Genomic DNA, 57,671 nt, shown 5'->3' with positions numbered 1-57,671 from the left:
GGCATGATCGCCGACAAGCTCTCCGACCGCTGGCTGGCCGAAGACGAGCGGCAGTTCCAGCTGCTGTGGAAAAACTATTTCGAAGCGCTGGCCATTCCGCAGCGCACGAACCTGCGGCAGCAGCGCCGCATGATGCCCCGCCGCTACTGGAAGCACCTCACGGAGATGGGGTAGGGCCATATCCGTAATGTTCGATTGTCAAGGGCGGTGCAGAGGGTTGAAGGGACAGGCTGAGCAGGCATTGGACTGCGCAAGGCGGGATGGATCATACGATGCTGACAACGCAACACGGGAATCAAAGCCGGTCACGCAGGCGTGGAGCTGACAATGCAAGGCATGGAGCTACACGATGCGGGATCATAAGCAAGTCGGGTGCTCGCGAGGTGGAATCAAGAGGGGCGCACGATGCGGGATTATGCAAGGCGAAGCTTCGGCCCGGACCGATTGCGGGCGCGGAGTATGAAGGGGTAGCCGGGGATGTGTCCGAGTGGAAATAGCTGCTGCCGACGCAGGCGACGGCCGGCTATTCGAGCCTCGGCGGAACATATGCTTTTCGCTGCTTAACATGCCGCACATGCTTTCGCAGCCCTGGCGGAACAGCTCTATTTGCTGCGGAACATGTCGCCCTCGCCGGTCAGTAGCCAGTGAGCCGAGACCTCGTAGTCACGGACAAGATGAGTCAGCCACGGAAGCTGTACGCTGGTTTGGGTCGATTGTTTTTTTTCAAGCGCGTTGAGGTTCCAACGGTTGATGCCGTACCGTTTGGTGAAGGTCTGTTTGCCCCGGATCGTTCCCCGCGCTTTGAGGGCGTAGAGTGCCTCGAAGAAACGGGCCGTTATCTGCTGGCTCTCGTCGGTTTGCATGCCTTATCCGATTTGCGCATTGCGCCGGTGATTTTCGTGTTCGTTTCCTGTTCGCGGATCCAGTAGCGTCCGCTTTTATTCAAGCATTCGAAGCTGAAATCGAGCTTCTTGCGTCCTATGACATGTCCGTGCAGCCTGCGGGCATTGGACGGCGTTTCGTCGATGGCGACAACCTGTGTGTACCGAAAATTCCTGATCCGCAGCAGCCTGGCCTGGTGTTGTGTCGTCCAGCCCATCGACGCAGCGAATTCGGAGTGCTTGCCGCCGATTTTGTAACGGATGGCGGCGAGCAGACCGTTATTCGATTTCGCTTGAATTTTCTTCCGATACCCAACCCTCCTTGACAGATGGATCATCGAATACATTTTATAAGCGATCCGATGAGGCTTGCTGAAAATATCGATAATTAGAGCTGTTTTCGGTTGAATTCTCAAGGTCGTTTACACGCTTCTCCGGAGTATCGATACATCCCGGTGCCACGATTATAAGACGCTTCACGATTGAATTTTTTATAAAATATTTCGTTTGATTACCCCCGTTACGCGGAACAGCCGCTTTACCTCCTGCAAGGGGATTTCGAACTCCTGATAGATAAACTCTCCGCGCATGGGGCCGTCGTCGTGTTTCATCGTTTCCGCCGGTAGACCGTCGCCGTGCGCGAGGTGTTGTAGATGCGGATGCGGGGCTGCGCTTCGCCCTCCTCCGAGGGGACGTTGTAGGAGAAATGCTCGGTCTGCATCGACTGCCGCCCGGGGCCGCCGAAGCGCTCCTCGTCGGTCGAGAGCACGGGGACGTACTTGCCGGGCTGCTGCACGGGCAGCTCGTAGTCGGGAATCGAAGCCGCGGGGTGCCAGTTGAAGACGAACAGCAGGTCGCGGTGCGAATAGACCATCGTTTTGTTCCGCTCGTCCATCAAGAGGTTCCACGCATAGCCGTCCGCGAGGACCTTGTATTTCTTGACCAGCCGGATCATCGCCCGGTCGAACTCCCCGAGCCACGCATAGCGCAGAAATCCATTCTTTGCGAGCGACCACTGCCGCCGTGCATGGGCGTAGCTCCAGCCGTTGCCCTCGCGCGGGAAATCGATCCACTCGGGGTGGCCGAACTCGTTGCCCATGAAATTGAGGTAGGCCTGGCCGCCCGTCGTAATGGTCAGAAGACGGATCATCTTGTGCAGGGCCATGCCGCGGTCCACGACCACGCTCTGGGACGCGCGGTCCATGTGGTCGTACATCTCCTTGTCCATCAGTCGGAACGCCAGGGTCTTGTCACCCACCAGCGCCTGGTCGTGCGACTCGGCGTAGGCCACGGTCTTCACCTCTGGCAGGCGGTTGGTCATCACGGACCACATCTCCCAGATGTTCCACTCCTCGTCGGGCACCTCCTTGAGCAGTTTGATCCAGAAATCGGGAATGGCCATGCCCAGGCGGTAGTCGAAGCCCACGCCGCCGTCCGCCAGGGGGATGCACATGCCGGGCATGCCGCTCACGTCCTCGGCGATGGTGACGGCCGCGGGACGGAAATCGTGCACCAGGCGGTTGGCCAGCGAGAGGTACGTCAGGGCATCCTCGTTGACGCCCGCGTCGAAGAAGCGCTCGCGGCAGTCGAAATCGACGTAACCGTGGTGGCGGTAGATCATCGAGGTCACGCCGTCGAAGCGGTAGCCGTCGAAATGGAACTCATCGAGCCAATACTTGACGTTCGACAAGAGGAAATGCTCCACCTCGCGCTTGCCGTAGTCGAAGAGCTTGGAGTCCCAGTAGGGCTGGTAACCCGCCTCGCCCGGCAGCGAGTAAAGGTGGTCGGTGCCGTCCAGAGAGTTGATCCCTTCGTTGAGGTTCTTGACGTAGTGGGCATGTACGAGGTCCATGACCACGCCCAGCCCCAGCTCGTGCGCCCGGCGGATCAGCTCCTTCAGCTCCTCGGGCGTGCCGCAGCGCGACGTGGGAGCGAAGAAATTCGACACGTGGTAGCCGAACGAACCATAGTAGGGGTGCTCGGCAATGGCCATCAGCTGCACGGTGTTGTAACCGTCCTTTTTGATGATGGGCAGGATCTTCTCGGTGAATTCGCGGTAGGTGCCCACCCCCTCGCGCTCCTGGGCCATGCCCACGTGGGCCTCGTAGATCAGCAGCGACCCCACCGTCGAGATGTCGAATGCGTCGCCCCGCCAGTCGAACGGTTCGGCGGGCTGCCAGAACTGCGCCGTGTAGTTCTTGGTCTCTTCGTCCTGCACCACCCGCGTGGCGTAGGCCGGAATGCGGTCGAGCCAGCCGTTGTCGCCGTGAACGTGCAACTTGTAGAGCGAGCCGTGGCGCAGGCGGTCGCGGTACATCGCGGCGGGGAAGAAAGCGCTCCAGACGCCGTGCTCATCCTTGTGCATGCGGATTTCGGTCCGCTGCCAGTTGTTGAAATCGCCGAAGACGTAGACGTCGTGGGCCCCGGGCAGCCACTCGTGCAGCCACCAACCGTCGAGCTCGTCGTCCCATTGCCAGCCGAAATAGCGGTATCCGTTGGCGTAGTCGGTAATCGTTCCGGCGGCCCGTTCGATCCGCTCCATTGCGTTCAGGTAGCGCTCGTGGCGGTTGTTGATCTCTTTCTCGACGGGCCGGAGCCACTCGTCGCGTGCGACGATCGGCAGGCTGGGGGAGGTTGCTTTCATAGACGGTTCGTTTAGACAAATATACGAAAGATAATCCGGATGCGGAACAACCTGCCGGGAAATATTGTCCGCTTATGGATCGCAACCCCGCAATCGTGCTGTTTTTCAGCCCGAAATTTGTATTTTCCGAAAATATCTCCTATATTGCTTGCAGTTTACAGGTTGTCCCGTCTCTATTTCAGTAATTCTCTGTTATTTAACCTTTTAAAATTTGGCTCATGAAAAAGGTTTTGCTGTTTTTGATTGTTGTAAGCGCCTGCTTGATACCATAATTAATTATGGAGGAAGATGTGAAATCTTTAAAAGAATAGAATATGAAATCTCTCTACTTTTTATTGATCGCACTCGGGATTTCCGGCATGGTGACAGGTACTCCGCCGCAAGCAACCAACGGAAGTTATATTTACAGTATCCGGTTCGTAGATGTGGACAACAATCCGTTGAGAGGGGTATCGATTCTGGTGAAGAACATGGATGTCGGTTCGGTGTCGTCCAGTAGTGGAACGGCAACGATGCTGGCTAACCTGCTCCAACCCGCCGACACGCTTGAGGTCACCAAGCCGGGCTACATCAGCCAGTATCTCTTTTTCGACGAGAAGAGCGACGGCACGGCTACCGTGGTGCTGAAGAAGGACCCGAACGCTCCGGCGCAGGAGGCGGACGACAAGTCCGGGAAAGGCCGCTCCGGGAAGAAACGCAACGACCGGAAATAAATTCGAATCCGACAGCGGACGGGGCGCTTCGATCCCCTCCGAACCCTGTGTCCGTCCGCCTGCGCGGCTCCCGGAGCCTGTTGCGGGCGGAGTGGAATAAAGCCCGTCGAATCTGCCCATGCCCCTTTTTCGATACCTCTTTTTGACCGCCCTGCTTGCCGGAGGAGGCCGCGGCTTCGCCCAGCAAGACGGTACCGCGTCGCTGCGCGGCCGGGTCGCCGACTCGTTGCTGGGCGCGGGGTTGTCGGGCGCCGTCGTCTCGGCCACCGACGGGCGCGATACGCTGCTGGTCACCTCCGACCGCACGGGAGCGTTCCGTTTCCGCGGCTTGCGGCTGCAGGGACGATATACCGTGTCGGCGCGATTCCTGGGTTACCGGTCCGCCTCGCAACGGGTGCTGCTCGCCAGTCCCGACTGCGACATGGGCGTGCTGGCACTCGCGCCCGATTCGACGCTTATCGACGAGGTGGTGGTCCGCAGCCGTGTCCCGGTGATGACGCTCAGGGGCGACACGGCGCAGTACAACGCCGCAGCGGTGAAAGTGATGGAGGGCAGCGAGACCATCGAACTGGTGCGCAAGCTCCCCGGGCTGGAGGTGCTCGACGACGGGAATGTCTCCTACAGAAACAAACTGGTCGAAGAGACGCGCGTCGACAACCGCCTGCTCTTCGGCACCGATCCGCGCGATGCGCTGCAAAACCTCCCGGCCGCCGACGTGCAGCGCATCCTGGTCTTTACCGAGCGGCAGTTAGGGCGCAAAAAGCGCGAGCGGACGGTGATGAACATCCAGACCAAGAGCAAGCTGGACTGGCAGATCAACGCTTTCGCCCTGGCCAGCTACGGCGCCGACACCGAAAAGAATATCGACCGCAGATTCCAGGATCGCTACGGGGTGGGCGGCGAGGCCAATTTCTTCTCCGAGACCCACCAGTTCAAGAGCAACCTCCTCTTCGACAACATCGGGCGCCTCGCCAACCGTCCCGATTTCCTGCTCAAGAACAGAATCTCCGGAGCCTACAACCGCAACCTTGCCGCTTCGGCCGAGTATGCGTACAACGTCGGCCAGTGGCGTGTATTCGGTAATTACGGCTACAAGCAGACCTACGACCGCTCGCGCACGATTCTCGAGCGCCTTTACACCTCGTCCGGTGCCGATGATGCGCGCGTCTACCGCGATACGACGGGCCTCGAGAACGATCTCAGAAGCCACCATGCACAGGTCTACCTCACCTACGGACGCGATCTTGCGGACACGCCGCCGCTGAGTTTCACGAGTTCTTTCTCCTACGACCGCGAGAAAAAGGACGCCGAAAGGTTTACACATGCCCGCGACGAACGCCCGGGAGCGGTGCTGTCGGTCGACCCCCTTTCCGACCGCGGCAGCCGGGGCTGGTCTTTCAAGGCCGACGGGCAGGCCATGTACTCTCCCCGGGAGGGCCGGAGCCAGACCAACCTGGACTGGGACATCACGGTGGGGGAGAGCCGGGCGGGCGGAATCCGCGTGGATTCGCTCGGAACGACGGTCCGAAAGACCGATCTGCGCCTCACGGGTTCGGGCCGCACGCGCGACATGCGGGCGGGGCTGTTGCAACTGGTGCAACTGGGCGAAATGTGGAACCTGAGGGCGGGCTACCAAGTGCATTACCAATACGAACGGTCGCTGTCGGTAGCCTGGGACAACTACCGGGAACAGGTCGATTCTTCGCAGACTTCGATCTTCACGACCGACTACCTGACCCAATCCGCAGAGGCGGGTTTCGATTACAGAGGAGCGATGGAATTCCACGCCTCGGTGAAATACCAGCATGCCCGTCAGAACCGCGACGAGCGCATTCCGGTCGCCGATCGGTCGCGTAACGGTTTTACGAACTGGATGCCCGAAGCGGGCTTTCAGTTCCGGGCTTTCGATTTCCGGCTCATGGGCATGCTCAACTACACGACCGCGGTGCAGCTGCCTTCGGTGGAGATGACGCGCTCCTATGTCGACGGGGCCAATCCGCTGCTGCTTTCGGGCGGAAATCCCTCGTTGAAGCAGAGTTTGACGCATCACCTCGAAACCGACTGGAACTGGCGCTCCAACGGGGGCTTCTCGGTGCTGCTGCTGGTGCGGGCGCAGCTGACCTCGGATGCCATCGTGGCACGGGAGCGGTCGTTCGCCGAGGCGGCCGTGCTGCCCGAGTACGGCGGCTACCGGGTGCTGAAGGGCGCCGTGCTCCGCACGTGGGCCAATGCCCCGGGCAGTCGGCTGGCTACCGTCTGGCTGACGTTCGATTTTCCGCTGCGCAACATCCTCCGGGTGCGTTTTTCGCCGATCAACTACGAAACCTCCCGCAGTCCGCAGTACCTGGGCGACCGCCTGGTTTATACCAATTCGCGGGTTCCGCAGGTACAGCTGCACCTGCGAAGCCTCTTTTCGCGCAAGATCGACCTCTCGCTGCTGACCCGGTCGTCGTTCGGTATGGTGCGCAATAGCGAGGATTACCGTTCGGACTATTTCCGGCAGGAGGTGCGCGGCGAGGTGAAATGGGACTTGCTGTCGCGCTGTTTTCTGCGGGCGAATTATTCCTACGATTTCTACCACAACCGCGACCGGGCCATCGCCGACCAGCGCGTACACCTGCTCAATGCGGCTTTCGGCGTCTATTTCGGTCGACAAAAATGCTGCTCGGCGAGCATCGCGGGCTACGACCTGTTGCAGAGCAACCGGCGCTTCTCCTCGGCCCTCTTGACCGACTACGTGCAGAACAAATGGTCGGAGCTTCCGGGCCGTTACGTGACGGTCAATTTCAGCTACAAGTTTTTCAAGCGCGGCCGAACTGCCGGCGCCCGGTGATGCGGGAACGGCAGATCGTCCGATTTTTCCGCTTCCGGGGCCGCGGGGATGCTCGGATTTGGAAAATTTTTCTATCTTTGTCCGCGTATTGAATCCGAACGATTATTTACTAATACCAAATTTCACTATGTTCAAAGGACAACCCAAAGGTCTGTACGCCCTCTCGCTCGCCAACACCGGCGAACGTTTCGGCTACTACACCATGCTTGCGATCTTCACGCTGTTCCTGCAAGCGAAATTCGGCTACACCGAAGCCGTCACCACGCAGATATACGGCATCTTCCTGGCTGCCGTCTATTTCATGCCTTTCTTCGGCGGCATCCTGGCCGACAAGTTCGGCTTCGGACGGATGGTCACGCTGGGTATCTTCGTCATGTTCGGCGGCTACGCCCTGCTGTCGATCCCCTCGGGCACGGGATTCGCCGCCCAGGCGCTCATGTTCGCCGCCCTTGCGCTGATCGCCTGCGGAACGGGTCTGTTCAAGGGCAACCTCCAGGTCATGGTCGGCAACCTCTACGACGATCCGGCCTACGCCGCGAAGCGCGACAACGCGTTCTCGATCTTCTACATGGCCATCAACATCGGCGCCATGTTCGCCCCCTCGATGGCTACGTGGATCACCAACCATTTCCTGGCGCAGGACGGCCTGGTCTACAACGGCCAGATTCCCGCCCTGGCCCACGAGTACATGAAGTTGGGCGAGGCCATGCCCGCCGAGCCGCTGGCCGAGTTGCAGCGGCTGGCCGTCGCCGTCGGAGGCAGCGCCGCCGACCTCGGGGAGTTCTCGCGCCACTACGTCGAGAAGCTCTCGGGCGCCTACAACATGGGCTTCGGCGTGGCGTGCATCTCGCTGGTTGTCTCCTACCTGATTTATGTCCTCTTCCGCAAGACTTTCAAGTCGGCCGACGTAACGGCCAGGCAGCAGGCTGCCGCCGCCACGGCTTCGGGCACGGCGCAGGTCGAGCTGACCCCCGCCCAGACCAAGTCGCGCATCACGGCGCTGATGCTCGTCTTCGCCGTGGTGATCTTCTTCTGGATGGCTTTCCACCAGAACGGCTCGACGATGACATTCTTCGCCCGCGACTACACCACCTCCGAGGCCACGGGAATCACCCGCATGGGCTTCGACATCTTCAACCTGGTGCTGGTGCTCTTCGGGGTCTACGGCATCGTGGGCTTCTTCCAGTCTGAGAAAGGCCGCGGGAAAATCATCAGCGCCGGGGTGTTCCTTGCTGCTGTCGGGGCGCTGTGGTACCGCTGGACGCTGACGCCCGACCCGGTGTCGATCCTGCCGCAGCAGTTCCAGCAGTTCAACCCGTTCTACGTCGTGGCCCTTACGCCCATCTCGGTGGCGATCTTCACGGCCTTGGCGCGCCGCGGCAAGGAGCCCTCGGCCCCGCGCAAGATCGGTCTGGGCATGATCATCGCCGCGGGCGGCTTTCTGATCCTCACGCTCGGCTCGCTGGGGCTCATGTCGCCCGTCGAGGTCAAGGCCGCCGGCGCGAGCAACCTGTTCGTGTCGCAGAACTGGCTGATCTCTACCTACCTCGTGCTCACGTTCGCCGAGCTGCTCCTCTCGCCGATGGGTATCTCGTTCGTCTCGAAAGTCGCACCCCCGAAATACAAGGGCATGATGATGGGTCTGTGGTTCGCCGCCACGGCCGTAGGCAACTACGCCACCTCCCTGATCGGCTACCTCTGGGGCAGCGGCATGGCCCTGTGGATGGTCTGGAGCGTGCTGATCGTGCTGTGCCTCCTCTCGGCGCTCTTCATCTTCTCGATCATGCGCAAACTCGAAAACGCAACCGCCTGACGCCCGCGCGCATAAACGAAGCCCGGACCTCCTTCGAAAGAGATCCGGGCTTTTTGCATCTACCAGCCGTTTCGGTGAATCCGCTCCTCCACGCGAACGGTTTTCTGCCGGCACATGTGTGCATCCGGCGCCGGATAGCCGATAGCCAGAAAGCAGGTGAACTCGTAGTCGCCGGGCGCGCCGACGAGTTGTTTGACGTGTTCCGGTTCGCTGCCGATCGGGATGCGGAATGCACACGCCAGCCCCTCGGCCGTCGCCGCGAGCAGGATATTCTCCACCGCCGCCCAGGCCGAAGCGAAGTAGTTGAGCGAACTCTGCTCCGCGGGGCGGCACAACGGGCAGCCCACCTGACGGAAGAACGGCAGCACGAGGCAGTCGCTTTCGACGAGCATCAGCTGCTGCTTGGGCAGGGCGTCGCTGAACATGGCGTACTCGTCCCGGTCCATCGTCTGGCTTGCGGCTTCGAGCCCCGCCTGCTGAATCCGCTGCGTGTTTTCGGCCACCGGGGCGACGAGCCGCAGGATGTTTTCGCGTCCGCGGACCACCACGAATTCGAGTTGCCGCAGGTGGTCGTTCGTGGGCGCCCGGAATGCGGCGGCCAGCACCTTGTTCAATACGTCGTCCTCGACCTTTCGGTCCGAAAAATCGCGGACGGTTCTTCTTAACTCCAAAACCCGGTAAAATTCCATATCGATTCGATTTATTGGTTCGGTGCAAAGTTACGCGCTGTAATTGTTGAATATTTGCGTAATCGTATCTAATTCTTGTCGTATATTTGCATTCGATGGAAGAAACGATTACCCCTTACGAACTGCCCGACGAGCAGAATCACTCTCTCTTTTTCGTGGATGTCCGCATTCCGCCCGCCTTGGAGGCGCCTCTGCACCGGCACGATGCGTGGGAGCTCACTTTCGTCACCCGCGGACGTGGACGCCGGATGGCGGGCGATGCGCTGCAATCCTTTGCGGAGGGCGATGTGGTCCTTATCCCGCCCTCGATGCTGCACCGCTGGGAGTACGACCCCGCCCAAGCCGATCCGTCGGGGCATGTCCGCTACCTGATGGTTGCTTTCAGGCACTCGCTGGTGGAGCAGTGCATCGAGACCTTTCCCGAAATCCGGAACCGGCTGTCGGGCATTGCGTTCCCGCGCGAGGCGCTCCGTTTCGGGGCGGAAAGCGCGCGGCCGATCCGTCGTGCGCTCGTGGAGATGAACGGCGCGGACGAGCCGGGACGCCTGTGCCGCTTGCTCGGCCTGCTGCCCCTGCTGTTCACCGCGGCTGACTGCACCTCGGCGGGCCGTGCCGTGCGTATCGAAAGGGACGTCAAACGCATGCAGCAGGTCTGCACCTACGTGATGCGCCACTATGCCAGCCGGATCACGCTCGATGAGATCGCCGCCGAAATGTGCATGAACCGTTCGGCTTTCTGCTCCTGGTTCAGGCGCTGCCGCGGAACGACGTTCTTCGATTACCTGAACGACTACCGCATCGACACGGCGTGCGAACTGCTTGCGACGACCTCCCTGCCGGTCTCCGGCATCTGCTTCAGCGTGGGGTTCGGCGACACACCCCATTTCAACCGCATGTTCCGAAAACGGAAAGGAGTCTCTCCCGGAACCTATCGCACAGAGCGACGCCGACAGCGGGGATGAAGCCGCTTCCCAGCCCGCGGATGTTTGCGTGCGCGCTTCGCTCCCGGGCTGTAGGTATCGGGGGGGGGCGACCACATGGTTTTTCGCGTTTTTTTACTACCTTTGTACGGTCAATCATGCTTCAGTAAGCCATGCCGTCTCGTCTCCGTCTTCTTATCATCGGGTTGTTCCTGGCCGTCTTTCCGCCGTACGGCCGTGCTGCGACGGCCGCACCGGATACGGACAGCCTGCTGACGGCCTACTACCATTACTGCAAGGGGCGGATCAAGACGCCCGAGGGCCCGGCCCTGTGCGATACGCTCCGGATGCGGGCCGCCGCTTCGGGCAACGTGCGGATAGAGGTCATTGCCCGCTGCCTGAAGCTGGACCACTACTATTACGCCGACGACCGCGCGCAGATACTCGATCACGTGAAACAAGTGCAGGCGTTCTGCGTGGCGCACGGCAAGGAGCACTACCGCTATTTCTACTATTTCGTCTGGGGCAGCCGCCTGATCACTTACTACGTCAAGCAGAACGAATACAGCCTGGCGGTCTACGAGTGCCGCCGGATGCTCGCCGAGGCGCAGGCCGACGACTATGCACAGGGCATTGCCGACTGCTACCGGTTGCTGGGCAATATCTACATCTCGCAGAACGCTTTTCGCCCCGCCTACGACAATTTCCGCCGCGGGCTGGAGCAGCTCGAACGGCACGGGATCGACGACATCAACATTCCCACGCAGTATGCGTCGCTGGCGCAGTGCGCCCTGGAGCTCGACATGCCCGACTCGGCGCTGGTCGCTCTCAGACGCGCGGAAACGCAGCCCCGCATGAGCACCTACCAGCGGTTCACGGTCGCCAAGGGCTGGGCGCTCTACCATATTTATCGGAAAGACCTGGCGGCGGCCAGGCTCCGGCTCGAAGAGATCGAGCGGCTCTTCCGCGACGACCCCTCGATGGAGGTCTACACCCGCGGCTTGGGATTCATCCGGCGCGAATACTACAAGGCCGCCGGAGACTATCCGCGTGCATTGCGCTACGCGGAGGAGGCCCTCGATGAGTTCGGCGATTTCGGCGTCCTGCGCGACATGGGCGACATTTACTACCGGATGGGAGATACGCGGCGCTCGGCCGAGAACTACCGCGCCTATGTCCGCCAGTCCGATTCGGTGCGCAATTCCGAGGTGCGCAACGCGACGGACGACTTTTCGGGGCTGCTCGAAATCGGGCGGCTGCAAAGCGAGACCCGCGAATTGCAGCTCGAAATGCAGCGCAAGCGCCTGCGCAATACCTACCTCGTAATCCTCTCGCTGGCCTGCGTGCTGCTTCTGGGCGGGCTGAGTCTTGCGCGGCTGATGAAACTCAACCGGCGGCTCAAATCCTCCGAGGAGCGCGTACGCTCGCAGAACGAGGAGTTGAAAACCGCAGGCGAGGAGTTGCTGCGCGCCAAAGAGGAGGCCGAGCGTGCCAGCAGCATGAAGAGTGGTTTCATCCAGAACATGTCGCACGAGGTACGCACGCCGCTCAACTCGATCGTGGGTTTCTCGCAGGTCCTCTCGTCGCTCTACCGCGACGATCCCGCGACGCAGGAGTACGCCCGGATCATCGAAACGAGCAGCATCAACCTGTTGCGGCTGATCGACGACGTGCTGGACATCGCTTTTCTGGACCAGGCCGATATGCTCCCCGCGACGGATTTCTGCGAACTGAACAGCTGCTGCCGCGAATGCGCGGACAAGATCGCCGGATCGATCAAAAAGGGCGTTGCGCTGATCGTCGAGCCCTCCGACGATAATCCGCAGCTCTTCACCAATGCCCGCCGGATTCGCCAGGTGCTGCTGCACCTGCTGCACAACGCCGCCAAATTCACGCTTCAGGGCCAGATTACCCTTTCCTATGATTGTCTGATGGAGGAGGGACTGGCGCGTTTCACGGTGACCGATACCGGTCCGGGCATTCCGCCCGAGAAGCGCGAGGAGGTCTTCGAACGCTTCGTCAAACTCGACGCTTTTTCGCAGGGCACCGGACTGGGGCTCCCCGTTTGCCGCATCATCGCCTGCAAACTGGGCGGACGGCTCGAGATCGATCCCCTCTACACCGCGGGCTGCCGCTTTGTCTTCGAAGTGCCGTTCGATCGCTCGACCTGTGCTCCCACGTCTCGCACGGGGAGTTGATCCGAACTCCGCAATCCGTTTCGAGGCGTCCGAGAGGACGCCTTTTTTCGCGTGCCACGTAAAAAACTGCAAAAAACAGAAAACTTTTTTTGTTTTATAAGTTTTCTTGACTATATTTGCACACGAAAACACCCGGATATACCATGACGCAAAAGGAAAGAATCATCGAGCAGGCCATGCACATGTTCGTCGCGCAGGGCATCAAATCGGTGCGCATGGACGATATCGCGCAGCAGTTGGGCGTGTCGAAACGCACGCTCTACGAGCAGTTCGGCGACAAGGAGGGGCTCTTGTACCAGGCGATGGTGTGCTATTTCGAGCACAACCGGTTGCAGTGGGCGACCCTGAGCGCCGGTGCGCGCAACGTGCTCGAGCGCATGTTCATGGTCCTGGGCAACGTGATGGACCACTCGGACGTCACGAGCCGGATGATGGACAACCTCAAGAAATTCTACCCGGCGGTCTACGACAAGCTCGTGCGCGAGGGGACGGAGAAGAACCGCCAGGAGTTCCGCTCGATGCTCACCGAGGGCATCGAGCAGGGGCTTTTCGTCGATTCGATCCATATCGACCTGGCCATCACGGTGCTCTACTACACGGCTTCGGCGCTGGTGACGCGCAAGGATTTGATCCTCCCCGAGGGCATCTCCGAGCGCGAGGCTTTCGTGCAGATCGTCAGCAATTTCTTCCGCGGCATCTCGACGGCCAAGGGGCTGGAGTTGATCGACGACTACCTCAAACGTTACGAGCCGGGCAAGGAGCGGCAATAATCAAAAAGAGTGAAGATAATGAAAAGAGTGATTCTGATCCTGTCGCTTGCGGCGGCGGGGCTTGTCCCGGCCCGGGCGCAGTTGCGGCTGACCCTCCCCGAAGCGGTGGAGATCGCCCTGAGCGAAAACCCGACCATTCGCGTGGCGGAGCTCGAGGTGCAGCGCTTCGACTACGTGAAACGGCAGACGTGGGGCAACCTCATACCGCAAATCTCGGTGGGCGGCACCTACACCCGCTCGATCGTCAAGCAGAGCATGACCAAGGGGCTCTCGTTCGGCGCCGACAATACGCTCACGGCGCAGGGCGACGCCACGTGGACGCTGTTCGCTCCGACGGTGTTCCGCACGCTGCGGCTGAACGATACCCAGATGGCCACCGCCGTCGAAGCGGCGCGCGGGTCGCGCATCACGCTGGTCGCCGAGGTCAAAAAGGCGTTCTACAACATCCTGCTGTCCGAGCAGTCGCTCGCCGTGCTGCGCGAATCGGAGGCCACGGTGCAGCGCACGGTCGACGATACGGAGTTGCAGTACCGCAACGGACTGGCCTCGGAGTACGACCTGCTGACGGCCCAGGTGCAGCTGAGCAACCTGCGACCCTCGATCCTCCAGACCGAGAACTCGATCAAGGTGGCCAAGCTGCTGCTCAAAATGTACCTCTCGATCCCCGAGGAGGTCGAAATCGAGGTCGCGGGCGAGCTGGACGCCATGCGCGACCGGGTGCTGGCGGGCACCGACGGCCTGTCGACCGACATCACCGAGAACTCCGACCTGCGCACGCTCGAATTGCAAGAAGAGCTGTTGCGCCGCCAGCTCAAGGTGGCCAATGCAAGCCGCTGGCCTACGGTGGCGGCGTTCTTCTCGGCCACCTATACCGGTAACGACATGGACATGACCAAACTGGGCGCTTTCGGCGGCGGCGCCGAGGGCGGCGAGGGAGGCTCGGGCTCCGGCTCCGGCTCGGCGGGCGATGTGCTCGACGGCTCGAAATTCTGGTGGCAACACCCCATCTCGGCCGGGTTGCAGTTGAATATCCCGATCTTCGCCGGCCTGACGAAGATGAACCGCTCGCGCGAACTGAAGAACCAGATCACCCAGATCGGATTGCAACGCGACTACGCCCGCCAGCAGATCGATGTCGAGGTGCGCTCGGCGCTGAACGACCTGCTCACCGCACGCGAAACCATGTACGCCCAGGAGCGCACGGTCGAGCAGGCGCGCAAGGCGTACAGCATCTCCGACACCCGCTACCGCGCGGGTGCGGGCACCATCCTCGAGCTGAACTCGGCGCAGCTGGCCCAGACCCAGGCGCAGCTCAGTTACTCGCAGGCCATCTACGACTACCTCTCGGCCAAGGCCGAATACGACCGCATCGTCGGGCGCGAATACTAATCGAGAATCGAAAAAAATACAGCGAATATGAAAAGAGTAACAGTGCTATTGGTTGCGGCGGCGGCACTTGCCGGCTGCACGGGAAAGAAGAGTGTCGAGGTCGCCGCCGGGGAGCAGCGGGTGCTTACGCGCGTGGAGGCGGCCCAAAAGGCCACGGTGCAGCTCACCGAGGAGTTCACCTCCGAGATCGAACCCTACCGCGAGAACGACATCACGCCGGCCGTGGCGGGCGTGCACATCGACCGCATCCTGGTCGAGGTGGGCGACAACGTGCAGAAGGGCCAGCTGGTCGTCTCGCTCGACCCCACGCAATACACCCAGCAGTTGGTGCAGCTCAAAACCGTCGAGGACGACTACAACCGCCTGCGGCCCGTCCACGAGGCCGGAGGCATCTCCGACCAGCAGATCGAGCAGGCCAAGGCCCAGCTCGACGTGCAGCGCGAGGTGGTGGCCAACCTGAAGAAAAACATTGAAGTGCGCTCCCCGATTGCGGGCGTCGTCACGGCCCGCAACTACGAGTCGGGCGACCTCTTCGCCCAGCAGCCGATCCTGCACATCATGCAGATCGACCCCCTGAAAGTCGTGGTCAACATCTCGGAGCAGTACTTTCCCTACGTCAAGGTGGGCATGCCGGTCGATCTGGCGGTCGACATCTTCCCCGACAAGGAGTTCCGGGGCACGGTCTCGCTGATCTATCCGGCGCTCGACCCCTCGACGCGCACGTTCAAGGTCGAGGTCAAGGTTCCCAACGCCAGCCGCACGCTGCGGCCGGGAATGTACGCCCGCACGCGATTCAACATGGGCCACAAGGAGGGCGTCCTGGTTCCCGACGTCTCGGTGCAGAAGCAGGTCGGCACCGCCGAACGCTATGTCTATGTCGTGCGTGACAGCGTGGCCGAGCGCCGCTCGGTCGAGGTGGGCCGTCAGGTCGGCAATCGCGTCGACATCCTTTCGGGCGTTGCGCCCGGCGAGCGGGTGGCCACTACGGCCCTGTCGAAACTCTACGACGGCGCACCGGTCGAAATCAAGAACGAATAAGCGTCCCCGACCATGAAAATTTACGAAAGCGCGGTCCGCAAACCGATCTCGACGATCCTCCTGTTCGTCGGTGTGATCGTCATGGGCCTCTTCTCGCTGATGAACCTCGCGGTGGACCAGTACCCCGAGATCGAGATACCGCAAATCTCGGTCATCACCATGTACCCCGGTGCCAATGCCGCCGACATCGAGACCAACATCACGCGCGTCCTGGAGGACAACCTCAATACGGTCAACAACCTCAAGAAGCTCACCTCCAAATCGCAGGACAACGTCTCGATGATCACCGTCGAGTTCGAATACGGCTCCGACCTGAACGAGGGGGCCAACGAGATCCGCGACGTGGTTTCGCGCGTGCAGTCGATGCTCCCCGACGACGTGGACTACCCGACGATCTTCAAGTTCTCGACCTCGATGATCCCCGTGATGATGCTCGCCGTCACGGCCGAGGAGAGCTACCCGGCGCTGAACAAGATTCTCGACGACAAGTTGGTCAACGTCCTCAACCGCGTCGACGGCGTGGGCGCCGTGTCGATCATCGGCGCTCCCGAGCGCGAGGTGCAGGTCAATGTCGATCCCAAGAAACTCGACGCCTACGGCCTTTCGGTCGAGCAATTAGGGCAGCTCATCGCCGCCGAGAACGTCAACATTCCCAGCGGCACGATCGACGTGGGCAACAATACGTTCAACATCAAGGCCGACGGCGAGTTCAAACTCTCGGACGAACTCCGAAAGGTCGTCGTCTCGAACGCCGGGGGGCGCACGGTGATGCTCACCGACGTGGCCGAGATCCGCGATACGCTCGAAAAGGCGACGATGGACGAGCGCGTCAACGGCCAGCGCGGCGTGCGCGTGATCTTCCAGAAGCAGTCGGGCGCCAATACGGTCAATATTGTCCACGAAATCCAGTCCCGCCTGCCGGCTATCCAGCGTTCGCTGCCCCAGGACGTGAAGATGGAGCTGATCTTCGAGGGTTCGCAGGAGATCACCGACGCCATCGGTTCGCTGTCGGAGACGATCATGTACGCTTTCATCTTCGTGGTGCTGGTGGTCATGGTCTTCCTCGGCCGGTGGCGCGCGACGTTCATCATCTGCATGACCATCCCCGTCTCGCTGATCTGTTCGTTCATCTACCTCTTCGCCACGGGGTCGACGCTCAACATCATCTCGCTCTCGTCGCTCTCGATCGCCATCGGCATGGTCGTCGACGACGCCATCGTGGTGCTCGAAAACATCACCACCCACATCGAGCGGGGTTCGAACCCCAAGGAGGCAGCCATCTACGCCACCAACGAGGTGTGGTTGTCGGTCATCGCCACCACGCTGGTGGTCGTGGCGGTCTTCCTTCCGCTGACGATGGTGCCGGGCATGGCCGGTATCCTGTTCCGCGAGTTGGGCTGGATCGTCTCGATCGTGGTCTGCGTCTCCACCACGGCGGCCATATCGCTCACGCCGATGATGTCGGCCTACATGCTCAAGCTCGAAGGCGGCACCCACGACTACAAGGGGCTGGGCGTGATCTACAAACCCATCGACCGGGCCCTCGTGTGGCTGGACAACGTCTACGCCCGCTCGCTCGACTGGGTGGTCCGCCACCGCCGCATTACGGTCTTTTCGATGATGGGGCTCTTCCTGGTGTCGCTCCTGCTGCTGCGCGAGGTCCCCACGGAGTTCTTCCCGCCCTCGGACAACAGCCGCATCTCGGCCACCGTGAAGCTCGAACAGAACCTCTCGGTCGAATACACGGCGCGCATCGCCCGCCAGATCGACAGCATCATCTACGCCAACTACCCCGAGATCGTGCTCGTGTCGGCTTCGGCAGGCGCCAACTCCTCGGACAACGCCTTTGCGGCGATGCAGACCACGGGGTCGCATATCATCAACTACAACATGCGTCTGGAGGACGTCGAGACCCGCGACCGCTCGATCTATGTCATCTCCGACCTCCTGCGCCGCGAGTTGGACCGCATCCCCGAGGTGCGGCAGTATACGGTCACCCCGGGCGGCCAGTCGGGCGGCATGAGCGGTTCGTCGACGGTCGACGTCAAGGTCTTCGGCTACGACATGGACGTGACGAACGCCATCGCCAACGACCTCAAGGAGAAACTGGCTGCACTGCCCGGCACGCGCGACGTGCAGCTCTCGCGCGACGACCTGCGTCCCGAATACAACGTCGTCTTCGACCGCGACCGCCTGGCCTACTACGGCATGAACAGCGCCACGGCGTCGCAGGCCGTTAAGAACCGCATCGACGGCCTGGTGGCTTCGAAATTCCGCGAGGACGGCGATGAGTACGACATCATCGTGCGCTACGGCGAACCGTTCCGCACGCGCGTCGAGGACGTGGAGAACATCACCCTCTACAACGCCCAGGGCCGTCCGGTCAAGCTCAGCGAGGTGGGCCGTGTCGAAGAGGAGTATGCGGCGCCCGAGATTCAGCGCGAGAACCGCCAGCGCGTCATCACGGTCAAATCGTCGCTCGGCGCCGGCGTGGCGTTGGGCGAGGTGGTGGCCGAGGTGCAGCGAATGATCGACGACTACCCGCTGCCCGACGGCGTGGACCTCGAGGTGGGCGGTACGGTCGAGGACCAAGGCGACGCTTTCTCGGACCTCTTGACCCTGTTCGCACTGATCGTCATTCTGGTTTACATCGTCATGGCCACGCAGTTCGAGTCCCTGAAATTCCCGTTCATCATCATGTTCACCATTCCGTTCGCCTTCACGGGCGTCTTCCTGGCGCTGTGGATGACCTCCACGCCGCTGTCGCTGATCGCCCTAATCGGTGCCATCATGCTGGTGGGTATCGTCACCAAGAACGGTATCGTGATGGTGGACTACATGAACCTCTTGGTCGAGCGCGGTTCGGGCGTCTTCGACTCCGTGATCGCCGGCGGCAAGAGCCGTCTGCGTCCGGTGTTGATGACCTCGTTCACGACCATCCTGGGTATGCTTCCGCTGGCTTTGGGCACGGGTTCGGGCTCCGAAACCTGGCAGCCGATGGGTATCGCCGTGATCGGGGGTCTGACGTTCTCGACCATCCTCACGCTCTTCATCGTGCCGGTGCTCTACTCGATCCTGGTGAACCGCTCGCAGCGCAAGGAGCGGGAGAAACTGGCGCGTCTTGCGGCCGAACACCAGGCGAGCATTCATTGAATTATGAATTCATAATTCACAATTAAAAATTAAGAATTAAAAATGGTGAAATAGGGGGCGATCCCCGAGCGAGTCGAGGGGAGCAAGTCGCGCCGCCTTTTGGCGGCGGCAGCCCGCAGCCCCCGGATGCGGAGAGCAGTTCTTTTGCCTGCGGCTCATGTCACTCCGCTGGCTGCGGACCGCAAACGAGCGGCGACAGCACCGAAAAGGAGGTATAAACATAAACGATAAAAAGATGAAAGCAGTATTCTTATCCTATAACCAGGCGCTGACCGACCGCGTGAACAAAATCCTCGACGACGAGGGCATCCGCGGCTTCACGCGCTGGGCGCTGACCGAGGGGCGCGGCTCGGTGGACGGCGAACCCCACTACGGCACCCACGCATGGCCCTCGATGAACGCTTCGCTGCTGGCCATCGTCGACGACGAAAAGGTCGCTCCGCTGATGGAGGCTTTCCGCGAGATGGACGCCACCACCAGGATGCAGGGTTCGCGCGCCTTTGTCTGGAACATCGAGCAGAGCATGTAACCTCGGCTCCGCTAAGCCCGAAAAAGCCCGGTGTGTGCGCACACACCGGGCTTTTTCGCCACAAGCACTGACCCGCGCGGTCGTTCGGCCGGCTTGCGGACGAATCGGCGGAAAAATTGCTATCTTTGCCCCGATGAAACTCACGTTTTTAGGAACCGGCACCTCGCAGGGAGTACCCGTGATCGGCTGCCGCTGCGAGGTCTGCACCTCGGCCGACCCGCGGGACAACCGCCTGCGGACGGCGGCGATGGTCGAGACGCGCGGCGTTCGGATGGTGATCGACGCCGGGCCCGATTTCCGCTGCCAGATGCTCCGAACGGGGGTGCGGCACCTCGACGCCATCCTCCTGACCCACGAGCACAAGGACCACATCGGCGGATTGGACGACGTGCGGGCTTTCAATTTCGTCGACTATCCCGCAGCGATCCATCGGGTAGACATATACGCCGCTCCGCACACGCTGGCATGCGTGCGCAAGGATTTCGACTACGCCTTTGCGCAGGACAAGTACCGCGGCGTTCCCGAGATCGAACTGCACGAGATCGACGTCACGAAGCCTTTTTCGGTCAAGGGGGTCGGGGTCGTGCCCGTTTCGGGTCACCACTCGGAGCGCTTCGCCGTGACGGGTTTTCGTATCGGACGGCTGGCCTATCTCACCGACTTCAAGACCATCGAGGAGGCGGAGATCGAGAAACTCCGAGGCGTGGAGGTGTTGGTTGTCAATGCCTTGCGTTTTGCGGAGCACTACTCGCATTTCAACGTCGCGGAAGCCCTGGCCCTCATCCGCCGCGTGGCGCCCCGCAAGGCCTACCTCACGCACATGTCCCACGAGATCGGCCTCCATGCCCGCACCGAGCCGACACTGCCGGCGGGCGTACATCTGGCCTACGATACCTTGCAAGTGGAAATAAACGATTGATATGAAAGAATTTAAGAATAAAGTGGTCGTTGTCACGGGTGCCTCGTCGGGTATCGGCGAGGCCTGCGCGCGCGAAATGGCCGCCCGGGGCGCCCGCGTGGTGTTGGGCGCGCGCAACGTGCAGAAATTGCAACTCATCGCGGGCGACCTCCGCGCAAAGGGCGCCCAGGCCGTCTATTGCGGCGTGGACGTCACCGTGCCCGCGGAGTGCAAGGAATTGATCGACACCGCCGTGCGCGAATTCGGCGGCGTGGACGTGCTGATCTGCAACGCCGGATTGTCGATGCGCGCCGCGTTCGACGACGTGGACCTGGAGGTGCTCCACCGCCTGATGGATGTCAATTTCTGGGGGACGGTCAACTGCTGCAAGTATGCGCTGCCTTATCTCCAGGCGTCGCGGGGCTCGATCGTCGGCGTCTCGTCGGTGGCGGGGCTGCACGGCCTGCCGGGCCGCACGGGCTATTCGGCCTCGAAATACGCCATGACGGGATTTCTGGAGACGCTGCGTATCGAGAACCTCAAAAAGGGGCTGCACGTGATGATCGCCTGTCCGGGTTTCACCGCCTCGAACGTGCGGTTCTCGGCCCTCACGGCCGACGGTTCGCAGCAGGGCGAAACCCCGCGCGACGAGTCGAAGATGATGACCCCGAACGAGGTCGCGCAATACATCGCCCGGGGCATTCTGCGCCGCAAGCGCCTCTGCCTGATGGAGGCCGAGGGCCGCGCCACCCACCTGGTCAAGAAATTCGCCCCCGCTTTCCTCGACCGGATGTTCTACCTGGTCATGTCCCGGGAGCCCGATTCCCCTTTCCGGTAGTTTTATCCGCCCATCCGCTTACGCAGCAGCACTTATGGGCTGCTGCGTTCTTTTGTGCCTGGGAGCGGGCCCCCGAATCGGAGAACTTTCACGGCAAATTGTTCTATTTTAACTTTTATCGCTATATTTGCGTTGCAAACGAACGTCAAGCAAACCCGTGTGAAGTGATTAAATCACTATATAATAAGCTATTAAAGACCCCTTGCCCGGAATTTTACTGGGGGGGGGAATTTTGTGTCACGGGAATTCCGAACAGGGTTCCTCCCTGGTTTCGCGTATCGGGTAGATGTGATTTCAGATGGCGGACGTCGAGAAAAACAGCATCTCCCCCACGGAATTCGGAAAGTTATTTTTCGAATTCAAACCCCGTTTCATCACCTTTGCATACCGTTACGTCCGTGATCGGGAGATAGCCGAAGACCTGGTTTCGGACAGTTTCATGACTTTCTGGGAGATGCACGAAAATCTGCCCCGGGACGTCAACATTCCCGCCTATATTCTCACCTCTGTCCGAAACGGCTGTCTCAACTACCTCAATGCACAGATGCGCCACCGCAGGGCCGAGCAGGAGATCCATTCGTCGCTCACGCGCCGGCTGCATGCCGACGTGCGCTCGCTGACGGCCTGCGACCCGAACCTGCTCTTCTCCGAAGAGATTCGCGCGATCATGAAACAGGCCGTCCGCAAAATGCCCAAGATGACCCGCAATGTTTTTCTGTTGAGCCGGTTACACGATATGACTTACAACCAGATCGCTTCCGAACTGGGGATCACGTCCAGCCATGTCAATTTCGAAATCCGCCGGGCGCTCGCTCTGCTGCGCAACGAACTGAAAGACTACCTCCCAGCAGCGCTCATTTCCATCCTGCTCTCGGGCCGGTGGTATTAAGCGCCTTATAGGTCCGTACAAGGGTTTTTTGAGTTTTTCCGAAAATTCTTACAGTTTTTACTACTTACCCCCTCCGTGTGTTTGTTATTAACATATAACACCGACACATGGACCCCCGATTGCTGCTTAAATACCAGAGAAACGAAACCTCGCAGGAGGAACTCATCGAAGTGCTCGACTGGTTGGATGCCTCCGAGGAGAATCGACAAGAACTCGACCGGCTCGATTTTATCTCCAACCTCGACATGCTGACTGCTCCGACGCAGCCCGCGGCACGCAAACGCACCGCTTCGCGCTGGCGCATTGCGGCGCAGTGGAGCGCCGGAATTGCAGCCGCGCTGCTCCTGTGCGCATGGACGGGTCGCTTTCTGGCCGAAAAAACCATCGAACGCCACGCCCGGCAGATGATGACCATCAGCGTCCCCAACGGACAGAGCATGTCCGTCGTTCTGAGCGACGGAACCACCGTATGGCTCAACTCCGGTTCCAGATTGGAATATCCCTCGATTTTCTCCCCCTCGAAGCGGCGGGTCTGCATCTCGGGCGAAGCCCTGTTCGAGGTGGTGCACGACGCTGCGCGCCCGTTCGTCGTCGAGACGTACGCCTGCGAGGCCGAGGTGCTGGGCACGAAATTCAACATCCGTGCCGACGCCGGCGCGCAGCGATTCTCCGCGGCGCTGCTCGAAGGACGGCTGAAAATCTCGAACCTCCGAACAAACGAATCCGTCATCCTGCAACCCGACGACCAGGTCGATCTGATCGACGGACATCTCCAACTCAACCGGATCGCGGATTCGGATGATTTCCGCTGGATCGAGGGCCTGATGAATCTCAACACCCTCTCGTTCGAAGAGGTCATCCGCAAATTCGAAGACTATTACGGCATCCGGATCACCGTCGACAAACCGCAGTCGATTCCCCGGCTGAAATATCACGGCAAAATCCGGGTCTCGAACGGCGTGGACCACGCGCTGAAGCTGGTGCAGACCACGAGCAATTTCTTTACCTATACGTTCGACGACGAATCGAACACCATCCATATAAAGATCATCTAAAACCGATAATCCTATGAACTGAGACCGACCCTGTCAAAGACACTCGTATGCTCCGCCGTCCGGCTCCAAGAACGGGACGTGACCGGCGGAAAGATCGAGTGATTCCAATGCCAACCTTTTGATCCTTAATCTCACACCTATGAAAAGTTTAAGTATCGGGCAGCTAAAACGCCTGATAACGCTGATTTTCATCGCCTCTTTCTGCACGCTGACCGCCACGGCCCAGACGCAGAAAATGACGGTGAAGTTCGACATGACCGGGGTTCCGATGAAAACCGTCATGAACGAAATCGAAAAGCAAACCAAGTATCTCTTCCTCTACACCGACGAAATCGACACGCAGCGCCTCGTGTCGATCAAGGCCGACTCGGAGCCGCTCAACGAGGTGTTGACGCGCCTGTTCCGGGACACGGACATCGCCTATAAGATTGCGGCGCCGAACATCGTGCTTTCGAAGCGCACGGTCGCGGCCAGACCGTCGTCCATCTCGGGCGTGGTGAAAGACACGAGCGGCGCGGGCGTGATCGGCGCCACGGTGCTCATCAACGGCACGACCCACGGCACGACCACGGGCATCGACGGCGATTTCACCCTGACGATCCCCGCTACGGTCGACAATCCCGAGCTTCTGGTCAGCTTCATCGGTTATGAAAAGCGCGTCATACCCGTCGGCACGCGCACCGCGTTCGACATTACGCTCTCCAACGCGTCCATCGAGGTCGAGCAGGTCGTCGTGACGGCCCTGGGTATCAAGCGCTCGGAGAAAGCCCTCTCCTACAACGTGCAGCAGGTCGATGCCGACGCCATCACGGCCAACAAGGACGCCAACTTCATCAACTCGCTCAACGGCAAGGTCGCCGGTGTGAACATCAACGCCTCGTCGGCCGGCGTGGGCGGCGCCTCGAAAGTCATCATGCGCGGTATGAAATCCATCTCGCAGACCTCGAATGCGTTGTATGTGATCGACGGCGTACCGATGTTCACCAAGGCGCAGGAGGGCAGCACGGAGTTCGGATCGCAGGGTACGACCGACCCCATCGCCGACATCAATCCCGAGGACATCGAATCCATCTCCGTACTGACGGGCGCTGCCGCAGCCGCACTGTACGGCTCGGACGCGGCCAACGGCGCTATCGTCGTAACGACCCGCAAAGGCAAGACCGGGCAGCTTTCCGTGAGCGTCACGAGCGGCATCGAGATCATGACGCCGTTCGTCCTGCCCGCGTTCCAGAACCGCTACGGAACGGGCAACCTGCGCATTCCCGACGGTTCCGAGCACCTGAGCTGGGGCAAAGCGCTCAACAGCGCCAACCGGATGGGGTACGATCCCCGCGAGGACTATTTCCGGACCAGCACCGCCAACAGCGAGAGCATTTCGCTCTCGGCGGGTACGGAGCGCAACCAGACCTATTTCTCGGCCGCCGCGATCAACTCCCGCGGTATCGTGCCCAACAACAGCTACGACCGCTACAATTTCACGTTCCGCAACACCACCTCGCTGCTCGGCGACAAGATGAAGCTCGACGTGGGCGCCAACTACGTGCTGCAAGAGGACTGCAACATGGTCAACCAGGGGACCTATAACAACCCGATCGTGGGCGCCTACCTCTTTCCGCGCGGCAACGATTGGGAAGAGATCAAAATGTACGAGCGCTACGATCCCGTGGACAAGATCTCGACGCAGTACTGGCCTATCGGCGCCGCCGGCATGACCATGCAGAACCCCTATTGGGTCAACTACCGCAACCTGCGCGAAAACCGCAAGGACCGTTACATGCTCAATGTGGCGCTCTCGTACGATATTCTCGACTGGCTGAACGTCTCGGGTCGCATCCGCATCGACAATTCGCACAACACCTACACCGAAAAGGCCTACGCCTCGACCAACACGCAGCTGACCGAACTGTCGGAGAACGGACTTTTCGGCATCGCCAAAAGCATGGACCGTCAGGTGTACGGCGACGCCCTTCTGAACATCAACAAGACGTTCGGCGACGACTGGTCGCTTCAGGTCAATGCCGGCGCTTCGTTCTCGGACATGAAAAACGAATCCATGAAGATCCGCGGTCCCATCTCCGACGGCAAATCGGGCGAGAAAGCCGGTCTGGCCAACGTCTTCAACATCCAGAATCTGAGCAACTCGACCCGGACCACCCGGTTGCAGGAGGGGTGGCGCGAACAGACCCAGTCGGTTTTCGCCTCGGCCGAAATCGGTTTCAAGGGTGCCTACTACCTGACCCTTACCGGGCGCAACGACTGGCCCTCGCAGCTGGCCGGTCCGCACTCGAACGCCAAGTCGTTCTTCTATCCCTCGGTCGGCGCGTCGGTCGTCCTCTCGCAGATCATCGGCAACATGCCCGAGAACCTCTCCTACATCAAGCTGCGCGGATCGTACGCCTCGGTGGGCGTGTCGTTCGCGCGTTACATCTCCAATCCGCTCTACGGGTGGGATGAGAGCGGACTGAGCTGGAACCTCCAGACGCAGTACCCGGCTTTCCACTTGCAGCCCGAACGCACCAAGTCGTTCGAGGTCGGTCTTACGATGCGTTTTCTCAAACATTTCAACCTCGATGTGACCTACTACAACTCGCGCACGCAGAACCAGACTTTCGACCCGCAGATTCCGGGCGGCTCGGGATACTCCTCGATCATCATCCAGTCGGGCAACGTCCGCAACCGGGGTATCGAGCTGGCATTGGGTTACAGCAACACCTGGAGGGATTTCACCTGGGACACGAACTACACGTTCTCGACCAACAAGAACAAAATCACCTCGCTGGCCAACAACTGCATCAATCCGGCCACCGGCGAACAGTTCAGCCTCGACCTGCTCGACATGGGCGGTCTGGGAGACGCCCGTTTCCTCTTGATGGAGGGCGGCACGCTGGGCGACCTCTATTCGCTGGTCGATCTGACATACGACCACAACAACGCCATCTATATCGACGAGGAGGGCAATCTGCCCACCAAATCGATCGAGGATGTGAAACAGTTCATCAAGCTGGGTTCCGTACTGCCCGACGCCAACATGTCGTGGCGCAACGATTTCCGCTGGAAGAACCTCAATTTCGGATTTATGGTCACGGCCCGGCTGGGCGGTATCGTCTTCTCCCGCACGCAGGCCACGCTCGACTACTTCGGCGTTTCGGAGGCATCGGCCGCAGCGCGCGACCGGGGCGGGGTCCTCATCAACGGCCGCGACATGGTAGACGCCAACGTCTGGTATTCGGCCGTGGCCGGCGGCAACGCTCTGCCCCAGTTCTACACCTATTCGGCGACCAACGTCCGTTTGCAGGAGGCTTCGATCGGTTACACCATTCCCCGCAAATGGTTGCGCAACGTCTGCGAGATCACCGTCTCGGTGGTCGGACGCAACCTCTGGATGATCTACAACAAGGCGCCGTTCGATCCCGAGTCGATCGCCACGACCGGCAATTACTATCAGGGAGTCGACTACTTCATGATGCCGTCGCTGCGGAATGTAGGATTTAACCTCAGACTTAAATTCTAAAGCTACAATCGTTATGAAAAACACCCTAATAAAATCGGTTTTCGCCCTGGCCCTCGCATGCTGCGGGTTTGCCTGCACCGGCAATTACCTCGAAATAAACAGCAATCCCTACGAGGTTTCCGAGGAGGAGATGCAGCGCAAAGGCTACGCCGTCGCATCCTACCTCAACGCCATTTTCGGTACGATCATCTCGCCCGACGTCAATACCACCCAGTTCACCGACGCGCTGCTGGGCGGCACGCAGGGCGGCTATCTCGCCGATTCGCAGAACGGCTGGAAGACGACCATCTCCAATTACAACCCCACCAACGACTGGACGCGCGTGTTCATGTACAGCGACCGGATCATCCCGGTGCTCTACTCCAACCTGCTGAAGCTCGAGGGCATCTCGGAGGATCCGATCGTGCGCTCCATCGCCAAGATCGCCAAGGTCTGCGCCATGAACCGCGTAACGGACGCCTACGGCCCGATTCCCTACTCCGAGATCGGAGTGAGCGGCAAGATTCAGGTGCCCTACGATACGCAGGCCGACGTGTACCGGCAGATGTTCGACGAACTGGACGAGGCGATCGCCTCCCTGACGGCGCACAGTAACGAAGCCATCACAGCCTCGACCGACCCTGTTTACGGGGGCAGTGCCGAAAAGTGGTGCAAATTCGCCAACTCGATGAAGCTGCGGCTGGCCATGCGCGTCGTCTACACCGATTTCACCAGTTCCGAGGGCAAAACGCCCCGGCAGTTGGCCGAAGAGGCCGTCGCCAACCCCATCGGCGTCATCGCCTCGAACGCCGACATCGCCAAGCTGCCCTCGACCGCTTTCGGCAAGGACGGCAATCCGCTGCGCGCCGCCTGTCTGTACAACCAGCCGGACGGTTCGGTCACGGGAGGCGACACGCACGCGGCCGCCGACATCATCTGCTACATGAACGGCTACGACGATCCGCGCCGCGAGAAGTATTTCATCAAGTCCGAATGGGAAGACATCGACTACGTGGGCTTGCGCCGCGGCATCGAGATTCCCTCGCTCAATACCATCGGACGCAAATACTCGGGCGTGAAATTCGAAAACGACGCCGAGACGCCGCTCTACTGGATGAACGCCGCCGAGGTGGCATTCCTCAAAGCCGAAGCCAAAGCCGTCTTCGACATGAACATGGGAGCCGGCACGGGCAGGGATTTTTACGAGGAGGGCGTCCGCCTCTCGTTCGAGCAGTGGGGCGCGACGGGTGTCGAGCAGTACCTCGCCGGCACGAATCCACCGCAGACCTACATCGACCCCAACGGCGGCGTGAACAGCGACAAGGACAACAGCCTGTCGCGCCTGGGCGTGGCCTGGGACGACAATGCCTCGAAACTGGAGATGCAGGAGCGCATCATCACCCAGAAATGGATCGCCAACTGGCGCCTGGGCAACGAGGCGTGGGCCGACTACCGTCGCACGGGATTCCCGCGTCTGCTGCCCGCCACGGCCAACCGCAGCAGCGTGGTCAATTCGAAACTCGGCGCCCGCCGCATGCCCTATCCCACCGAGGAGCGCACCAGCAACGCGGAGAATTATGCCAAAGCCGTCGAGATGCTGGGCGGCAGCGACAACATGGCCACCCGCATCTGGTGGGATTGCAACCCCGAAGTCAAATAACCGCTTACGCAGTTGAAAACGCTTAAAACGAAATTCGAGATGAAAAACATACTCATTCCGGCTCTTGCCGCCGCGGCGCTTCTGGCCTCGTGCAGCGACTGGACCGAAGCCGAAAACAAGGACTACCTGCCGCAGCTGCGGCAGCCCGATCCGGCCTACCTGGCATCGCTCCGCGATTTCAAAGCCGACGAGAACGGGCACAAGGTGGTGATGATGACCGTCCAAGGCACCTCCGCGGCGCCGAACCGGCAGAACAAGCACCCCACGGCCATGCCCGACAGCGTCGACTACCTGCTGATGACCGATGTCGACGACCTGCATCCGACGATCGCGGCCGAGCTTTCGGAGGTGCGCTCGTCGAAAGGCACGCAGTCGCTCAATGTCGTGGATTACGCGGTGATTCTGGACGCCTGGAAAGCCCTGAAAGAGGCTGCCGCAGACACGGAGCACGAGAGCGACTACACCGACGAAAAGTTCCCGGCCTATTGCAAGGCGCAGGCCGAGCAGCAGCTTGCGAACTGCAACCGCTACGGCTTCGACGGGGTGGTCGTATCCTATACGACCTCTCCCGTGGACGAGATCGCCGACGGGCAGGCGACTTTCATGGCGGCCGTCAAGACGTGGCGGCAGAGCAATCCGCACATGCTGCTCTTCATGCGTACGGCTTATATGCCCAACCTCCTGAGTCCCGAGCTGCTGCCCGACAGCAAATTCATCATCCTGGTGGCCGATGCGAGCCGCAAGACCGCGTCGGACCTGACGCTGTGGGCCCGCAACCACCTGCGCGATACCCGCGACAAGTTCTCCGAGGAGGCGTTCGCAAAATTCTCCGACCGGTTCGTCATGGAAGCGTCCATTCCCTCGCTCGAGACCGGCGTGCAGAGCGGCGCGTCGGTGCAGGTTACGGCCGAATGGGTCGTCGACCCGACCCCGGACACGAAGATCAGCTACCAAAAGAGGGGCCTCTGCGTGCTGGATGGCGCCAACGACTATTTCGATAACCTGACCAACTACAAAAACATCCGCGAAGCCATCGGTATCCTCAATCCCGAAAACGACAACGACAATGAAAACGAGCATGAATAAATCCCGATTTACGTGGTGTCTCCTGCTGGCTCTGGCGTTCACCTCTTGCAAGGGCGATGAGGAGGGCAAACACCATTTCGATAACAAGGTCTTCATCTCGGCGGCGAGCTATACGCCCGAGATCCGTGTCATGCGCGATGCGCTCGACGTCACCCGGGAGCAGACCAGCCATTTGACCGTCTCCCTGGCACAACCCCTTGCAAAAGACCTCACGGTCTCGTTTGCCGAAGCTCCCGAACTGCTCGACCGTTACCGGATGTTCTACGACGACCCCACGGCCCAACTGCTCCCCGCCACGGGCGACTATTACGATTTCGCGCAGATTTCGGCCGTCATCAAGTCGGGACTGGTCCGGAGCGAGCCGCTCGCTTTCACGTTCCGCAATCTCGACAGACTGCCCATCGAGAATGGAGAGCGTTACGTGCTGCCGATGACCATCGTCTCGGCCGACGGCATGGAGGTTTTGGCCAGCGCCCGGACAGCCTATTTCGTCTTCATGAAAGCCGCGCTGGTCAACGTCGTCGTCGACATGAACGAAAACTGCGCATGGCCCGGCTGGACGAGCGATACGGAAGCGGTCAAGGATATGGAGCAGTTCTCGTTCGAAGCGCTCGTCTACGGCAACTCGTTCAAAAAGGAGGTCTCGACGATCATGGGCATCGAGGATGTTTTCCTGCTGCGCGTCGGAGACGCCGACATCCCGATGAACCAGGTACAGGTCGCTTTCTGCACCCGGGACGAGGGTTCGACCTACCGCGGTTACATCACCTCCCCGTCGCTAAAGCTGCAACTCTACCGCTGGTATCACATCGCCGTCACGTTCGACCGGGGCATGATCTGCGTCTACCTGGACGGGAAACTCAAAGCCTCGGGACAAACCATCACGGATAGGAAAGACGAGCAGGGCACCCCCGTTCTGATCGACAAAATCAATTTTGCGGTTCCTCACTCCGACGAGAGCAACAACCAGCCCCGCTGCTTCTGGATAGGCTACTCCTACGACGACAAGCGCAGTTTCGACGGCATGATGGGCGAGATCCGCGTTTGGAACAAGGTGCTCACCTCAGAGGAGATCAACGCTCCGGACCATTTCTACAAGATCGACCCCGCATCGGAGGGCCTGGTTGCATACTGGAAATTCGACGACAACAACACCAGGGAGAAAGTCATCCGGGACTATTCGCACAACGGCTTCCACCTGGAGACGAAGAACAGCCCCAACTGGCGGATGGTATCGGTTCCCAAGGAGGATTGACACGCTTTCAAAATAATTCCATTCACTAACCATTAATTACCACTTAATTACCAAAACATGAGAAAAAAATCGTTTTTAATGTTTCTTGCAGGGATGTTCGCCGTCTGCGGCGCACTTGTCTCATGCAGTGATTCGGACGACACGGACGGAGTGAACAAACTCCAGGTCACGCCCTCCGGAGACATTACGTTCAAGGCCGACGCCAATCAGGATGTCGTCCTAACCGTGGTGACCGACGCCGCCAAATGGAGCGTCGAGAAAACCGACTGGATCACCGTCAAGCAGGATGGTAACAAGTTGACCGTCAATGCCGAAGCCAACACGGACGAGTCGCCGCGTCCCGGACGTATCACCATCTCGGCCGGAACGGCCGAGCCGGTCAAGATCAACGTGCTCCAGGAGGCCGCCGAGGTGGGAGAGACCGTCCTGACGGTAACCCCATCGGAGGCCCTTGCGTTCGAGGCCAAGGACAACCAGCCCGTCGTGCTGACCGTTACGACCAACGCTTCGAGCTGGACGTTCACCTATCCCGAAGAATGGATGACCGCTTCGAAGGAGGGCGACAAACTGACGGTCAATGCCAAGGACAACACGGGCGAGGCCCACATGGGTCAGATCGTCGTTACCGCCGAGCAGAAGACGGTGAAGATTGCCGTAACGCAGAAAGCCGCCTCGACCGATCCCGATCCCGTGGAGAAGATCGCCGGAGGGCTGAAGACCGCCGATGCGCTGGCCCACATGTTCCCGTACAAGGAGCCCGAAGCGGTCAAGAAGACCCTCATGTTCGAACTGGAGAAAGCCGCCGAGGCCGAGACCCAGGTCAAGGTCCAGCTCGACGAGGCCTATATCGCGGAGTACAACTACCTGAACGGAACCAAATTCATCGCATTCCCCCAGGCGAACGTGACCATCGCCAACAACGGAATCGTGACCATCGCAGCCGGTGCGACGAGCGGTTCGATCGAAGTGACGCTCGCTCCGAGCGCGGGCCTCTCGATCACCGACGCCTACATGGTTCCCCTGCTGGCAGTGGCTCAGACGGCCAACGTCTCCGTGAAAACCGATGCTGCCCGCGTGAATTTCACCGTCAAGCAGCAGGGGTCGAAAACGGTCAGGAATTTCCTCTATTTCGAGGTCAACGACACCAACCCGCTCAACGCGCTGGAGTATGTACTCGAGGACGGTCAGCTGTTCTTCGACGCCGTCGTCCTCTTCTCGGGCAACATCCACTGGGATACGCAGAGCGGCAAGCCGTACATGCACTATAACGACAACGTGACGGCCCTGCTCGCGGACAAGGAACTCTATATCCAGCCGCTGCGCGACCGCGGCATCAAGGTGCTGATGGGCGTCCTGGGCGACCACGACGGCAGCGGTCCGGCCAACCTGACGGAAAAGGGTGCAGAGGTATTCGCCGAGCACCTTGCCGAAATGTGCGTCGAATACGGTCTGGACGGCATCTGCATGGACGACGAGTATTCGGAATACAACAAGGCGCCCAACAACGAATATTTCTCGGGCAGCAGCCGATCGCTCCAGCAGGCGACCTATTTACTCGAGCGTACGAATTATTACATGAAGAAAGATGTGCCTTGGGATACGATGATCGCCGTATTCTATTGGGGCATCTACGGCTCGGGAATGCCGTCGATCAACGGCCGTCAGCCGGCTGAGTTCGTCGACATGGTCAACGCCAACTACGGCGGCAGCGCAAGTCCGGTAGCCGGCGGCGATCTTTCGATGTGCTCGTTCCAGTCCGTCGAGTGCAATCTCGGTGGCGGATCGGTCAGCGAAGCATCGGCACGCTCGGCCAAAGAGCGCGGTTACGGCTGGTGCATGTGGTTCGCACTCGATCCCGTCCTGGGCCGCGAACCGTGGAGCAAGCTCTCGGCCGCAGCCAAGGGTCTTTACGATCAGGATCTCAAACCGCGGACCGGCTATTACAAGAAGACCGGCGCCGGGAGGTACGATCCGAAACGTTATGAAGAGTAATACCTGACCCGAGCCACTTACGGCGGCGGTATGAAAAACGCATGCGCTTGCATACCGCCGCTTTTTTCCCAACATAAAAACAATCGATACCATGAAAATTACGAAATGGTTCCTTTTCGCTGCACTCGCGCTCGTATGCTGCGGTGCCTGCGACGATAAAGACGACGATCCCGCACCCGCACCGGACAAAATCGCCATCACCCCGAAGACGGCCAACGTCGGCAGCAAGGGCGGCGATGCCTCGGTGCTGGTTACCAGCTCGGGGGAATGGACCCTCGCGGGCGATGCGAACGACTACGTGACCCCCTCCGCCCTGAAAGGCAAGGACGGCGACATCGTCAAGTTCACCGTGAAAGCCAACGACAAGGAGGAAGATCAGACTTTCAACTATACGTTCACCTGCGGCAAGGAGAAAGCTGCCTACGCACTCACGCTCAAGAAAAAAGCTTCGCAGACAGAGGAGCAGCTCGAAATCACTTTCGTTCCCGAGACGAACATCCTGCCGCGCACGGGCGGCGAGGTGAAAGTGCTGGTTACCAGTTCCGACGAATGGTCGCTCGAGGGCTCCTATACGTTCGTACACCCGTCGGTGACCGGCGGCAGCGATGGGGCCGAGGTGACTTTCAGGGTCGATCCCAACGAAACCGAGACGGATAAGGTCGCCGATTACGTCTTCAAGATGGGCAGCAAGAGCGAACCGTTCCGCATCACGCTCAAAGGCGGCGTTATCTACACCGTGGAGATTGTCGGGGAGAAAGAGCTCAAGCTGCCTTACACCAAGCAGGATCAGGTGGCCGTCACGCTCAATACGAATATTCCGTACCGCGACCTGACTGCCGAGATCACCTCCACCGAGGAGGGCTGGCTGACCAAAGCCGTCACGGTGCAGGGAGCCACCGAAAATGAAGCCGTCATGTATTTCGATCTGACGCAGAATGGCGGTCTCGAGGCACGTGAAGCCACCGTGAAGATCGCCGGTCCCGAGGGAGGCGAAGACGTGCTGAAGATCACCCAGCTGCCGCAGTCCAAGATCGGCGTGGCCGAGACTACCTACTACCTGGAGACGGCCGCATCGACGCTCGAGGTGCCCGTCACGGCCAATGTCGATTACGAGGTAACCCTTTCCGACACGGCAGAGGGCTGGCTCACCTGCAACGATGCGGACAAGGCTAACCTGAAATTCACCTACCAGGACCTGCCCGAGGGAACCATGCGTTCGTGCACGGCGACCCTGACCGAGAAGAATCCCGCGGCGGGCATGCAGCCGCTGACCGTCGTACTGATGTTCTCGCAGAAAACCAAAGGCATGATCAGTACGGCCGTCAACATGACCGGAACCCGCGCATGGCCCGCCTGGAACGATCCTGCGCCCGTCACCGACATGACCGCCTTTACGCTCGAAGCGCTGGTGAATCCGACGGTCAGCCGGATGAGCGGCAGCCTGTCGACGATCATGGGTATCGAGGGCAAGTTCCTCGTCCGTCTGGGCGACGTGGGTATTCCCTGGAATCAGGTCCAGGTGGCCTGGGATTCCGGAAAGCCGGGAACCTGGGGCAATATCGAGGGCAAACTCTCCAATGCGGACATGAAAGTCCCCGTCAACGAGTGGACCCACGTAGCCGTGACGTTCGGCGACGGGATGGTCAAGGTGTTCATCAACGGCGTGGAGAAAGGCTCGACGACGACCGACGTTCCCGCAAAAGTGAACTTCGGCGTGGCACACAACGACGAGCAGGCTCCTTCCGGACAGCAGATTACCCGCTGCTTCTGGGTAGGCTATTCGTACGAGTCCGCTCGTGATTTCCGCGGCATGATGTCCGAACTCCGTATCTGGAACCGGGCGCTGTCTGCCACCGAACTTGCCGAAGAGGGACGCCGCTACGATGTCGATCCCAACTCAAACGGTCTGGTTACCTACTGGAAGTTCGACGAGGGCCAGGGTGATGTGGTGAAAGACCACACCGCTTACGGCAACGACCTGGCATCCGACGGTCTGAACTGGGAAACCGTCAGCCTGCCCTAAGGGCAATTGTAACGAAACAGAGCGGAAGCAGCTCCGGACTGGCTGGTTCGGAGCTGCTCCTTTTTCCGGCCGGGCTCCGCCTCCGACCGACGAAGCTATTCATCACCTTAAAACCAACCCAGAAAGAATGAAATTTGCATCCCGTTTTCTTATCCCGTGCTGCACGCTGCTTGCGGGCCTGCTCGCCGGGGCGTGCTCCGACAACGACAAGCAGATCGACGATTTGCCGGAACCGCCCTCGCTCACCGTCTCCCGAACGACGTTCGGCCACGTCGATGTCGACGGCACCGTGCTTTATGCGACGGTGGCCTCGACCCGGACCGCCGAGGTCGACTCCTCCGAAGAGTGGTGCGAGGCCGTGTTGCTCGCCGATACCGAGAAAGACAACTTGCGCCTGACCGTCCTGGCCAATCCCGAAGAGCGGGAACGCACGGCGACCGTTACGGTGAGTGCTCCGGAGTGCGACCCGGTTACCGTCACCGTCGCGCAGGCGGCACGCACGCCCGAACCCTACCTCACGCTCTCCGCCGGGGAGTTCCCCGAAGTGACGAGCACGGGCGAGACCCTTTCGGTAACGATCACGACCAACCAGTCGGGTGTAAGGGTCGAATCCAGCGAAAAATGGTGCGAAGCCGCCTACAACCCCACGCTGACCAAAGACAACCTCACGCTGACGGTCGCCGCCAACCCCGGCCCGCAGCGCACGGCAACGGTTACGGTGAGCGTTCCGGCGTGCGAGCCCAAGCAAATCGTCCTCACGCAGCTTAAAAAGGTCAACGCCACGTGCGACCTGTTGACTTTCGGCATTACGAAAGCGAAGAACCTCGCGCTGACGGGCGATCTGAAAATCACGTTCGACAAGAGCGCCCGCACGCTCGAGGCCATCTACCTGAAATGGATCGGGGGCGCGAATCCCGAGTTGATGATTCCGACGTTCACCCACAACGGCGAAAAAGTGCTCGTGAACGGCCAGCCGGTCGTCTCCGACCAGACGAAGATCTCGCTGGCCGACGACGTGGCCCTGGAGGTGGTGGCCGAAAACGGGGACAAAAAAGTCTACACCGTCTCACTCAACTGCCCTCAGATCAACACCGAACTGGCGGTGCTGCACATGCAGCCCGCCTCGGAGATCGTCGGCAAGGAGTACTACGTGGACACCCGGATCGAACTCTTCGACAAGTCGGCTGGCGCAACCGGCATGGGATGGTGGAATACGGACGAAAACGGCAAAACGATCGAGATGCGCGGACGCGGAAATTCGACATGGGGTCTTCCGAAAAAGCCTTTCCGCATGAAATTCCCCGAGAAATTCAGTCCGGTCGGTCTGGACCACGCCAAGGCCAAAAGCTGGGTGTTGCTGGCGCAGGATATGGACAAATCGTTGGTTCGCAACCACATCGCTTTGCAATATTCACGGATTCTCTTCAACAGGGCCGAAAATTACCACGATCAGGCGGCGGTGCTGTTCACCGCCTCTTCGAAATATGTCAACGTCTATTTCACGGGCACCTATTACGACAGTTCGACCGGTCGGCGCGAGCAGAAAAAGGGCGACTATCTGGGCGTTTACCAGATGAGCGACCAGCTGGAACGCGCCAAAGGGCGCATCGAGGTCGACGAACTCGACGACACCTCCCCCACGGAGGACATCGAGGGTGGCTACATCATCGAGACCGACATCCACGAGGGCAATTTCTATTCGTCGATGAAGCGGATCAAGATGAGTTACAAGTACCCCAAGGACGACGAGTGCAAACCCGAGCAGTACGAATACATCACCGGCGTGATCAACCGGGCCGAACAGGCGCTCTATGCCTCCGATTACAAGGACCCCGCCAACGGCTGGCGCAAGTATTTCGATGAAAAGAGCCTGGCGGATTTCATCATCGTCAAAGAGTTGGCAGGCGACATGGACGGGTTCACCAGTACCTATATGTATAAACGCCGCGGTGTCGACAAGCTCTTCTTCGGACCGATCTGGGATTGCGACAAAGGCTGGGACAACGACAAGCGCATCCCGCACGGCAATTATCCTCCCTTGTCGAGCCTGATGATCCACGCCGGATTCTGGATGCCCTCCTATGTCGAGAACGACTGGTTCTGGCGTTTCTGGGAGGATGAAACTTTCCGGGCATTCGTTGCCGAGCGGTGGAAAGCCAAGAAGCCCGAACTGCTCGCCGCGACCGACCGGATTTTGAACGAAGTCCCGGTCGACATGGCCAAGGCCATCGAGGCGAATTTTACGGTCTGGGATTTCTACTACCAGTACAGCGACGAAGCCAAGATGCCTGCGAGGACCTATCCCGAGGAGATCGAACGTGTCCGCACGCTGACCCGACAGCGCGCGGCCCTGCTCGACAAACTATTCAACAAATAAACTCCCGAAACCTGAAAAACGGATGGGCGGTACCTGCATACTGCCCATCCGTTTTTATGTGCTGGTCGACTGCTCTTAGAGCTGCGTCACAACTGCGCCGTCAGCGCGCTCACATACTCCCGCTCCGCATCGGCGACCACGAGCACCCAGTCGTTGCCGACGTGGTGGCCGCCAGGGGGCCGGAACGTCGCGCGCACGGTGCGGAACATTCCGATGAATTCGAGTTGGCCGTCGCGCGGCGAGTACCACCACGCCTTTTTCTCCGTCCCGCCGATACGCGAAAGATCGACCGTCAGCGGGGCGCCCGTGTAGGTATAAAACAGGGCGTAATCCGCTCCGCGCGTGGCGGCGACCCGCTCGTAGCGCGTTCCTTGAGGCGCGATTACCATCTCCTGCGCGGGGACGCGCTCGAAATAGGGAAAGGCCAGCAAGAGCCTTTTAAGGTGGCGCATCTGGCGGTAGCCCTTGTCCCCGAGGGCGTCGTACCAGTATTTCGTCGCCCCGTAGGCGGCCGGAATGCCCGGGCGGAGAAACTGCATGACGGAGTTATGGCCGTAGGTGTGGCCCGCGGCCCCGGCGAATACCGACCAGTAGGCATACCGCCTCACGTCGGCGGCCTGCCAGAAGCCCTCCCGCGGGTCGTGCAGCCCCTTGGGGATCGCTTCGTAGGAGGGCTCCCCGTCGATGACCGGTCTGAGCGGCTCGGCGGCCAGACTGCGCTCGACATAGCGCCAGTTGTCCTCCTCGGTGCTGTCGGCGATGGGGTAGTGCAGCTCGCCGTTGCGCTGCCCGTAGCGGCGGTGACCGCTCTGGAACATGTTGAAATCGAGCCATCCGGCTTCGTTGAACCAGTCCGTCGAGAGGGTCCGGCCCCGGGGGTGGAACGTCATCAGGTGGTCGGGGTCCGCCTCCCGGATCGCCCGGGCCAGCGCGTGCCACACCTCCGTTTTCACGTCGCCCGGAATGTCGCCGCCGATGATCCACACGATGTTGGGCCGACTGCGGTAGCGACCGCCCAGGAAACGCCCGTAAGCGGTGGCCTCATCCTCGTTCATCTTCCCGGCCTTGACCGGTCCGCCCCAGATGCAGACCATGCCCACGTAGACGCCCCGCCGGGCCGCGGCGTCGACGAGGTAGTCCATGTGATCCCAGTAGCCGTAGACCCCGGGTCGGTCGATCCTTGAAAAATCGAATCCGTCGGGCATCGAAAGCTGTCCGTAGCGGTTCACGGCCGGTACAGCATTCACGGTCTGCACCTGCACGACGTTGAATCCTGCCTCGGCGGCCCGGTCGAGGTAGTAATCGTTCTCGTCACGGTCGAGCCGCTCGGGGAGCAGCCAGGCCGTGTCGGCGAGCCAGAAAAAGGGGGTGCCGTCGGCGTGGCGGAGGTAGCGGCCGTTGTCCGAGACCTCCAGCCGGCCGTGCTTCCACGGTTGGGCCGCTACCGCCAGTGTGGTCAGGAGCAGCAACAGCATTAGAAAAAGTCGTTTCACTGGGGTAGTTTTTTTGCCGCCCGCTCCGCAATGCGGATGCTCAGCTGGTAGAGACCGAAAAGCGGCAGCAGCACCAGCACCATGCTGAATGCGTCGGGCGGGGTGATGACGGCTGCGAGGATGGCCAGCACGACGATGGCGTGTCGGCGGTAGCGGCGCAGGAATTCGGGGCCCAGGAGCCCCATGCGAGTGAGGTAATGGACCAGCAGCGGCAGCTGGAACAACACGGCGCAGGCCGCCGAGACGTTGATGACGGTCGAGAGGTAGGAGTTCACGTCGATCATGTTCCGGACCGTTTCGCTGACGCTGTACTGCGAGAGGAACCCGATGGTCAGCGGCGCGATCACGAAATAGCCGAAAGCCAGGCCGCCGAAAAACCCCGCCGAGACCCACCCGACGAAGCGGCGGCATCCGGCCAATTCGCCCGGCGTGAGCGCCGGACGTACGAACCGCCACAACTCCCACAAGAGGTAGGGGAATCCCGCGCAGAGCGCCGCCACCAGTGAGACCTTCAGGTGGAGGTTGAACTGCCCGGCCATTGTGGTGCTCACCAGCCGGAGGTGCTCCGTGCCGGCGGCGAGCCCTTCGATCCCGGAGCGTTCGGCCAGCCAGGCCAGCAGGCGGTTGGTCGGAAACCCGGGCGCGAGCGGCCCGAACAGAATCGTATCCACGAGCAGCTTCTTGCAGCAGAACGCCGCGACCAGGAGCATCCCGATCGCCACGACGCCCCGCACCAGGTGGGGCCTCAGGGCGTCGATGTGCTCGAAAAAGGTCATTTCGGCCGCCGGACCGCCTTTGTTCGGGAACATGGCCGCCTCTTATCGCTTCGGTTCGTCGCTCTTTTCGGCGTCGGTGCCGTCGGCACGGGGCGCTTTGGGCTCGGAGGCCGAATAGTCCTTGTCCATGGCGTCCTTGAACTCCTTGACCCCGCGGCCCATGCCGCGCATGAGTTCGGGAATTTTCCGTCCTCCGAAGAAGATGACTACGATCAGCAGGATGACCAGGATTTCGGTCAGACCGATTTTACCTAAGAACAGGGGGTTGATAAACATGGCGTTTGCGGTTTTTCGGGTGAGTGGCCGGCGGACGTTCCGGCGGCGTGCAGGACAAATGTACGAAAAATTCCGACACGCTGAGTCCGCGGGCGTATCAAAAAGGTCTGCTCCATGAACGCAAAGCGGGCAGGATTTCGTTCCTGCCCGCTTTTTCCGGGTGCTGCGCCCGCGCCTCGAGAGACGGCGTTGTGTCCGGTGCCCGGAGGCCCTGTTCGCCGGCTATTTGAAGAAGATCGACGAAATCTCCTTGTAGTTGTGTACGCGCTCGATCACGTCGGCGAACATGTCGGCCACCGAGAGGACCGTGAACTTGTGCAGGTCCTTGTCCGGATTGAGCGGAATGGTGTCGGTGACGATCACCTCCTCCAGAGCGCTGTCGTTGATGCGCTCGTAGGCAGGGCCCGAGAGTACGGGGTGGGAGATGGCGGCCCGGACGCTCTTGGCGCCGCGCTGCATGAGCATGTCGGCGGCCATGCAGATCGTGCCTGCCGTGTCGATCATGTCGTCGACGATCAGGATGTTGCGGCCCTCGACCTCGCCGATGGCGGTCATCTTGCCCACCACATTGGCTTTCGAACGCTCCTTGTGCGAGATGATGATGGGGGTCTCGAGCAGCTTGGCGTAGGTGTTGGCCCGCTTGGCGCCGCCCATGTCCGGCGCTGCGATCGAGAGGTCCCGAATCTGGAGGCTCTTGATATAGGGGATGAAAATGCCGCTGGCGTAGAGGGCGTCGACCGGAATGTCGAAGAATCCCTGAATCTGGTCGGCATGCAGGTCCATCGTCATCACGCGGTCCACGCCGGCCGCCATCAAAAGGTTGGCTACCAACTTGGCGCCGATCGGTACGCGGGGTCGGTCCTTGCGGTCCTGGCGCGCCCAGCCGAAATAGGGCATCACGGCCACGACTTTGTAGGCCGAAGCGCGTCGTGCGGCGTCGATCATCATCAGGAGCTCCATCAGGTTGTCCGAGGGCGGGAACGTCGACTGGATGATGAAGACCGTGCAGCCGCGGATCGACTCGTTGTAGCAGGGCTGGAATTCGCCGTCGCTGAAACGCAGGACCTCGGCCTCGCCGAGCGTAGTGCCAAAACTGGCTGCGATCTTCTCGGCCAGGTACTCCGAACCGCGGCCCGAGAAAATTTTGATTTTGTGGATAGCCATGAATTTTGCGCGATTTTGCTGCCTCCCGGACGGTTCATGCCACGGCCGGAAGCCTCCGTGGGGAGGGCTTTGCCGTGACACACCCCTGCGGGCGGGCGGTTTGCTGCCGCAAAGATAGGACAATGCGACGAGAAAACACAGCGTACGGACGCCCTTTTTTCAACAATCGGTTAAACTTTTGCAAAACCCGGGCGGGCGGCGATTCGCAATTCACAATCAGGATCGGGGACCGATCCCCGTCCTTGCCCTCGCCTCTGCCAGCTCTATTAAAGGATGCAATTAATAATTGTCATTCCGGTTCGCAGCCAGCGGGGGACAAGCCGGGCCTCGTGCACGGTGCAGTCCTCCGCCCGGGGTGGCTGCGGACTGCCGCCGCTAAAAGCGACGAAAAAAGTTCTCGATCCCCGAGCTTGTCGAGGGGTCGCAAATCCCAAACACCCGCGGGAATAAGTATGAATTGCGAATCAGGAATTGCTCAGACACCGCCCGATAAAATCGAGCAGTTCGTCGCGCCCGGTGCCTTTCTCCGACGAGGTGACCAGCATGGGCGGCAGCTCCTCCCACTCCTCGGCCAGGGCGGAGCGGAAACGCTCCGCGTTGCGGTCGGCCTGCGCACGCGAGAGTTTGTCGGCCTTGGTAAAGACGATACCGAACGGTATGCCGTTAGTGCCCAGCATCTTGATGAATTGCAGGTCGATCCGCTGGGGTTCGAGCCTGAGGCCGATCAGCACGAACAGAAAGTGCATCTTCTCGCAGCGGAGCACGTAGTCGGTGATGAGTTTCGAGAATTCGCTGCGCACGGCTTTCGAGGTGCGGGCATAACCGTAACCGGGCAGGTCGACCAGGTACCACGCCCCGTCGATCAGAAAGTGGTTGATGAGCCGCGTCTTGCCGGGCGTGCCCGAGACCTTGGCCAGCCCCGCCCGTCCGGTGAGCATGTTGATGAGCGACGACTTGCCGACGTTGCTGCGCCCGATGAAGGCAATGTCGGGCAGGTTGTCTTTCGGGACCTGCCCGATTCGCTCCGAGGAGCAGCGGAATTCGGCTTTTCTGATCTGCATCGTACTGATTTTTGGGCAAAGATAGTGCATCCCGCCCGATTTTCCGAACCTTTAGCATCTCTTTTGCAGGGGTAGGGCAGTTAAAACCACCTCCTATGAAAACATTACCTCTGCTGCTGTGCGCTGCGGCGCTGGCGCTGGCTCCCGCGGGCCGGGCGTGCACGCGGGCCGTCTACCTCGGACCCGACGGCATGACCGCGACGGGCCGCACGATGGACTGGCGGGAAGACCCGCAGACCAACCTCTATATTTTCCCGCGCGGCATGGCGCGTCGGGGCGCGCGGACGGACAATACCGTTTTCTGGACCTCGAAATACGGTTCGCTCTCGGCCGCGGGCTACGACATCGGCATTACCGAGGGCATGAACGAGCGCGGGCTGGTAGCCAACCTGCTCTTCCTGACCGAGACGGTTTACGACCGCCCGGGCGACACGCGGCCCGTGATGGGGCTGAGCATCTGGACGCAATATGTGCTCGACAACTTCGCCACCGTCGCGGAGGCCGTCGCCGAACTCTCGAAAGAGCGGTTCCGCATCGACGCCCCCGACCTGCCCAACGGCGTCGAGTCGCGCCTGCACCTGGCGATCTCCGATCCCTCGGGCGACAGCGCCATCTTCGAGTACATCGACGGCCGGCTGACCATTCACCACGGCCGGCAGTACCAGGTGTTGACCAACTCCCCGACCTACGACAAGCAGTTGGCCGTCAACGATTACTGGCAGTCGATCGGCGGTCTTGTAATGCTCCCCGGCACCAACCGTTCGTCCGACCGCTTCGTGCGGGCGTCGTTCTACATCGATGCCGTCGTGCAAAGCTCCGATCCGCGCGTGGCCGTGCCGACCGTCATGTCGGTCATGCGCAACGTCTCGGTGCCCTACGGCATCTCGACCCCCGACAAACCCTACATCGCCTCGACGCGCTGGCGCTCGGTCGCCGATCAGAAGAACCGGGTCTACTGGTTCGAGCCGACGCTCGGGATGGAGACCTTTCGGATCGACCTTTCGGCGGTCGATTTCGCCCCGGGCAGCGGCGAACGCGTGCTCCGGCTTACGGGCGGTGAACGATACACGGGCGACGCCACGGATTCATTCCGCCCCCTGGTCAAGCCGTTCCAATTTCTGTTCGGGGAATGAGAGCCGCACCAAGTAGCTGACGGTCCGGGGATGCTTCGTGCATTCCCGGATTTTTTGTCGACCGAGCCGGAATAATTCCTATCTTTGCCTCCAGTTTTCAACCCATACCACATGAAGAACAACCATTTCATCATCACACGGTTCAACCTGAACCTCTATGCGCGGGACAAGCGTCGGATGCCCACCCGCACCCGGCTCTGGCTGGAGCACCGCTTCGAGGTGTTCGAACGCTACTGCCTGCCCTCGGTCGCCGCCCAGACCGAGAAAGATTTTACGTGGCTCTGCCTCTTCGACGCCCACACGCCCGACGAGTACCGCGACCGGATCGAGGGCTATGCCGCCGTCTGCCCGCAGTTCCGGGCCGTCTGGTACGACGACACACAATCGGCCTCGCTGACCGAAAGCCTGCGCACGACGCTGCTCGACCTCCGGTACGGCGAACGCGGCCGCAGAAATTCCCCCCCCCTCAGCCCGAGTTGCTGATTACCACCAACCTGGACAACGACGACGCGCTTTCGGTCGATGCCGTCGAGTTGCTCCAAAAATCGGTCGTCTATACCTCTGAAAGGCACATTTACAGCTTTCTCTACGGCTACCAGTATTTCGCCGACCGCCGTTTTCTGATCCGCATGCGCTATCCGCACAACCATTTCCTGACCCTTGCGGAGCCTTTCGACCGAACCCTCCAGACCATCGTCTCCTACACCCACACGCGGGCTGTCTTCCAGTTGCCGACCACCTACATCCGTTCCGGCGGCGGGCAGTGGCTCGAGATCGTCCACGAGGACAACGTGAGCAACGACCTGCGGATCAACATCAAAATCTGGAACATTCCGGTGCTGCGCGCCCGCTCGCTGGCCGATTTCGGCTTGGCGGAGCTGCGCGTGGGGTGGTGGGGACAGTGGCTGAAGACCCTCTTCCTGCTTCCGGCGCAGTTCGTCTGCACGGCCGCCGAGCGGCTGCGGAGCAAGCGCGAGCGCGAACGGCTCAAGCGGGGCGAGCTATCGTAGCCGCGGATACTTGTTGTTGAAGCGAAAACCGATACCCAGCATCAGGTAGTTGGGCGTCTGGAAATCGCGCAGGCAGTAGCCGATGTGGACATAGGAGCTGTGCGTGACGGCGACCTTCAGGGTGAGCATCTGGTAAAACGCCTTGAGGTCGCCGCCCTTGTGCAGCACGTTGACCCCCAGACCGATACCCACCGTGAAATAGGGCATGACGAACTCCGTGCGCAGCGACGTGCCCAGCGCGAGTTGCTTGTTCAGCGCCGGCTTGTAGAACGTGTAGCCCGGATCGCTGCCGCCGTATTCCGAAATGTAGTCCTCGGTGTAGATGTTGGCGCTGCCGTCGTAAACGCCGTCGAGCGAAAGTCCTGCGCGGAACTTGTAGCCGAAATTGTACATGGCGGCGAAATTGAACCCAAGCACCGTGTAGGTGTGGGGCGAAGCCAGCTGCTTGTCGTGGAACGCCACGCCCTTGCGGCACCACGAGCCGAAGAGCGTCAGGTCGTAGCTCACGTGGCGGTTGAACGCCGGACGCAGCGCACGGGGCGTCCGACCCGCCAGCGGTCCGGCCGGCTCGCCGAAATTGTACGTCAGCCCGATCTGCCCGCCGATCGAGTTGAGCCCGGCGTTGGGGAATTTGGTATTGCCGTTCGAAAAGTGGGTCAGCACCAGTCCCGCGTTCAGATCGATCCGCGGGGTGAGTTTCCAAAGCAGGTAGAAATCGGTGTTGAGGTAGGCGTTCATCTTCGAACCCGTCATCACGTTGTCGGGGTTGGTCTCACGGTCGTAGGGCTTCCAGCCGAACGAAAGCCCGAAATTCCACTCGTAGTTCAGCGACAGCCGCTCCCCGATACGGGCGATGCGTGCGCCCTGGAAGAGGTAGACCGCCACCGGATTGCCCAGCTCCGTTTTGTTGCCGAATGCGAAACGGGCCACGCCGAGACCCTGGTAGGTGCCCCCATAGATGCGGTCGGGCAGCGAGCCGGGGCGGAAACGGAACGAATAGCGGAGGTGGAACGACTGTGCCAGGTCGATCGGCTTGCGGGCCCGGTTGTCCCCTGCGAGGAACGGATTGGTCGGCACGACCCACTCGGGACGGTAGCTCACGCCCGCCTGATGGATCAGGCGGCTGCGCTCGGGACGGCGGCTCGCGGTGCGCCCGTCGACGAAACCCGCGGTATAACCGGCGGCGTATCCGTCGTCGAAGCCCAGCCGGTAGTCGGCCGTGCGCAGCGAATCGCCCGTGAGGCGCATCTGCCGGGGCTGCGCCGGGAGTGTATCCGCGGTACTCAGCCGCCTCGGCTGTGCTCGCTGCCTCGGCTGTGCCCCGGCCGGGACAACGAAAAACAACAGCATCCCCCAAAGGAGTGCTGTTTTTCCTGTCCGTATCGCTGCGTCCATCAACTTGAATTCGGGTTTTCGACCGCCCAAGGTACGAAATTTTCGCCAATTCGAACCATCCTTGCACCGGAATATCGCAAAAAGACACCTGGCAATTCGGAATCTTCACTATTTTTCGTGATGAATTTCGTTCGCCCCACCCCCTCGTGGGCGGACGACAGGTAGCACAGCGACCCGGAATTCCTGATTGTTATTGCAGGATGGCTGCGGACTGCAACAAGGTGAAAAGTGAAAGGTGAAAGGTGTCCTCGTTCACGGGCGACCCGCAATTCTGAATCGCTCCCGCCTCCGGCCCGGATCAGTAACCCAGGATGCGGAGCATCGAGCGGTAGGACTGCTCCTTGGCGAACAGGCGCGTGTAGTATTCGTTGTCCGACTTGTCGCGGTCGATGATGATGTGCTTGGGCGCCGGAATCAGGCAGTGCTGGATGCCGCCGAAGCCGCCGAGCGCCTCCTGGTAGGCCCCCGTGTGGAAGAATCCGATGTACTGGGTCGATCCGGGGTCGAGCTTGGGCAGGAAGATGGCGTTGGTGTGGCACTCCGAGTTGTAGAAATCTTCGCTATCGCAAGTCAGGCCGCCCAGCAGCACGCGCTGGTACTCCTTGTCCCAGTTGTTGACGGCCAGCATGATGTAGCGCTGGTCGATGCCCCACGTATCGGGCAGGGTGGTGATGAACGACGAGTCGATCATGTACCAGTTCTCGCGGTCGTTCTGCTGCTTCTGGTTGACGATCGAGTAGAGCGCCGCGCCGCTTTCGCCCACGGTGAACGAGCCGAACTCGGTGAAGATGTTGGGCTCTTCGATGCCGTTGCGCTGGCAGATGTTTTTGATCTGGGCGATGATCTCTTCGGTCAGGTACTCGTAGTCGTACTCGAAATTCAGGGAGTTCTTGATCGGGAAGCCGCCGCCGATGTTCAGGCTGTCCAGTTCGGGGCAGATGGCTTTCAGTTCGCAGTAGATGTTCATGCACTTCGACAACTCGTTCCAGTAGTAGGCCGTGTCCTTGATCCCGGTGTTGATGAAAAAGTGCAGCATTTTGAGCTGGAATTTCTTGCTGTTGCGCAGCTTGGCCTTGTAGAAATCGACGATGTCGTTGTAGCGGATACCCAGCCGCGAGGTGTAGAACTCGAACTTGGGCTCCTCCTCGCAGGCGATGCGGATGCCGACCTTGCATTTCTTAGTGAAAGCGTCCTCGAACAGGTCGAGCTCCTCCTTGTTGTCGAGCACGGGGATCGTGTTCTCGAATCCGTCGTTGACCAGCTGGGCGATGTTCTCGACGTACTGCGGGCGTTTGAATCCGTTGCAGACGATGTAGCGGTCCTTGTCGATGATGCCCCCCTCGTAGAGCGCGTTGATGATGTGGATGTCGTAGGCAGACGAGGTCTCCAGGTGGATGTCGTTCTTCATGGCCTCCTCCAGCACGAACGAAAAGTGGCTCGACTTGGTGCAGTAGCAGTAGTTGTAGGTCCCCTTGTAGTCGACCTTGGCCATGGCCACGTTGAACATGCGCTTGGCCCGGTTGATCTGCTGCGAAATCTTCGGCAGGTAGGTGATCTTGAGCGGCGTTCCGTACTGCTTGATCAGCTCCATGAGCGGAATGTCGTGGAAATTGAGCTCGTTGTCCTCGACCGTGAACTCGTCCTGCGGAAAGTCGAATGTCTGCTCGATCAGATCGATGTACTTGTCTTTCATGATTCGGTTCGCTGCTTGTTTTTCAATCCGGCTCGCCTGCATTGCAATTTTCGGGACAAAGTAGCGCGCGCGGATTTTTATTTTTTAGGGGATGCAAAGTAGGCGATTATTTTTCAAATAACCAACACTCCGGCACTTTATTTTACGCATGAACAACTCGAATGCAATTCCGGATCGGCCCCGGTCGGAGTCGATCCGGAATTTACATTGGTATGAACCTCTTTACGCAAGGCATGACTTTTCAGGGGGACGGGTGCCGGTTATTCGAACGCAAAGACCCGCCTGAGGCCTTTGCGCGCCGCATCGAGCATTCGGGCGGCAAAGTCGTCCCGCTCGTCGCCCGTGGGGCTGCGCATGTCGAGCAGCGCGATGCAGCGGTCGAAATCGCCGACCTCGCGGAAGAGTTCGGCCCGGAGCAGCCGCTCGTCCGGATCGTCGGTGTCGAGCAGGGCGCCGAGCCGCTCGGCCAACTCGATGAACGCCGTTTCGGTGCAAGGCTCTTCGGCCGGTCCGTCTTCGCCCTGCTCCCGGTAGGGGTCGTTGCGTGCGTGCAGGGCCAGCATGCAGGCCGTCTTCTCATCCAGCAGCTCTCCGGCTGCCATGAGGTACTCCTCGAAAGAGGGCAGACATTGGCCGGTAAATGCCGCCTGCATGATCCAGTCGTCGTCGTCCGGGGCCTCGCAGCGGTGCTCCAGGGGAACCAGAAGCGTACCGCAGGCGGGACACTTGACCAGCGCCGGGTTTTCGGGCAGCATCGGTGCGTCGAATTTCAGGTCGGACCGTATTGCCCGACAGCAGTGCGTATTCTTTCAGGGTGGTTTGCTTGCAGCCCGGACAGCGGATCGCTTCGGCAGGTCCGAAAACGGTGGCCGGGGCTTGCCAGATGCAAAGCAGCAGGCACAGCAGAGAGAGTAGGCGTTTCATGGGTTTGTCGTTCGGTTTGCTCAAAGTTAGTGTTTTTTTTCTCCCGATCCGTTTTTTTTGCCCTGCGATTTGGGAACGCCGGCGGGTTTGCGTGTCCGCACCCGGAAAATTTGCGTCGAAGAAAGTGGGGCGGAGGCTTGTTTTTCTCGGCGAAAAGGGGTAATTTTGGGCCCGTAATCAAAAGCAATCCGTAACCGTGCTCATCCATACCGTGTCGCAATACCTGGAGTCGCATAAGCGGCTCGTCATCCCGCAGCTGGGGACGTTCATCGTCAAAGAACCCGGCCGGAGCGTGCTCTTCTCGGAGCTGTTGAAGCGGGACGACGGCGTGCTGCGCGGGCTGCTCGCGGCCGACGGGCTGAGCGAAATGGAGGCCGCGGGGGAGATCGACCGCCTGGTCTTCGAGGTGCGTCATGCTGTGGAGCACGGCCGGGAATACGAGTTGGAGGGATTCGGGACGATGAAACCCGGCCCCAACGGCACCATCGCTTTCGCCTACGAACCGGCCTCGGAACCGTCGGCTCCGGCTGCCGAAGCGGCTGCTACCGCCACGGGCGCCCGCAAGCAGGTCTATGTCGAACCGCGCATCTCTCCCTCGGTGAAGATGAACCCCGAGCCCTATGTCAAGGGGCTGCGCTACGGCAAGCCGCACAAGACCACCGCGGCCTATACCTATGTCGACAAACCTCCGCGGCGGCGTACGGACCGGTTCCTGCTGATAGCCATCCTTGCAGCGGTCGTCGCCGTGGCGGCCATCGTGTTCGGCTACTGGCGCGAGGCACGGGAGCGGCAGGCGGAAGCCGCCGCTCAGGAGCAGGTGCAAATCCCGCCGGCGGAAACGCAGGCCCGACAAATTCCGCCCGCTGCGGAGTAAACTCAACAGAAAATAAATGACGGAAATCACGACAGTCAAACAACGCTTCGGCATCATCGGCACCTCGCCCCTTCTGGACCGGGCGCTGGAGGTGGCGCTACGCGTGGCCCCCACCGACCTGACGGTGCTCGTCACGGGCGAGAGCGGTGCGGGCAAGGAGTTCTTTCCGCAGGTCATCCACGCCTACTCTGCGCGCAAGCACAACAAATACATCGCCGTCAACTGCGCGGCCATTCCCGAGGGCACGATCGATTCGGAGCTGTTCGGCCACGAAAAGGGCGCTTTCACTGGTGCACTCGAAGCCCGCAAGGGCTATTTCGAGGAGGCAGACGGCGGCACGATCTTCCTGGACGAGGTGGCCGAACTGCCGCATCCCACGCAGGCGCGCCTGCTGCGCGTGTTGCAGACCGGGGAGTTCATCCGCGTCGGGTCGTCGAAAGTGCAAAAGACCAATGTGAGGGTGGTCGCCGCCACCAACGTCAATCTCCACGAGGCCATCGCCTCGGGCCGCTTCCGCGAGGACCTTTACTACCGCCTGGGCACGGTGCCCATCGCGGTGCCGGCGCTCCGCGAACGTCCCGAGGATATTCCGCTCCTGTTCCGCAAGTTCGCCGCCGACGTGGCCGAGCAGTACCGCATGCCCGCCGTGACGCTCGACGAGGGGGCGCGGCGGATGCTCTCGGAGTACTACTGGCGGGGCAATATCCGCCAGCTGAAAAACGTCGCCGAGCAGATTTCGGCCATCGAGCAGGCGCGGATCATCACCCCGGAGGTACTCGCCAAGTACCTGCCGCCGCAGGGCGCCGGAACGCCCGCGACCACGGCCGCCTATGCCGACGAGGGCATGTCCACGGAGCGCGAACTGCTCTACAAGGTGCTCTTCGACATGCGCGCCGACATCAACGACCTCAAGCGCATGCTCTCGGAGTTCGTGCTGGGAGGTGCTCACCGTGCCGAACCGGGCCGCGACATCAAGGGCCTGCTCCCCTCGACGGCCCAGAGTTCGGCCTACGCCCCGGCTCCGGTCTTTGCCGAAAGCGAGGAGGTGCGGGACGAGCCGCCGCACGAAATGACCAAGGCCGACATGCAGCGCGAGCAGATCGTGCGGGCCCTGAGGCGCAACAACGGCCGCCGCCGCGAAGCCGCCGCCGAACTTTTTATGTCCGAGCGCACACTATACCGCAAGATAAAGGAGTTGGGGATAGAGGATATATCCAATTAAGAATTAAAAATTAAAAATTCAGCATTGAAACGAGTGCTGCTTGAAGCGGGAGCGGAGCGAGAGAGAGGATGACTAAATAATATGGAAATGCACAAATTCAAAAATACTATTTCATTTTTCATTCTTCATTTTTCATTGCTCGCAATTGCGATTGCGAGCGCCGGTTGCGGCGTGGCCATCAAATACTCGCTGTCGGGGGCGTCGATTCCGCCCGATGCCAAAACCTTCTCGGTGGCCTATTTCCCCAACAACGCCACGATGGTCTCGCCCATTCTGAGCTCGACGCTCACCGAGGCGCTCGTGGACATGTTCACGCGCCGCACGCGGCTGCAACAGGTCGACGAGGGCGGCGATTTCGCATTCGAGGGCGAGATCGTCAACTACACCTCGACCACGGCGTCGGTGTCGAGCGACGACTATGCGCTGCTCAACCGCCTGACGATCACCGTCCGCGTCCGCTTCACCAACGCCGTGGACGAGAAAGCGTCGTGGGCCAACCGCACTTTCACGGCCTACGAGGATTACGAATCGACCCAGCTCCTGACCGAGGTCGAGGGGACGCTCATTCCCCAGATCGTCGAGAAGCTCGTCACGGACATATTCCAGGCTTCGGCCTCCAACTGGTAGCGGCATGAGCGATCTGAAAGCATGTTTTGACTCTACGTCGGCTGCGGCTCCCGCCGTCGCAGAACTGGATGCGCTCCTGGCCCGCTGCGGGTGGTTCACCCCGGCGCGCATCCTGCGCCGGAAGCTCACGGGCGAGCGCGATCCGCTGCTCGAAATCGTCGCTCCCTGGCGGGTCGAGAGTTCGCTCACGGCGCCTGCCGTCGATCCGGCCGCCCTCCAGGCCGTCTCGGCGGACGAACTGATCGACCGGTTTCTCCGCGAGGAAGACCTGCGCATCGTGGCCACGGAGGGTGAACCCGACGTCGAGGTGCTCACCGAACCCCGCCTGGACGACGAGGACGAGGTGGTGAGCGAACAGCTGGCGGAAATCTATCTCGCACAGAGGCTTCGGGAGCGCGCCGTGGCGATTTATCGCAAATTAAGTTTGCTAAATCCCGAAAAAAGTGTTTACTTTGCCGAGTTGATTCGTAAAATCGAAAACAATAATTAAAAATTTGACGATATGTTATACACGATTTGCATTGTTCTGATCCTCATTGCGAGCGTTCTGGTGATCCTGGCAGTCCTGGTGCAGAACCCCAAGAGCGGCATGGCCGCCAATTTCGGCGCCTCGAATCAGGTGATGGGCGTGCGCGAAACCTCCGATTTCCTGGAGAAATTCACCTGGGCGATGGCCATTGCGATCGTCGTGCTGAGTCTCGTGGCCACGCTGGCGATGGACAAGGGCCTGGTCGCCGAGAGCAACAGCGAAATTTCGAAAGACGCCAAGGCATTGCAGGAGCGCATGATCGAGAGCGAAGCTCCCGCCGCCATGCCGCAGGCCGAGATTCCGGCCGAGCAGCCCGCCGAGTAAGACCTCTCCCTTATCGGGATAGCGTAAAGACCGCCCAAGAGCGGTCTTTTTCATTTTGTCATTCCGAGCCATTGAGGGAGGAGTCGTCTGCTCAAAGATCAGAAAGTTCCCTCGTCGCTTGCGCTCCGTCCACTCCACGTCCCATCTCATTCTCGATCCTCGAGCGAAAGTCGAGAGGTCGCAGTTTTTTCAGCCCCGTCCTTGCGATACCTCGACGATGTTCGCTTAGGTTCGCTTCCGGCCCAAAGCCGGAAGCGGCAGTCCGCAGCCCCCGGATGCGGAGGACTGCACTACGCATTGGCGACGTGCCGTCCCCCGCTGGCTGCGGATTGCTGCCGCCAAAAGCGGCTCGGGCAAGACATTAGCGAAAAAATTCCTTGCGCGAGGCTTGGAATGATGCGAAATATAAGCGTTCGGCTACTCCGCCACCTCCTTTTTCGAGCGCTTGCGGCTGTTGATCGTCAGGTAGCGCTGCAAGGTCTGCTGGAGGCGCACCGGATCGACATCGCGCCGCAGCTCGCCGCCCTGGGCGATCGAGATACCGCCGGTCTCCTCGGAGACGACGACGATGATGGCGTCCGAAATTTCGCTCATGCCGATGGCCGCGCGGTGGCGCGTGCCGTACGACTTGGGCACGTCGCTCTGCGTGACGGGCAGGATGCACTTGGCCGCCACGATGCGGTCGCCCTCGATCAGCGTGGCGCCGTCGTGCAGCGGGGCGTTCTTGAAGAAGATGTTGCGGATAAGCGCCGTGGAGACCTTGGCGTCGATGGCGATGCCTCCCTCGGCGATCAGCGTCAGGTCGCTCTGCTGCCCGATGACGATCAGCGCCCCGGTCTTCGATTCCGACATTTCACGGCAGGCCGTGACGATCGGCACGACGTTGGTCTGCACCCGGTCGTCGCCCGTCGAGAAGATGCGGGTGATGAAATTGAACTGCTTCTGGCGCATGCCGATCACTTGCAGGAACCGCCTGAGTTCGGGCTGGAAGACGATGATGAGCGCAATGGCGCCCACCGAGATCAGCTGCCCGAGGATGGTCGACAGGAGCTCCATGTTGAGCGTCCGCACGACGACCCACAGCAGGTAGATGGCGATGATCCCCGACAGAATGTAGGGGGCATTGGTGCCCTTGGTCATGCGGTAGATCCAGTACATGATGACCGCCACCAGGATAATGTCTATGAAATCGACGAATGTGAACGGAACGAAGCCCATGATTTGAGTGTTGTTGATCCGGCGCGTCACCCGGACAAGCTCCGGAATCCGCAACGGGATTTTATCCGAGCGCAAATGTAGGAAAAAAGCGGTGGATTACCAACTTTCGGGGGCAGGGTCGACGAAATACCTCGGCTTCCGCACAAGAAATCCCTGGCTTCCGCGAGGTCTCTCCCCGGCTTCCACACGAAAAACCACCGGCTTCCGCACGGGAAACCGGTGGCAGGGTAGCTCCCGGGCGGCGGCCCGGGTGGCGGCGAATGCCTATTTTTTGGTGTTCTTCTTGTCGGCGGCGTAGAGCTCGTTGACCTTTTGGAGCACGGCGGGCGTGATGTTGAGCGTCGTATCGGCGTCGATCAGGGCCGTGGCGTTGATGATGAGTTTGTAGCGCTTGTCGGCGTTCAGTTCCTGCACGGCGCGCTGCATGAGGTCCTGGGCGCGGTTGGTGAAGACGTAGTTCTCCTCGTCGAGGGTCTGCGCCTCTTTCTGGGCCGAACTCTGGTAGGCGGCCACGCGCTTCTGAATACTCTCCTGCTGGGCCTGGGCGTCGTTGGTGGTAATCAGCCCTTTCTGGTATTTTTCCTGCAACTGGGCGGCTTCGGCCTGGAGTTTTTGCTCACGCTGCGCCCAGCTTTTCTGTGCCTTTTGGGTCTTCTCCTGGAGCGCGGCGCCCTCGTTCTTGAACAGATCGCACTCCGCCAGCACGGCCTCGACCTGCACGTAGGCGATGTCGCTCGACCCGACCTGGCGGGTAACCTCTTCGGCAGCGGTGGTCGTCTCGGTGGCTTTCGGGCCGCAGGCCGTCAGGGCGAGGGCTGCGGCGAGAGCGGTAAAAAGAATTTTTTTCATCTTCCGTTTATGCGTTTTTAGTTAAAATTTCGGCATTTGAATCACAAAGGTAAAAAAAAATCTTTACTTTTGTCGCACACCTGAAAATTTTAACGCGACCCGCATTCGAACCCCGTTTTTGCGGCGGGACAGCCGTGCGGCCGCAAAAACGATTTCGATTGCATGTACGAATATATCAGCGGCACGGTCGCCGAAGCGGCTCCGACCCATGCCGTCATCGACACCGGCGGGTTAGGCTACTACTTACACATTTCGCTCGAAACCTTTTCGGCCGTCGAGCACGCCGAGCGGGCCAAGCTCTACGTCCACTACATCGTGCGCGAGGATGCGCAGCTGCTCTACGGCTTCGCCACCAAAGTCGAGCGGGAGTTGTTCCGCCTGCTCTTGAGCGTCTCGGGCGTGGGCGGCAATACGGCCCGCATGATCCTCTCGACCTATTCGCCCCGCGAATTGCAGGGGATCATCTCGTCGGGAAACGCCGTGTTGCTGAAGAACGTCAAGGGGCTGGGGCTGAAGACGGCGCAGAAGATCATCGTCGAACTGAGCGGCAAACTGCTTGCACTCGGGGAGGAGGGTGCGGTGACCGCCGCTCCGGCGGACGCGACGGGGTACGACGAAGCCCTCGCGGCGCTTACGATGCTCGGCTTTTCGAAAGTTCCGGCCGAGAAAGCGCTGCGGCAACTGTTGCGCGAAAGCCCCGGTGCAACGGTAGAAGAGATGGTGCGTATGGCTCTGAAAAGACTCTGAAAAGGCCGAATACTATTTTTTATCATAAAAATAACGCGAAATTCCCCCCCCCTTGGTTTGGCAGAGAATTTGCATTACCTTTACGGCGCCAACGTCGGTGCCAGCCAAACTTTTACGCAACCATGGAGGAGATTCCGTTCGGTTTTTTACTTTTACTGCTCGGTTTATTCGCCGGAGCCTTGATCCTCACGATCGCCGCTTTCGTTCTCAGACAGCGGCGGCTTCAGCGGCTCAAGGACCCGCACAGAGACTATTACAGAGAACGGGGATAGCGAGGCTATCCTCTTTTTTTTGCCCCTGCGGTATGCGATCGGGGCGATTTTTTGCGTTCGATGCGTGTAAATCGGATTGTTTTTGTAAATTTGCACGATTATAACCGATGAACAGACTGATCGCCATATGTTCGCTGCTGCCGCTGCTCGCGGGGGCAGGGTGTTCCCAGGAGGATGAAATCCTGCCCCGACAGAAGGAGCAGACGGTTTCGTTCCTCCAATCCTCCCACACGCCGCGTCTGGTACCCGAAGAGGAGGCCGACCCCGAGAGCCAGTCGCCGTACTACACCACGGCGGGCAATACGGTCTACCGCTACATTACGGATGTCTATAACCCCGACCGGGCCGAGTGGCCCGAGGTGACGCGCTCCTCGACGGTGACAATCACGTTCCGCACCTATGTATTTACCTATTCGACGATCGTGACCGAAGGCCAACAGCTCACCATGCCCTATTACACCAACGACCCCGATCTGGAATACGCCCTGTACGAAGCCGGCCTGACGCCCGGCGCATGGCCGTTCGAACCCTATGTGGTGGATATGCGCAGCCCCGGGATAATAAAAGGGCTTCGTCTTGCGTTACTTGGCTGTCGGGAGGGCGACTACGTCGAGGCCTACATGACTTACAACATGGCCTACGGGGACCCGTACATGTATACGGTACCCAAGGAGTCGCCCGTGGCTTATTTTTTTACAGTAGACAAAGTAGAGTAAAATTTGAATCGAAATATGAAATTTTTCAATCGTTTCCTGTACGTTTCGGTCGCGGGCCTCGTGCTGCTCGTATCCTGCGCCAAGGAAGAGACCGAGTCGTACGACCGATACGAGAACATGGCCCTCGAGGCGTGGATGACGCAGAACCGTCCCGAACTGGTGGAGAACCTCCAGTCGTACGGCGACGCCAGCTACTACCTGGAGGTGCTCGATGCGGGCGATCCGAACTACGGTCCGGTAAACGATACGATCTGCTGGGTGAAATTCAATTTCTCGGGCCGCGACCTTTCGGGCAACGTCATCCTTACGCGCCACGCTTCGGACGCGCAGTTGGCCGGAACCTACACCCGATACACCCATTACGTGCCCTACTACCGCTACGTGGGCGAGCAGAACACGGGGCTGATGGAGGGCACGTGGCTGGCCATGCGCAACACGCAGGTGCTGGGCGAGACCTATTACAACAAGAACAAGGAGCGCCTGGGGCTTTCGTCGCGTGAGCTGCTGCTGCGCAAGGGCTCCCGCGTGCGGCTCTACATGCCCTCGCGCGTAGTCGGCGCGGGCGTCGAGGGCGACGGCGGCTACGAGGGGCAGTATACGCTCAGTTCGGGCAAACCTTTTATCGTGACGCTCGAAATCTGCGACACGATCAAGAACCCGCTCGAGCGGGAGGGCAGCGACGTGGACGCTTTCTGCGAGCTGCCGGCCAACGGCGGCTTGCAGATTTTCAGCAAGGACGACGACAAGGACAACCCCGGCGTGCCGCTGCCGACCGATCCCGTGAAGGATGCGAACCACCCCTACAACGAAGATACGCCCCGCTGGTCGAGCGCCTGCGACTCGGTGCCGCAGCTCTATGTCAACTACCGCTACCGCCCCGAGGAGAAACTCACGTTCCCCGAACCCTACGTCTCGGGCCGCGAACCCTACAACAACGCCGGGTCGGTCGACGCGCTGAACCAGCAGATCGCCGATGCGCTCAAAAAGCGTTTCTATACCGATCCCGAAGCCGAGGAGTACCCGGGTGTCAAGGCGCTGGAGGCCGACTCGGTCAAGCTGGAGGGCAAGGCCAAAATCTGGTATATCGGCCGTTTCCTCGACGGTTTCGTCTTTGATACGAACATCGACGAGGTGCGCAAGATCGTCTTCGGCGAGGTCAAGAGCACCGGTTCGGCGCTCGAATACACGCCCGAGGAGGGGGGCATGATCCAGGCGTTCTACTACACCGTGCCCAACCTCAAGTTCGGCCAGTGGGCCGCGCTCATCACCTCCTCGACCCACGCCTACGGCGCTACGGGCAAGAACGGCAGCACCTCGACCACCACCACCGGCAGCAGCGGCTATTCGTCGGGGTACTACGACTACCTCAACTACCTCAACTACGCCAACAGCTACTACGGCAGCAGCTACGGGGGTTATTACGGCGGCTACTACGGTTACGGCGGCTACGGCAACGGCTACTATGATCCCTACTACGGCTACGGGTACAATTACGATTACGGCAATTCGAACACCGGATCGACCGAGACCGTCACCAGCGTGAGCACCGAGATTCCGCCTTTCACGCCGCTTCTGTTCCAGATTTACGTCGAACCGGCCGAATAGCCCGTTCCCGTTCTCTCTTCGCGCCGCTCTTCCTTGTTGGGGAGAGCGGCGTTGTTTTTGCACGGCATCCGTCGTGGGGCAGGGCGGTGCGGGTCCGTATTTCATTTTTATTACACTTTTTTCATCCGGAAATTTGGCGGTTCGGTAAAATTGTATTAATTTAGTTGTGCAAAGAACATCAACTTAAAATCTAACGGATATGATTATCACATTTAACGAGTTGCGCCGTATCAAGGACAAGCTGCCCAGCGGCAGTTCGCAGCGCATTGCAGACGAGTTGGGAATCGACGTGGACACGGTCCGCAACTATTTCGGCGGCAAACACGAAGCCAAGGAGTGCGTGGGCGTCCATTTCGAACCGGGACCGGACGGGGGTGTCGTGACGCTGGACGACACGACGATTCTCGACGTGGCGATGCGCATCCTGAGCGAGCAGTAAATCATAGTCCTACACTTAGAAACCCGCCTGAACGGCGGGTTTTTTCGTTCTCGATCCCCGTGCGCAGTCGAGGGGTCGCCAATCAATCATTGTCATTCCGAGCGGATGCGAGGAATCTTCCGGGCGTAAGACGCCCGTTTTGTGGGCGACAGGCGGTTCGGGCCCTTTCAGGCCGGTTCGGCGCTCCCGGC

General features: G+C 60.3%; 48 protein-coding genes (1 of these 48 running past the window's edge). 34 read left to right on the top strand and 14 right to left on the bottom strand.

What is annotated here, in order from left to right:
• Positions 1 to 174, top strand: the 3' portion of a protein-coding gene (locus tag ACMQ11_RS01565; RefSeq protein WP_418990905.1) for a TIGR03915 family putative DNA repair protein. The gene continues 588 nt to the left of window position 1, outside the view; 174 of the gene's 762 nt are visible here — the last part of the coding sequence; its start codon lies beyond the left edge, outside the window; its stop codon occupies positions 172 to 174.
• Positions 175 to 602: 428 nt separating this feature from the next.
• On the opposite strand, the gene ACMQ11_RS01560 is transcribed toward ACMQ11_RS01565, so the two are convergent.
• From ACMQ11_RS01560 to ACMQ11_RS01550, 3 genes are all read right to left on the bottom strand, one after another.
• A complete protein-coding gene (locus ACMQ11_RS01560) occupies positions 603 to 863 on the bottom strand; it encodes a hypothetical protein (RefSeq protein WP_418990904.1) in 261 nt (86 codons plus the stop codon).
• Positions 836 to 1,228, bottom strand: a complete 393-nt coding sequence (locus tag ACMQ11_RS01555; protein ID WP_418990903.1) for a hypothetical protein — start codon at positions 1,226 to 1,228, stop codon at positions 836 to 838. Before ACMQ11_RS01555 ends, ACMQ11_RS01560 begins: the two co-directional genes overlap by 28 nt.
• 260 nt (positions 1,229 to 1,488) lie before the next feature.
• Positions 1,489 to 3,525 (bottom strand): alpha-amylase family glycosyl hydrolase, encoded by a 2,037-nt coding sequence (locus ACMQ11_RS01550; protein ID WP_418990902.1) that lies wholly within the window; start codon positions 3,523 to 3,525, stop codon positions 1,489 to 1,491.
• 314 nt (positions 3,526 to 3,839) lie between these two features.
• Here ACMQ11_RS01550 and ACMQ11_RS01545 point away from each other — a divergent pair, with 314 nt between their 5' ends.
• The 3 genes from ACMQ11_RS01545 (at position 3,840) to ACMQ11_RS01535 (ending at position 8,884) form a co-directional block, all read left to right on the top strand.
• Positions 3,840 to 4,238, top strand: coding sequence for a hypothetical protein (locus ACMQ11_RS01545; protein WP_418990901.1), 399 nt, complete (start codon positions 3,840 to 3,842; stop codon positions 4,236 to 4,238).
• 118 nt (positions 4,239 to 4,356) lie between these two features.
• Positions 4,357 to 7,071, top strand: coding sequence for a carboxypeptidase regulatory-like domain-containing protein (locus ACMQ11_RS01540; protein ID WP_418990900.1), 2,715 nt, complete (start codon positions 4,357 to 4,359; stop codon positions 7,069 to 7,071).
• 127 nt (positions 7,072 to 7,198) lie between these two features.
• On the top strand, positions 7,199 to 8,884 hold the full coding sequence (locus tag ACMQ11_RS01535; RefSeq protein WP_418990899.1) for a peptide MFS transporter: 1,686 nt from the start codon (positions 7,199 to 7,201) through the stop codon (positions 8,882 to 8,884).
• A gap of 59 nt (positions 8,885 to 8,943) precedes the next feature.
• On the opposite strand, the gene ACMQ11_RS01530 is transcribed toward ACMQ11_RS01535, so the two are convergent.
• Positions 8,944 to 9,573, bottom strand: coding sequence for a nitroreductase family protein (locus ACMQ11_RS01530; RefSeq protein ID WP_418990898.1), 630 nt, complete (start codon positions 9,571 to 9,573; stop codon positions 8,944 to 8,946).
• A gap of 95 nt (positions 9,574 to 9,668) precedes the next feature.
• On the opposite strand from ACMQ11_RS01530, the gene ACMQ11_RS01525 reads away from it, so the two are divergent.
• The 18 genes from ACMQ11_RS01525 to ACMQ11_RS01440 all read left to right on the top strand — a co-directional run bounded on the left by ACMQ11_RS01525 (position 9,669) and on the right by ACMQ11_RS01440 (position 37,133).
• Entirely contained in the window at positions 9,669 to 10,535 is an 867-nt protein-coding gene (locus ACMQ11_RS01525) for an AraC family transcriptional regulator (RefSeq protein ID WP_418990897.1), read from the top strand.
• 131 nt (positions 10,536 to 10,666) lie between these two features.
• On the top strand, positions 10,667 to 12,691 hold the full coding sequence (locus ACMQ11_RS01520; RefSeq protein ID WP_418990896.1) for an ATP-binding protein: 2,025 nt from the start codon (positions 10,667 to 10,669) through the stop codon (positions 12,689 to 12,691).
• A 143-nt stretch (positions 12,692 to 12,834) separates the two neighbouring features.
• On the top strand, positions 12,835 to 13,461 hold the full coding sequence (locus ACMQ11_RS01515; protein WP_418990895.1) for a TetR/AcrR family transcriptional regulator: 627 nt from the start codon (positions 12,835 to 12,837) through the stop codon (positions 13,459 to 13,461).
• Positions 13,462 to 13,479: 18 nt separating this feature from the next.
• Positions 13,480 to 14,850, top strand: coding sequence for a TolC family protein (locus ACMQ11_RS01510; protein WP_418990894.1), 1,371 nt, complete (start codon positions 13,480 to 13,482; stop codon positions 14,848 to 14,850).
• A gap of 27 nt (positions 14,851 to 14,877) precedes the next feature.
• The gene (locus ACMQ11_RS01505) at positions 14,878 to 15,888 is read left to right on the top strand and encodes an efflux RND transporter periplasmic adaptor subunit (RefSeq protein WP_418990893.1); all 1,011 of its coding nucleotides are present in this window, start codon (positions 14,878 to 14,880) and stop codon (positions 15,886 to 15,888) included.
• A 12-nt stretch (positions 15,889 to 15,900) separates the two neighbouring features.
• A complete protein-coding gene (locus ACMQ11_RS01500) occupies positions 15,901 to 19,041 on the top strand; it encodes an efflux RND transporter permease subunit (protein ID WP_418990892.1) in 3,141 nt (1,046 codons plus the stop codon).
• Between the two features lie 235 nt (positions 19,042 to 19,276).
• On the top strand, positions 19,277 to 19,570 hold the full coding sequence (locus ACMQ11_RS01495; RefSeq protein WP_418990891.1) for a PG0541 family transporter-associated protein: 294 nt from the start codon (positions 19,277 to 19,279) through the stop codon (positions 19,568 to 19,570).
• Between the two features lie 133 nt (positions 19,571 to 19,703).
• Positions 19,704 to 20,489: an MBL fold metallo-hydrolase gene (locus ACMQ11_RS01490; RefSeq protein WP_418990890.1), complete on the top strand. Its 786-nt coding sequence runs from the start codon at positions 19,704 to 19,706 to the stop codon at positions 20,487 to 20,489.
• Between the two features lies 1 nt (position 20,490).
• Positions 20,491 to 21,306: an SDR family oxidoreductase gene (locus ACMQ11_RS01485; protein ID WP_418990889.1), complete on the top strand. Its 816-nt coding sequence runs from the start codon at positions 20,491 to 20,493 to the stop codon at positions 21,304 to 21,306.
• 298 nt (positions 21,307 to 21,604) lie between these two features.
• Complete coding sequence (locus ACMQ11_RS01480) at positions 21,605 to 22,195, top strand: RNA polymerase sigma-70 factor (RefSeq protein ID WP_418990888.1); 591 nt, start codon at positions 21,605 to 21,607, stop codon at positions 22,193 to 22,195.
• 107 nt (positions 22,196 to 22,302) lie between these two features.
• Positions 22,303 to 23,250, top strand: coding sequence for a FecR family protein (locus tag ACMQ11_RS01475; protein ID WP_418990887.1), 948 nt, complete (start codon positions 22,303 to 22,305; stop codon positions 23,248 to 23,250).
• A 139-nt stretch (positions 23,251 to 23,389) separates the two neighbouring features.
• Entirely contained in the window at positions 23,390 to 26,761 is a 3,372-nt protein-coding gene (locus ACMQ11_RS01470; RefSeq protein WP_418990886.1) for a SusC/RagA family TonB-linked outer membrane protein, read from the top strand.
• Between the two features lie 13 nt (positions 26,762 to 26,774).
• Positions 26,775 to 28,400: a SusD/RagB family nutrient-binding outer membrane lipoprotein gene (locus tag ACMQ11_RS01465; protein ID WP_418990885.1), complete on the top strand. Its 1,626-nt coding sequence runs from the start codon at positions 26,775 to 26,777 to the stop codon at positions 28,398 to 28,400.
• Positions 28,401 to 28,439: 39 nt separating this feature from the next.
• Positions 28,440 to 29,486: a glycoside hydrolase family 18 gene (locus tag ACMQ11_RS01460; RefSeq protein ID WP_418990884.1), complete on the top strand. Its 1,047-nt coding sequence runs from the start codon at positions 28,440 to 28,442 to the stop codon at positions 29,484 to 29,486.
• Positions 29,479 to 30,741 carry a DUF1735 and LamG domain-containing protein gene (locus tag ACMQ11_RS01455; RefSeq protein WP_418990883.1) on the top strand — a complete coding sequence of 421 codons (1,263 nt, stop codon included), beginning with the start codon at positions 29,479 to 29,481 and terminating at the stop codon, positions 30,739 to 30,741. The genes ACMQ11_RS01460 and ACMQ11_RS01455 overlap by 8 nt, the downstream gene beginning before the upstream one ends.
• A 150-nt stretch (positions 30,742 to 30,891) precedes the next feature.
• Positions 30,892 to 32,733 carry a BACON domain-containing protein gene (locus ACMQ11_RS01450; RefSeq protein WP_418990882.1) on the top strand — a complete coding sequence of 614 codons (1,842 nt, stop codon included), beginning with the start codon at positions 30,892 to 30,894 and terminating at the stop codon, positions 32,731 to 32,733.
• A gap of 91 nt (positions 32,734 to 32,824) precedes the next feature.
• Positions 32,825 to 34,756 (top strand): LamG-like jellyroll fold domain-containing protein, encoded by a 1,932-nt coding sequence (locus tag ACMQ11_RS01445; protein WP_418990881.1) that lies wholly within the window; start codon positions 32,825 to 32,827, stop codon positions 34,754 to 34,756.
• A 127-nt stretch (positions 34,757 to 34,883) separates the two neighbouring features.
• A complete protein-coding gene (locus ACMQ11_RS01440; protein WP_418990880.1) occupies positions 34,884 to 37,133 on the top strand; it encodes a CotH kinase family protein in 2,250 nt (749 codons plus the stop codon).
• An 86-nt stretch (positions 37,134 to 37,219) separates the two neighbouring features.
• Here the strand turns inward: ACMQ11_RS01440 and ACMQ11_RS01435 are convergent, their stop codons facing one another.
• The 5 genes from ACMQ11_RS01435 to yihA all read right to left on the bottom strand — a co-directional run bounded on the left by ACMQ11_RS01435 (position 37,220) and on the right by yihA (position 41,903).
• Positions 37,220 to 38,608: a glycoside hydrolase family 140 protein gene (locus ACMQ11_RS01435; RefSeq protein WP_418990940.1), complete on the bottom strand. Its 1,389-nt coding sequence runs from the start codon at positions 38,606 to 38,608 to the stop codon at positions 37,220 to 37,222.
• Positions 38,609 to 38,622: 14 nt separating this feature from the next.
• Positions 38,623 to 39,435, bottom strand: a complete 813-nt coding sequence (tatC, locus tag ACMQ11_RS01430; protein WP_418990879.1) for a twin-arginine translocase subunit TatC — start codon at positions 39,433 to 39,435, stop codon at positions 38,623 to 38,625.
• Positions 39,436 to 39,444: 9 nt separating this feature from the next.
• Positions 39,445 to 39,678, bottom strand: coding sequence for a twin-arginine translocase TatA/TatE family subunit (tatA, locus tag ACMQ11_RS01425; RefSeq protein WP_418990878.1), 234 nt, complete (start codon positions 39,676 to 39,678; stop codon positions 39,445 to 39,447).
• A 222-nt stretch (positions 39,679 to 39,900) separates the two neighbouring features.
• Complete coding sequence (locus tag ACMQ11_RS01420) at positions 39,901 to 40,842, bottom strand: ribose-phosphate diphosphokinase (RefSeq protein WP_418990877.1); 942 nt, start codon at positions 40,840 to 40,842, stop codon at positions 39,901 to 39,903.
• 464 nt (positions 40,843 to 41,306) lie between these two features.
• Complete coding sequence (yihA, locus tag ACMQ11_RS01415) at positions 41,307 to 41,903, bottom strand: ribosome biogenesis GTP-binding protein YihA/YsxC (protein ID WP_418990876.1); 597 nt, start codon at positions 41,901 to 41,903, stop codon at positions 41,307 to 41,309.
• Between the two features lie 95 nt (positions 41,904 to 41,998).
• Between yihA and ACMQ11_RS01410 the strand changes: the two genes are divergently transcribed.
• From ACMQ11_RS01410 to ACMQ11_RS01400, 3 genes are all read left to right on the top strand, one after another.
• The gene (locus ACMQ11_RS01410) at positions 41,999 to 43,036 is read left to right on the top strand and encodes a linear amide C-N hydrolase (protein WP_418990875.1); all 1,038 of its coding nucleotides are present in this window, start codon (positions 41,999 to 42,001) and stop codon (positions 43,034 to 43,036) included.
• A gap of 111 nt (positions 43,037 to 43,147) precedes the next feature.
• On the top strand, positions 43,148 to 43,519 hold the full coding sequence (locus tag ACMQ11_RS01405) for a glycosyltransferase (protein ID WP_418990874.1): 372 nt from the start codon (positions 43,148 to 43,150) through the stop codon (positions 43,517 to 43,519).
• A complete protein-coding gene (locus tag ACMQ11_RS01400) occupies positions 43,513 to 44,046 on the top strand; it encodes a glycosyltransferase (RefSeq protein WP_418990873.1) in 534 nt (177 codons plus the stop codon). Before ACMQ11_RS01405 ends, ACMQ11_RS01400 begins: the two co-directional genes overlap by 7 nt.
• Here ACMQ11_RS01400 and ACMQ11_RS01395 read toward each other — a convergent pair.
• The 3 genes from ACMQ11_RS01395 to ACMQ11_RS01385 form a co-directional block, all read right to left on the bottom strand.
• On the bottom strand, positions 44,038 to 45,396 hold the full coding sequence (locus ACMQ11_RS01395) for an acyloxyacyl hydrolase (protein WP_418990872.1): 1,359 nt from the start codon (positions 45,394 to 45,396) through the stop codon (positions 44,038 to 44,040). The two genes, ACMQ11_RS01400 and ACMQ11_RS01395, sit on opposite strands and share 9 nt — an antisense overlap.
• A gap of 343 nt (positions 45,397 to 45,739) precedes the next feature.
• Positions 45,740 to 47,134: an arginine decarboxylase gene (locus ACMQ11_RS01390; RefSeq protein ID WP_418990871.1), complete on the bottom strand. Its 1,395-nt coding sequence runs from the start codon at positions 47,132 to 47,134 to the stop codon at positions 45,740 to 45,742.
• Between the two features lie 260 nt (positions 47,135 to 47,394).
• On the bottom strand, positions 47,395 to 47,889 hold the full coding sequence (locus tag ACMQ11_RS01385) for a hypothetical protein (RefSeq protein ID WP_418990870.1): 495 nt from the start codon (positions 47,887 to 47,889) through the stop codon (positions 47,395 to 47,397).
• 365 nt (positions 47,890 to 48,254) lie between these two features.
• Between ACMQ11_RS01385 and ACMQ11_RS01380 the strand changes: the two genes are divergently transcribed.
• The 5 genes from ACMQ11_RS01380 (at position 48,255) to secG (ending at position 51,634) form a co-directional block, all read left to right on the top strand.
• Positions 48,255 to 48,932 (top strand): hypothetical protein, encoded by a 678-nt coding sequence (locus tag ACMQ11_RS01380; protein WP_418990869.1) that lies wholly within the window; start codon positions 48,255 to 48,257, stop codon positions 48,930 to 48,932.
• Between the two features lie 16 nt (positions 48,933 to 48,948).
• A complete protein-coding gene (locus ACMQ11_RS01375; protein ID WP_418990868.1) occupies positions 48,949 to 50,154 on the top strand; it encodes a sigma-54 interaction domain-containing protein in 1,206 nt (401 codons plus the stop codon).
• Between the two features lie 135 nt (positions 50,155 to 50,289).
• Positions 50,290 to 50,781: an LptE family protein gene (locus ACMQ11_RS01370; protein ID WP_418990867.1), complete on the top strand. Its 492-nt coding sequence runs from the start codon at positions 50,290 to 50,292 to the stop codon at positions 50,779 to 50,781.
• Between the two features lie 4 nt (positions 50,782 to 50,785).
• A complete protein-coding gene (locus ACMQ11_RS01365) occupies positions 50,786 to 51,271 on the top strand; it encodes a hypothetical protein (protein WP_418990866.1) in 486 nt (161 codons plus the stop codon).
• A 12-nt stretch (positions 51,272 to 51,283) separates the two neighbouring features.
• Entirely contained in the window at positions 51,284 to 51,634 is a 351-nt protein-coding gene (secG, locus tag ACMQ11_RS01360) for a preprotein translocase subunit SecG (protein ID WP_418990865.1), read from the top strand.
• A gap of 417 nt (positions 51,635 to 52,051) precedes the next feature.
• Here the strand turns inward: secG and cdaA are convergent, their stop codons facing one another.
• Positions 52,052 to 52,852, bottom strand: coding sequence for a diadenylate cyclase CdaA (gene cdaA / locus ACMQ11_RS01355; protein WP_418990939.1), 801 nt, complete (start codon positions 52,850 to 52,852; stop codon positions 52,052 to 52,054).
• A gap of 264 nt (positions 52,853 to 53,116) precedes the next feature.
• Positions 53,117 to 53,701, bottom strand: coding sequence for an OmpH family outer membrane protein (locus tag ACMQ11_RS01350; RefSeq protein ID WP_418990864.1), 585 nt, complete (start codon positions 53,699 to 53,701; stop codon positions 53,117 to 53,119).
• A 162-nt stretch (positions 53,702 to 53,863) separates the two neighbouring features.
• Between ACMQ11_RS01350 and ruvA the strand changes: the two genes are divergently transcribed.
• The 4 genes from ruvA (at position 53,864) to ACMQ11_RS01330 (ending at position 57,480) form a co-directional block, all read left to right on the top strand.
• A complete protein-coding gene (gene ruvA / locus ACMQ11_RS01345; RefSeq protein WP_418990863.1) occupies positions 53,864 to 54,448 on the top strand; it encodes a Holliday junction branch migration protein RuvA in 585 nt (194 codons plus the stop codon).
• Between the two features lie 379 nt (positions 54,449 to 54,827).
• Entirely contained in the window at positions 54,828 to 55,436 is a 609-nt protein-coding gene (locus ACMQ11_RS01340; RefSeq protein WP_418990862.1) for a hypothetical protein, read from the top strand.
• Positions 55,437 to 55,451: 15 nt separating this feature from the next.
• The gene (locus ACMQ11_RS01335; protein WP_418990861.1) at positions 55,452 to 57,041 is read left to right on the top strand and encodes a hypothetical protein; all 1,590 of its coding nucleotides are present in this window, start codon (positions 55,452 to 55,454) and stop codon (positions 57,039 to 57,041) included.
• 199 nt (positions 57,042 to 57,240) lie between these two features.
• Positions 57,241 to 57,480, top strand: coding sequence for a DNA-binding protein (locus ACMQ11_RS01330; protein ID WP_418990860.1), 240 nt, complete (start codon positions 57,241 to 57,243; stop codon positions 57,478 to 57,480).
• Positions 57,481 to 57,671 lie beyond the last annotated feature (191 nt).

This window comes from Alistipes sp., from assembly GCF_048465575.1.
Classification (GTDB): Bacteria; Bacteroidota; Bacteroidia; order Bacteroidales; family Rikenellaceae; genus Alistipes.
The sequence above is the reverse complement of the archived record's forward strand: the minus strand, read 5'-3'. Positions and strand labels throughout refer to the sequence as shown.

What these genes read in the sequence shown, in the direction of transcription:
- ACMQ11_RS01395 (WP_418990872.1), bottom strand. Translation starts at nt 45,396, where the DNA reads ATGCTGTTGTTTTTCGTTGTCCCGGCCGGGGCACAGCCGAGGCAGCGA.
- ACMQ11_RS01435 (WP_418990940.1), bottom strand. Translation starts at nt 38,608, where the DNA reads ATGCTGTTGCTGCTCCTGACCACACTGGCGGTAGCGGCCCAACCGTGG.
- ACMQ11_RS01515 (WP_418990895.1), top strand. Translation starts at nt 12,835, where the DNA reads ATGACGCAAAAGGAAAGAATCATCGAGCAGGCCATGCACATGTTCGTC.
- ACMQ11_RS01385 (WP_418990870.1), bottom strand. Translation starts at nt 47,889, where the DNA reads ATGCTGCCCGAAAACCCGGCGCTGGTCAAGTGTCCCGCCTGCGGTACG.
- ACMQ11_RS01475 (WP_418990887.1), top strand. Translation starts at nt 22,303, where the DNA reads ATGGACCCCCGATTGCTGCTTAAATACCAGAGAAACGAAACCTCGCAG.
- ACMQ11_RS01545 (WP_418990901.1), top strand. Translation starts at nt 3,840, where the DNA reads ATGAAATCTCTCTACTTTTTATTGATCGCACTCGGGATTTCCGGCATG.
- ACMQ11_RS01390 (WP_418990871.1), bottom strand. Translation starts at nt 47,134, where the DNA reads ATGAAAGACAAGTACATCGATCTGATCGAGCAGACATTCGACTTTCCG.
- ACMQ11_RS01350 (WP_418990864.1), bottom strand. Translation starts at nt 53,701, where the DNA reads ATGAAAAAAATTCTTTTTACCGCTCTCGCCGCAGCCCTCGCCCTGACG.
- ACMQ11_RS01335 (WP_418990861.1), top strand. Translation starts at nt 55,452, where the DNA reads ATGAAATTTTTCAATCGTTTCCTGTACGTTTCGGTCGCGGGCCTCGTG.
- ACMQ11_RS01490 (WP_418990890.1), top strand. Translation starts at nt 19,704, where the DNA reads ATGAAACTCACGTTTTTAGGAACCGGCACCTCGCAGGGAGTACCCGTG.
- ACMQ11_RS01495 (WP_418990891.1), top strand. Translation starts at nt 19,277, where the DNA reads ATGAAAGCAGTATTCTTATCCTATAACCAGGCGCTGACCGACCGCGTG.
- ACMQ11_RS01560 (WP_418990904.1), bottom strand. Translation starts at nt 863, where the DNA reads ATGCAAACCGACGAGAGCCAGCAGATAACGGCCCGTTTCTTCGAGGCA.
- ACMQ11_RS01440 (WP_418990880.1), top strand. Translation starts at nt 34,884, where the DNA reads ATGAAATTTGCATCCCGTTTTCTTATCCCGTGCTGCACGCTGCTTGCG.
- ACMQ11_RS01405 (WP_418990874.1), top strand. Translation starts at nt 43,148, where the DNA reads ATGAAGAACAACCATTTCATCATCACACGGTTCAACCTGAACCTCTAT.
- ACMQ11_RS01480 (WP_418990888.1), top strand. Translation starts at nt 21,605, where the DNA reads ATGGCGGACGTCGAGAAAAACAGCATCTCCCCCACGGAATTCGGAAAG.
- ACMQ11_RS01550 (WP_418990902.1), bottom strand. Translation starts at nt 3,525, where the DNA reads ATGAAAGCAACCTCCCCCAGCCTGCCGATCGTCGCACGCGACGAGTGG.
- ACMQ11_RS01500 (WP_418990892.1), top strand. Translation starts at nt 15,901, where the DNA reads ATGAAAATTTACGAAAGCGCGGTCCGCAAACCGATCTCGACGATCCTC.
- ACMQ11_RS01330 (WP_418990860.1), top strand. Translation starts at nt 57,241, where the DNA reads ATGATTATCACATTTAACGAGTTGCGCCGTATCAAGGACAAGCTGCCC.
- ACMQ11_RS01555 (WP_418990903.1), bottom strand. Translation starts at nt 1,228, where the DNA reads ATGTATTCGATGATCCATCTGTCAAGGAGGGTTGGGTATCGGAAGAAA.
- ACMQ11_RS01445 (WP_418990881.1), top strand. Translation starts at nt 32,825, where the DNA reads ATGAAAATTACGAAATGGTTCCTTTTCGCTGCACTCGCGCTCGTATGC.
- ACMQ11_RS01460 (WP_418990884.1), top strand. Translation starts at nt 28,440, where the DNA reads ATGAAAAACATACTCATTCCGGCTCTTGCCGCCGCGGCGCTTCTGGCC.
- ACMQ11_RS01540 (WP_418990900.1), top strand. Translation starts at nt 4,357, where the DNA reads ATGCCCCTTTTTCGATACCTCTTTTTGACCGCCCTGCTTGCCGGAGGA.
- secG (WP_418990865.1), top strand. Translation starts at nt 51,284, where the DNA reads ATGTTATACACGATTTGCATTGTTCTGATCCTCATTGCGAGCGTTCTG.
- ACMQ11_RS01510 (WP_418990894.1), top strand. Translation starts at nt 13,480, where the DNA reads ATGAAAAGAGTGATTCTGATCCTGTCGCTTGCGGCGGCGGGGCTTGTC.
- ACMQ11_RS01525 (WP_418990897.1), top strand. Translation starts at nt 9,669, where the DNA reads ATGGAAGAAACGATTACCCCTTACGAACTGCCCGACGAGCAGAATCAC.
- ACMQ11_RS01520 (WP_418990896.1), top strand. Translation starts at nt 10,667, where the DNA reads ATGCCGTCTCGTCTCCGTCTTCTTATCATCGGGTTGTTCCTGGCCGTC.
- ACMQ11_RS01470 (WP_418990886.1), top strand. Translation starts at nt 23,390, where the DNA reads ATGAAAAGTTTAAGTATCGGGCAGCTAAAACGCCTGATAACGCTGATT.
- ACMQ11_RS01485 (WP_418990889.1), top strand. Translation starts at nt 20,491, where the DNA reads ATGAAAGAATTTAAGAATAAAGTGGTCGTTGTCACGGGTGCCTCGTCG.
- ACMQ11_RS01505 (WP_418990893.1), top strand. Translation starts at nt 14,878, where the DNA reads ATGAAAAGAGTAACAGTGCTATTGGTTGCGGCGGCGGCACTTGCCGGC.
- tatA (WP_418990878.1), bottom strand. Translation starts at nt 39,678, where the DNA reads ATGTTTATCAACCCCCTGTTCTTAGGTAAAATCGGTCTGACCGAAATC.
- ACMQ11_RS01530 (WP_418990898.1), bottom strand. Translation starts at nt 9,573, where the DNA reads ATGGAATTTTACCGGGTTTTGGAGTTAAGAAGAACCGTCCGCGATTTT.
- ACMQ11_RS01365 (WP_418990866.1), top strand. Translation starts at nt 50,786, where the DNA reads ATGAGCGATCTGAAAGCATGTTTTGACTCTACGTCGGCTGCGGCTCCC.
- ACMQ11_RS01375 (WP_418990868.1), top strand. Translation starts at nt 48,949, where the DNA reads ATGACGGAAATCACGACAGTCAAACAACGCTTCGGCATCATCGGCACC.
- ACMQ11_RS01410 (WP_418990875.1), top strand. Translation starts at nt 41,999, where the DNA reads ATGAAAACATTACCTCTGCTGCTGTGCGCTGCGGCGCTGGCGCTGGCT.
- cdaA (WP_418990939.1), bottom strand. Translation starts at nt 52,852, where the DNA reads ATGGGCTTCGTTCCGTTCACATTCGTCGATTTCATAGACATTATCCTG.
- ACMQ11_RS01420 (WP_418990877.1), bottom strand. Translation starts at nt 40,842, where the DNA reads ATGGCTATCCACAAAATCAAAATTTTCTCGGGCCGCGGTTCGGAGTAC.
- ACMQ11_RS01535 (WP_418990899.1), top strand. Translation starts at nt 7,199, where the DNA reads ATGTTCAAAGGACAACCCAAAGGTCTGTACGCCCTCTCGCTCGCCAAC.
- tatC (WP_418990879.1), bottom strand. Translation starts at nt 39,435, where the DNA reads ATGTTCCCGAACAAAGGCGGTCCGGCGGCCGAAATGACCTTTTTCGAG.
- ruvA (WP_418990863.1), top strand. Translation starts at nt 53,864, where the DNA reads ATGTACGAATATATCAGCGGCACGGTCGCCGAAGCGGCTCCGACCCAT.
- yihA (WP_418990876.1), bottom strand. Translation starts at nt 41,903, where the DNA reads ATGCAGATCAGAAAAGCCGAATTCCGCTGCTCCTCGGAGCGAATCGGG.
- ACMQ11_RS01455 (WP_418990883.1), top strand. Translation starts at nt 29,479, where the DNA reads ATGAATAAATCCCGATTTACGTGGTGTCTCCTGCTGGCTCTGGCGTTC.
- ACMQ11_RS01340 (WP_418990862.1), top strand. Translation starts at nt 54,828, where the DNA reads ATGAACAGACTGATCGCCATATGTTCGCTGCTGCCGCTGCTCGCGGGG.
- ACMQ11_RS01465 (WP_418990885.1), top strand. Translation starts at nt 26,775, where the DNA reads ATGAAAAACACCCTAATAAAATCGGTTTTCGCCCTGGCCCTCGCATGC.